51 protein-coding genes and 10 pseudogenes (1 of these 61 running past the window's edge) are annotated in these 57,671 nt (G+C 44.2%); 28 read left to right on the forward strand and 33 right to left on the reverse strand.

The features are described 5' to 3' along the window. Window positions 1-101: 101 nt before the first annotated feature. The gene (locus UH38_RS26425; protein ID WP_144405732.1) at window positions 102-362 is read right to left on the reverse strand and encodes a hypothetical protein; all 261 of its coding nucleotides are present in this window, start codon (window positions 360-362) and stop codon (window positions 102-104) included. A 156-nt stretch (window positions 363-518) separates the two neighbouring features. Between UH38_RS26425 and UH38_RS20935 the strand changes: the two genes are divergently transcribed. The 6 genes and pseudogenes from UH38_RS20935 to UH38_RS20960 all read left to right on the forward strand — a co-directional run bounded on the left by UH38_RS20935 (window position 519) and on the right by UH38_RS20960 (window position 6,640). After that, window positions 519-800: a helix-turn-helix domain-containing protein gene (locus tag UH38_RS20935; RefSeq protein WP_045056643.1), complete on the forward strand. Its 282-nt coding sequence runs from the start codon at window positions 519-521 to the stop codon at window positions 798-800. Window positions 801-1,032: 232 nt separating this feature from the next. After that, complete coding sequence (locus UH38_RS27450; protein WP_082065466.1) at window positions 1,033-3,480, forward strand: GAF domain-containing protein; 2,448 nt, start codon at window positions 1,033-1,035, stop codon at window positions 3,478-3,480. Between the two features lie 15 nt (window positions 3,481-3,495). Further along, a pseudogene (locus UH38_RS20945) lies at window positions 3,496-5,316 on the forward strand (hybrid sensor histidine kinase/response regulator); the annotation flags it as partial. 99 nt (window positions 5,317-5,415) lie between these two features. Continuing rightward, on the forward strand, window positions 5,416-5,835 hold the full coding sequence (locus tag UH38_RS20950) for a response regulator (protein ID WP_045056644.1): 420 nt from the start codon (window positions 5,416-5,418) through the stop codon (window positions 5,833-5,835). A 26-nt stretch (window positions 5,836-5,861) separates the two neighbouring features. Beyond that, window positions 5,862-6,053, forward strand: coding sequence for a hypothetical protein (locus tag UH38_RS20955; protein ID WP_045056645.1), 192 nt, complete (start codon window positions 5,862-5,864; stop codon window positions 6,051-6,053). Window positions 6,054-6,292: 239 nt separating this feature from the next. Further along, complete coding sequence (locus UH38_RS20960) at window positions 6,293-6,640, forward strand: hypothetical protein (protein WP_045056646.1); 348 nt, start codon at window positions 6,293-6,295, stop codon at window positions 6,638-6,640. Window positions 6,641-6,861: 221 nt separating this feature from the next. On the opposite strand, the gene UH38_RS20965 is transcribed toward UH38_RS20960, so the two are convergent. Next, window positions 6,862-7,377: a GNAT family N-acetyltransferase gene (locus UH38_RS20965; RefSeq protein WP_045056647.1), complete on the reverse strand. Its 516-nt coding sequence runs from the start codon at window positions 7,375-7,377 to the stop codon at window positions 6,862-6,864. A 148-nt stretch (window positions 7,378-7,525) separates the two neighbouring features. After that, a complete protein-coding gene (locus tag UH38_RS20970; protein ID WP_045056648.1) occupies window positions 7,526-7,999 on the reverse strand; it encodes a GNAT family N-acetyltransferase in 474 nt (157 codons plus the stop codon). Window positions 8,000-8,095: 96 nt separating this feature from the next. On the opposite strand from UH38_RS20970, the gene UH38_RS20975 reads away from it, so the two are divergent. The 5 genes and pseudogenes from UH38_RS20975 (at window position 8,096) to UH38_RS20995 (ending at window position 13,066) form a co-directional block, all read left to right on the forward strand. Further along, the gene (locus UH38_RS20975; RefSeq protein ID WP_052672501.1) at window positions 8,096-8,527 is read left to right on the forward strand and encodes a restriction endonuclease; all 432 of its coding nucleotides are present in this window, start codon (window positions 8,096-8,098) and stop codon (window positions 8,525-8,527) included. Between the two features lie 191 nt (window positions 8,528-8,718). Then, on the forward strand, window positions 8,719-10,101 hold the full coding sequence (locus tag UH38_RS20980) for a tetratricopeptide repeat protein (RefSeq protein WP_052672502.1): 1,383 nt from the start codon (window positions 8,719-8,721) through the stop codon (window positions 10,099-10,101). Window positions 10,102-10,138: 37 nt separating this feature from the next. Further along, window positions 10,139-11,032 carry a hypothetical protein gene (locus UH38_RS25035; RefSeq protein WP_052672503.1) on the forward strand — a complete coding sequence of 298 codons (894 nt, stop codon included), beginning with the start codon at window positions 10,139-10,141 and terminating at the stop codon, window positions 11,030-11,032. A 121-nt stretch (window positions 11,033-11,153) separates the two neighbouring features. Further along, window positions 11,154-11,859, forward strand: a pseudogene (locus UH38_RS20990) (IS6 family transposase). 142 nt (window positions 11,860-12,001) lie between these two features. After that, entirely contained in the window at window positions 12,002-13,066 is a 1,065-nt protein-coding gene (locus UH38_RS20995) for a PstS family phosphate ABC transporter substrate-binding protein (protein WP_045056649.1), read from the forward strand. Between the two features lie 131 nt (window positions 13,067-13,197). On the opposite strand, the pseudogene UH38_RS27765 reads toward UH38_RS20995, so the two are convergent. The 9 genes and pseudogenes from UH38_RS27765 to UH38_RS21030 form a co-directional block, all read right to left on the reverse strand. Next, window positions 13,198-13,320, reverse strand: a pseudogene (locus UH38_RS27765) (IS1 family transposase); the annotation flags it as partial. Between the two features lie 54 nt (window positions 13,321-13,374). Then, window positions 13,375-13,497 (reverse strand): annotated as a pseudogene (locus UH38_RS27960) (zinc-finger-containing protein); the annotation flags it as partial. Window positions 13,498-13,602: 105 nt separating this feature from the next. Then, window positions 13,603-13,782 carry a hypothetical protein gene (locus UH38_RS21000; RefSeq protein ID WP_045056650.1) on the reverse strand — a complete coding sequence of 60 codons (180 nt, stop codon included), beginning with the start codon at window positions 13,780-13,782 and terminating at the stop codon, window positions 13,603-13,605. A gap of 212 nt (window positions 13,783-13,994) precedes the next feature. Then, window positions 13,995-14,427 (reverse strand): annotated as a pseudogene (locus UH38_RS28330) (type II toxin-antitoxin system VapC family toxin). Then, the gene (locus UH38_RS21010) at window positions 14,427-14,717 is read right to left on the reverse strand and encodes a hypothetical protein (protein ID WP_045056651.1); all 291 of its coding nucleotides are present in this window, start codon (window positions 14,715-14,717) and stop codon (window positions 14,427-14,429) included. Before UH38_RS21010 ends, UH38_RS28330 begins: the two are co-directional and overlap by 1 nt. A 280-nt stretch (window positions 14,718-14,997) precedes the next feature. Continuing rightward, window positions 14,998-15,282 (reverse strand): calcium-binding protein, encoded by a 285-nt coding sequence (locus UH38_RS21015; protein WP_200892552.1) that lies wholly within the window; start codon window positions 15,280-15,282, stop codon window positions 14,998-15,000. A gap of 167 nt (window positions 15,283-15,449) precedes the next feature. Further along, window positions 15,450-16,004 (reverse strand): 3'-5' exonuclease family protein, encoded by a 555-nt coding sequence (locus UH38_RS21020; protein WP_045056652.1) that lies wholly within the window; start codon window positions 16,002-16,004, stop codon window positions 15,450-15,452. 552 nt (window positions 16,005-16,556) lie between these two features. Further along, window positions 16,557-17,805 (reverse strand): annotated as a pseudogene (locus tag UH38_RS28335) (IS701 family transposase). A 177-nt stretch (window positions 17,806-17,982) separates the two neighbouring features. After that, window positions 17,983-18,909 (reverse strand): AraC family transcriptional regulator, encoded by a 927-nt coding sequence (locus tag UH38_RS21030; RefSeq protein WP_045056653.1) that lies wholly within the window; start codon window positions 18,907-18,909, stop codon window positions 17,983-17,985. 340 nt (window positions 18,910-19,249) lie between these two features. Between UH38_RS21030 and UH38_RS21035 the strand changes: the two genes are divergently transcribed. From UH38_RS21035 to UH38_RS21050, 4 genes are read left to right on the forward strand one after another with little or no spacing between them, the layout of a single operon-like run. After that, a complete protein-coding gene (locus UH38_RS21035) occupies window positions 19,250-20,227 on the forward strand; it encodes an alpha/beta hydrolase (protein ID WP_045056686.1) in 978 nt (325 codons plus the stop codon). 46 nt (window positions 20,228-20,273) lie between these two features. Further along, a complete protein-coding gene (locus tag UH38_RS21040; protein ID WP_045056654.1) occupies window positions 20,274-20,771 on the forward strand; it encodes a cyclophilin-like fold protein in 498 nt (165 codons plus the stop codon). Between the two features lie 19 nt (window positions 20,772-20,790). Then, window positions 20,791-21,306, forward strand: a complete 516-nt coding sequence (locus UH38_RS21045; protein WP_082065469.1) for a (R)-mandelonitrile lyase — start codon at window positions 20,791-20,793, stop codon at window positions 21,304-21,306. A gap of 45 nt (window positions 21,307-21,351) precedes the next feature. After that, a complete protein-coding gene (locus UH38_RS21050) occupies window positions 21,352-22,119 on the forward strand; it encodes an SDR family oxidoreductase (protein WP_045056655.1) in 768 nt (255 codons plus the stop codon). A 77-nt stretch (window positions 22,120-22,196) separates the two neighbouring features. Here UH38_RS21050 and UH38_RS26445 read toward each other — a convergent pair. Continuing rightward, window positions 22,197-22,310 (reverse strand): annotated as a pseudogene (locus UH38_RS26445) (IS5/IS1182 family transposase); the annotation flags it as partial. Window positions 22,311-22,315: 5 nt separating this feature from the next. On the opposite strand from UH38_RS26445, the pseudogene UH38_RS28340 reads away from it, so the two are divergent. After that, window positions 22,316-22,490: pseudogene (locus UH38_RS28340) on the forward strand (transposase); the annotation flags it as partial. Between the two features lie 339 nt (window positions 22,491-22,829). Then, window positions 22,830-23,066 (forward strand): annotated as a pseudogene (locus tag UH38_RS28345) (type II toxin-antitoxin system RelE/ParE family toxin). A 110-nt stretch (window positions 23,067-23,176) separates the two neighbouring features. On the opposite strand, the gene UH38_RS26920 reads toward UH38_RS28345, so the two are convergent. From UH38_RS26920 to UH38_RS21090, 9 genes and pseudogenes are all read right to left on the reverse strand, one after another. Next, window positions 23,177-23,341, reverse strand: coding sequence for a hypothetical protein (locus UH38_RS26920; protein ID WP_160296007.1), 165 nt, complete (start codon window positions 23,339-23,341; stop codon window positions 23,177-23,179). 19 nt (window positions 23,342-23,360) lie between these two features. Next, window positions 23,361-24,182, reverse strand: a complete 822-nt coding sequence (locus tag UH38_RS21055) for a DUF2182 domain-containing protein (protein WP_082065467.1) — start codon at window positions 24,180-24,182, stop codon at window positions 23,361-23,363. Between the two features lie 2 nt (window positions 24,183-24,184). After that, window positions 24,185-24,802 carry a DUF1326 domain-containing protein gene (locus UH38_RS21060; protein WP_045056656.1) on the reverse strand — a complete coding sequence of 206 codons (618 nt, stop codon included), beginning with the start codon at window positions 24,800-24,802 and terminating at the stop codon, window positions 24,185-24,187. Between the two features lie 54 nt (window positions 24,803-24,856). Further along, window positions 24,857-25,945 (reverse strand): annotated as a pseudogene (gene sfnG / locus UH38_RS27775) (dimethylsulfone monooxygenase SfnG). Between the two features lie 396 nt (window positions 25,946-26,341). Further along, window positions 26,342-26,905 carry an NADPH-dependent FMN reductase gene (ssuE, locus tag UH38_RS21070; RefSeq protein ID WP_045056657.1) on the reverse strand — a complete coding sequence of 188 codons (564 nt, stop codon included), beginning with the start codon at window positions 26,903-26,905 and terminating at the stop codon, window positions 26,342-26,344. Between the two features lies 1 nt (window position 26,906). Beyond that, on the reverse strand, window positions 26,907-27,671 hold the full coding sequence (locus UH38_RS21075; RefSeq protein WP_045056658.1) for an ATP-binding cassette domain-containing protein: 765 nt from the start codon (window positions 27,669-27,671) through the stop codon (window positions 26,907-26,909). Between the two features lie 10 nt (window positions 27,672-27,681). Next, window positions 27,682-28,464 (reverse strand): aliphatic sulfonate ABC transporter permease SsuC, encoded by a 783-nt coding sequence (gene ssuC / locus UH38_RS21080; protein WP_045056659.1) that lies wholly within the window; start codon window positions 28,462-28,464, stop codon window positions 27,682-27,684. Window positions 28,465-28,469: 5 nt separating this feature from the next. Next, the gene (gene ssuD, locus UH38_RS21085; RefSeq protein WP_045056660.1) at window positions 28,470-29,624 is read right to left on the reverse strand and encodes an FMNH2-dependent alkanesulfonate monooxygenase; all 1,155 of its coding nucleotides are present in this window, start codon (window positions 29,622-29,624) and stop codon (window positions 28,470-28,472) included. Window positions 29,625-29,690: 66 nt separating this feature from the next. After that, window positions 29,691-30,713, reverse strand: a complete 1,023-nt coding sequence (locus tag UH38_RS21090) for a sulfonate ABC transporter substrate-binding protein (protein ID WP_045056689.1) — start codon at window positions 30,711-30,713, stop codon at window positions 29,691-29,693. 542 nt (window positions 30,714-31,255) lie between these two features. On the opposite strand from UH38_RS21090, the gene UH38_RS21095 reads away from it, so the two are divergent. Next, on the forward strand, window positions 31,256-32,203 hold the full coding sequence (locus UH38_RS21095; RefSeq protein WP_045056661.1) for an SGNH/GDSL hydrolase family protein: 948 nt from the start codon (window positions 31,256-31,258) through the stop codon (window positions 32,201-32,203). Further along, window positions 32,200-33,246: a M42 family metallopeptidase gene (locus tag UH38_RS21100; protein ID WP_045056662.1), complete on the forward strand. Its 1,047-nt coding sequence runs from the start codon at window positions 32,200-32,202 to the stop codon at window positions 33,244-33,246. The genes UH38_RS21095 and UH38_RS21100 overlap by 4 nt, the downstream gene beginning before the upstream one ends. An 18-nt stretch (window positions 33,247-33,264) precedes the next feature. Here the strand turns inward: UH38_RS21100 and UH38_RS21105 are convergent, their stop codons facing one another. From UH38_RS21105 to UH38_RS21120, 4 genes are all read right to left on the reverse strand, one after another. Then, entirely contained in the window at window positions 33,265-33,444 is a 180-nt protein-coding gene (locus UH38_RS21105; protein ID WP_045056663.1) for a hypothetical protein, read from the reverse strand. Then, window positions 33,441-33,788, reverse strand: a complete 348-nt coding sequence (locus UH38_RS21110) for a hypothetical protein (RefSeq protein ID WP_045056664.1) — start codon at window positions 33,786-33,788, stop codon at window positions 33,441-33,443. The genes UH38_RS21105 and UH38_RS21110 overlap by 4 nt, the downstream gene beginning before the upstream one ends. 399 nt (window positions 33,789-34,187) lie before the next feature. Continuing rightward, a complete protein-coding gene (locus tag UH38_RS21115; protein ID WP_045056665.1) occupies window positions 34,188-35,324 on the reverse strand; it encodes a WD40 repeat domain-containing protein in 1,137 nt (378 codons plus the stop codon). Between the two features lie 34 nt (window positions 35,325-35,358). After that, window positions 35,359-36,372, reverse strand: coding sequence for a metal ABC transporter solute-binding protein, Zn/Mn family (locus tag UH38_RS21120; RefSeq protein WP_045056666.1), 1,014 nt, complete (start codon window positions 36,370-36,372; stop codon window positions 35,359-35,361). 66 nt (window positions 36,373-36,438) lie between these two features. On the opposite strand from UH38_RS21120, the gene UH38_RS21125 reads away from it, so the two are divergent. Both UH38_RS21125 and UH38_RS21130 read left to right on the forward strand, forming a co-directional pair. Next, window positions 36,439-37,182 carry a metal ABC transporter ATP-binding protein gene (locus UH38_RS21125; RefSeq protein ID WP_045056667.1) on the forward strand — a complete coding sequence of 248 codons (744 nt, stop codon included), beginning with the start codon at window positions 36,439-36,441 and terminating at the stop codon, window positions 37,180-37,182. 69 nt (window positions 37,183-37,251) lie between these two features. Then, on the forward strand, window positions 37,252-38,097 hold the full coding sequence (locus UH38_RS21130) for a metal ABC transporter permease (protein ID WP_235355365.1): 846 nt from the start codon (window positions 37,252-37,254) through the stop codon (window positions 38,095-38,097). A gap of 39 nt (window positions 38,098-38,136) precedes the next feature. Here UH38_RS21130 and UH38_RS21135 read toward each other — a convergent pair whose 3' ends face one another. Continuing rightward, entirely contained in the window at window positions 38,137-39,108 is a 972-nt protein-coding gene (locus UH38_RS21135) for a CobW family GTP-binding protein (protein WP_045056669.1), read from the reverse strand. 248 nt (window positions 39,109-39,356) lie between these two features. Here UH38_RS21135 and UH38_RS21140 point away from each other — a divergent pair, with 248 nt between their 5' ends. Beyond that, window positions 39,357-44,723, forward strand: coding sequence for a PAS domain S-box protein (locus tag UH38_RS21140; RefSeq protein WP_045056670.1), 5,367 nt, complete (start codon window positions 39,357-39,359; stop codon window positions 44,721-44,723). Window positions 44,724-44,730: 7 nt separating this feature from the next. On the opposite strand, the gene UH38_RS21145 is transcribed toward UH38_RS21140, so the two are convergent. Next, window positions 44,731-45,162, reverse strand: a complete 432-nt coding sequence (locus tag UH38_RS21145; RefSeq protein WP_045056671.1) for an ATP-binding protein — start codon at window positions 45,160-45,162, stop codon at window positions 44,731-44,733. Between the two features lie 105 nt (window positions 45,163-45,267). Here UH38_RS21145 and UH38_RS21150 point away from each other — a divergent pair, with 105 nt between their 5' ends. Beyond that, window positions 45,268-46,413, forward strand: a complete 1,146-nt coding sequence (locus UH38_RS21150; RefSeq protein WP_045056672.1) for a SpoIIE family protein phosphatase — start codon at window positions 45,268-45,270, stop codon at window positions 46,411-46,413. A gap of 101 nt (window positions 46,414-46,514) precedes the next feature. On the opposite strand, the gene UH38_RS21155 is transcribed toward UH38_RS21150, so the two are convergent. The 5 genes from UH38_RS21155 to UH38_RS21175 form a co-directional block, all read right to left on the reverse strand. After that, window positions 46,515-46,841, reverse strand: coding sequence for an STAS domain-containing protein (locus UH38_RS21155; RefSeq protein ID WP_045056673.1), 327 nt, complete (start codon window positions 46,839-46,841; stop codon window positions 46,515-46,517). Window positions 46,842-46,963: 122 nt separating this feature from the next. Continuing rightward, window positions 46,964-47,683, reverse strand: a complete 720-nt coding sequence (locus UH38_RS21160; protein ID WP_045056674.1) for a PIG-L deacetylase family protein — start codon at window positions 47,681-47,683, stop codon at window positions 46,964-46,966. Between the two features lie 201 nt (window positions 47,684-47,884). Beyond that, a complete protein-coding gene (locus UH38_RS21165) occupies window positions 47,885-49,876 on the reverse strand; it encodes a glycosyltransferase family 2 protein (RefSeq protein WP_045056675.1) in 1,992 nt (663 codons plus the stop codon). A gap of 58 nt (window positions 49,877-49,934) precedes the next feature. Continuing rightward, a complete protein-coding gene (locus UH38_RS21170; protein WP_045056676.1) occupies window positions 49,935-51,404 on the reverse strand; it encodes a DUF3131 domain-containing protein in 1,470 nt (489 codons plus the stop codon). A 5-nt stretch (window positions 51,405-51,409) separates the two neighbouring features. After that, window positions 51,410-52,555, reverse strand: a complete 1,146-nt coding sequence (locus UH38_RS21175; protein WP_200892557.1) for a glycoside hydrolase family 26 protein — start codon at window positions 52,553-52,555, stop codon at window positions 51,410-51,412. Between the two features lie 796 nt (window positions 52,556-53,351). Here UH38_RS21175 and UH38_RS21180 point away from each other — a divergent pair. From UH38_RS21180 to UH38_RS21200, 5 genes are all read left to right on the forward strand, one after another. Continuing rightward, window positions 53,352-54,377 carry a DUF3466 family protein gene (locus UH38_RS21180; RefSeq protein ID WP_052672504.1) on the forward strand — a complete coding sequence of 342 codons (1,026 nt, stop codon included), beginning with the start codon at window positions 53,352-53,354 and terminating at the stop codon, window positions 54,375-54,377. An 18-nt stretch (window positions 54,378-54,395) separates the two neighbouring features. Further along, window positions 54,396-55,490 carry a glycoside hydrolase family 26 protein gene (locus UH38_RS21185; protein WP_052672505.1) on the forward strand — a complete coding sequence of 365 codons (1,095 nt, stop codon included), beginning with the start codon at window positions 54,396-54,398 and terminating at the stop codon, window positions 55,488-55,490. A gap of 145 nt (window positions 55,491-55,635) precedes the next feature. Next, window positions 55,636-56,571, forward strand: coding sequence for an aldo/keto reductase (locus tag UH38_RS21190; RefSeq protein WP_045056677.1), 936 nt, complete (start codon window positions 55,636-55,638; stop codon window positions 56,569-56,571). 20 nt (window positions 56,572-56,591) lie between these two features. Continuing rightward, window positions 56,592-57,461, forward strand: a complete 870-nt coding sequence (locus UH38_RS21195; RefSeq protein WP_045056678.1) for an NmrA/HSCARG family protein — start codon at window positions 56,592-56,594, stop codon at window positions 57,459-57,461. 60 nt (window positions 57,462-57,521) lie between these two features. Next, window positions 57,522-57,671: the beginning of an SDR family oxidoreductase gene (locus tag UH38_RS21200; protein ID WP_045056679.1), read on the forward strand. 585 nt of this gene lie beyond the right edge of the window; only the first 150 of its 735 coding nucleotides appear in the window; the start codon lies at window positions 57,522-57,524; the stop codon falls past the right edge of the window.

A 57,671-nucleotide genomic window follows, 5' to 3' on the forward strand; every position in this document is an offset into this window, starting at 1 on the left:
CGCAAAGCTTTCGCGGTTTGTCCTGAACAATTGGATGCGGCAGCGATGGGATGAATTTGATAACTTTCGTGATTGTGTTGATGCCGCCTTCAAAGACTGTCCTAATGTTCTTGCGTAGAGCTATAAAAATTGACGCTGACATAAATGCGATCGCATTTATGGTGATACCGACTGCGGTTGTCTGTCCAAAGCCAAATGGTGTCTGTCATCATCTGCGGGTAATGGCGTTGGAGACGAGAAAGACTGTGCTGTTGCCGCAGATTTTGTGGGAGAAGTGAACGTGGAGGCAGTGATGGGGATTTTTGGTTTCCTGTTTGGACTTGGTTGCCTAGTTCGAGACTCCCCGCTCTGATAACAATCAAGGAAATCTGTACCCGTCGCTCTGTATTTGTCGTAGAGAGCGTAACTTTGAAACTGTTAACCCTATATCTTAAGATAGGTATTAGTTGTTATGTTCTATCATCTGCTCGATAATAAATCATCCGCTCGGTTGACACTGGAAATCTATCAGTAAATATATGACAACGTCATTGCACACCTTAACTGCACCTCGTACCGACACTGGTCTGTTTGTGCGCCAGTTACGTCAGCTTGTCGATCTGACGCAGGCACAGTTCGCTGAGAAGTTAGGCGTGTCTATTCCCACAGTTGCAAGATGGGAGAACAACCGCTCGCAGCCTTCGCCATTAGCGCTGATGCAGCTAAAAGCTATGCTGTGTAAACTCAAAGATTCGCCCCATAAGCTGCAGAAAAACTGCGCTCAAGCCCTGCTCGCTGGATATTTTGACGAAGATGTTTAGCAACTGCTGCACGAATGTGTAGGAGAAAGGAAAGAGAAGAACTATGATTTGTGAGCGTTCAAGAGGTGGAACAGATTTTTGCAGGCAATAGCGAAATGGCGATGCTGATGCGCTCGCTCGACTGGTGGCAAACCCCCCTTTGCGAGCCACCAACCTGATTAAACGCACTGATTAGAACCCTATTGGTTTCTCATTCCCACCCCAATCAAGATTTACTGCCTGATTAATTTCTATGACTGACCAACTGCCGCAAAAGTCTGTGACCATACCTATCCCGAAGAATGAAACCCAGCGGTTGGCAGCGCTGCATCGTTATCAGAAAAAGTCTGTGACCATACCTATCCCGAAGAATGAAACCCAGCGGTTGGCAGCGCTGCATCGTTATCAGATTCTCGACACTCCCCCAGAATCCGCGTTCGATCGCATTACTACCCTAGCAGCGCGGCTGTTTAATGCACCCACCGCGCTCATTTCGCTAGTCGATGAATCGAGAGCCTGGTTTAAGTCTTGCATTGGCTTTGATGCCCACGAAGTGCCGCGTGATGCGACGCTTTGCAGCTTTGCCGTGTTAACCGATAAGCCACTGATTATTCCTGATGCCCAACTCGACGAGCGCTTTGCGTGCAATCCGTTTGTGCAAAGCGAACTAGGAGTGCGGTTCTATGCAGGTGCGCCCCTGCTCAGTCGTGATGGATTTAACCTGGGAACGCTCTGTCTGCTTGATGGTCAACCTCGCTCTGCACTGAGCGCAGAACAGCAAGCCACCCTAGTTGACCTCGCCGCAATGGTGGTCGATGAACTGGAACTGCGGTTGGCAGCATATAAGATCGCCCAGGTCGATGCGGCTTTGCTGGAAGTGACTCAAGGTGTAGCAACGGTCACAGGCGAAGCTTATTTCGATGCCCTGGTACAGCATTTTGCCAAAGTTTTAGACGCAGATTATGTCTACATTGGGCTGGTAGAGGGCGATGATTCCACCAAAATGCTGAGGACGATCGCCACCTGCGCTCATGGTCAAATCGTGGAAAACCTGGAATATCCTCTGCAAGAGACTCCCTGCTGGGAAGTGATTGAACAACGAAAAATTTGCTGCTACCCGCGCCATGTCCAAGCGCAATTTCCCAACGCACCTCTGCTCAAGCCACTGTCCGTTGAAAGCTACATGGCGATTCCCTTCTTTGGCTCTAGCGGCACGACCTTGGGGTTGTTAGGGGTGATGGATGGTAAACCGCTAGAGAATATACAGCTTGCAGAATCCTTGCTGACGATTTTTGCGCTCCGAATTGCCACTGAGTTAGAGCGTCAACAATCAGAAGCCGCACTGTGTGAGTCGGAAGCAAAATATCGCACCTTGTTTGAGTCGATTGACGAAGGCTTTTGCGTGGTGGAAGTTCTGCTCGATGCCCAGGATACGCCGCTCGACTACCGCGTCTTAGAAGTCAACCCAATCTTTGAGCAACAAACCGGACTGCAAAACGCCGTGGGTAAAACAGCGCGTCAGCTTAATTTGGAAGAGCGCTGGATTGAAATTTATGGTCGAGTCGCGCTGAGCGGTGAATCAATTCGGTTTGAGAATGGCTCCGAAACCCTCAATCGCTGGTTTGATGTGTACGCCTGCCGCACGGGTGAGCCACAGGAGCGAAAAGTGGCGATCGTCTTCAAAGATATTAGCGAGCGCAAACGCCGCGAAGCAAATCTTGCTTTCTTAGCCGACATTGCCGAAGATTTATCGAGTCTGACAACTGCTGATGAGATCGTGCAAACCATCGGCGCAAAAATCGGGTCATACTTGAGTCTTTCCGTTTGCGCCTTTATCGATATCGACGAAGCCCAAGATCGAGCGAGCGTGACCCACAGTTGGCATCGAGCAGACGTGTCTAACCTAGTTGGCACTTACCGCATTTCTGAATTTGTCAACGAAGAATTCTATATCGCGTCACGGGCTGGAGAGATTGTTGTTGTCAGCGATACGAACACAGATGCGCGTACCGATGCCGAAAACTTTGCTGCACTCAATATTCAAGCATTCCTCCATGTACCGTTGCTGCACGATGGGCAATGGAAGTTCCTGTTCGACGTTTACGATTCAGAGGCGCGAGATTGGCGCACTGACGAAATTGAATTGGTGCGCGAACTGGCAAATCGCATCTTCCCACGCCTGGAACGCGCCCGTGCGGAAGCCTTACTCCAAGCCTCTCACGACACCTTCCGCCATTTGGTGAACTATTCACCCTTTGGCATTTATACGGTTGATGCTGATTTTCGCATTGCTCAGATCGGTGTTGGGGCACAGAAGGTATTTGCAAACGTCGAGCCGCTGATTGGACGAGACTTGGGCGAAACGTTACGAATTCTCTGGACTGAACCCTTTGCCAGTGAAGCGATCTCCCACTTCCGGCATACGCTGGAGACAGGTGAACCGTATCATGCACCCAGCACGGTCGAACGTCGGCTGGATTTGGATGAAGTCGAGTCCTATGACTGGAAACTAGAGCGAATTGTGCTTCCAGACGGGCGCTTTGGGGTAGTGTGCCACTTCTACGATCTTTCAGAGCGGCAGCAATTTGAGGCAGCGTTGCGAGAGAGCGAAGAACGGTTCCGCAACATGGCAGATAATGCCCCAGTGATGATCTGGGTGACGGATGCGACTGGGTATTGCACTTATCTCAGTCAGTCCTAGTACGACTTCACCGGACAAACTGAGGAAACTGGGTTAGGATTTGGCTGGTTAAGTCGAACCCATCCCGACAATCGCGAGGAAACTGAACGAATCTTTGTTGCGGCAACCGAGCGTCAAGAAGCCTTCCGATTGGAGTACCGCTTGCAACGTCGAGATGGAGAATACATTTGGGCGATCGATGCTGCGAGTCCCTGGTTTGGTGTGGATGGTCAATTTAAGGGATACATTGGCTCAGTTCTGGATATCAGCGATCGCAAACAGGCAGAAGCCGCCTTGCGGCAATCAGAAGAACGGTATCGCACGTTATTTGAGTCGATCGACGAAGGCTTTTGTGTGATTGAAATGCTGTTTGACGAGAATGAGGTGGAGATCGATTACCGCTTTGTTGAAGTCAATCCTGCTTTTGAGAAACAATCTGGATTGGTTGAAATAGTGGGGAAAACCATTTTAGAAGTTGCGCCAACGCACGAATCTTTCTGGTTTAAAATTTACGGCAAGGTTGTGAAAACAGGTCAAGCAATTCGATTTGAAGATTATGCCAGTGCGCTACAGCGTTGGTTTGATGTTTACGCCTTTCGGATTGGACAACCAGAAGACCGCAGAGTGGCAGTTTTGTTTCAAGATATCAGCGAGCGCAAGCAGATTGAACAAGAGCGGGAAAACCTATTAGCACGAGAGCAAGCGGCGCGGGAAGAAGCGCAAACCGCCAACCGAATCAAAGATGAGTTTTTAGCCGTGCTATCGCATGAACTGAGATCGCCCCTCAATCCCATTCAGGGCTGGGCGCGGTTGCTGCAAACTGGTAAACTCAGCGCCGAGCGCCAAACTGAAGCCTTAGCAACCATTGAACGCAATGCCAGATTGCAGACGCAACTAATCGAGGACTTGCTCGATATCTCTCGCATCATGCAAGGTAAGCTGTCTTTAACAGTGGCTTCCGTTAGTTTGCCGTTTGTCATTTCAGCGGCGCTCGAAACAGTACGGTTATCAGCAGAAGCCAAGTCGATAAAGATTCAGCCTATCTTTTCGCTCTGTAACGCAATCGTTCAGGGTGATGCGGGACGATTACAGCAGGTGGTCTGGAACCTCCTATCTAATGGAGTCAAGTTCACGTCAGCAGGCGGACAGGTTGAAATTGAGCTATCCCAGGTCGGAGCGAATGCCCAGATCCAGGTGAAAGACAGCGGCAAAGGCATCAATCCTGACTTCCTACCTTATGTGTTTGAGCATTTCCGGCAGGAGGATGGCGCAACCACACGCAAATTTGGCGGGCTAGGGCTGGGGCTAGCGATCGTCCGACAGATCGTAGAAATGCACGGCGGTACGGTTAAAGCAGAGAGCCAGGGTGAGAATCAAGGCGCAACCTTCATCGTGCAATTGCCACTCATGCAGCAGGCAGCGCCGCTCGTGCCTGAGCCAACCATAGCCCCAGCAGAGAGCGCAGCGCCTTTAGACAACAGGCAAATTTTGCTCGTAGATGACGAACCCGATACCCGCGAATTTCAGGCATTTCTGCTAGAACAGAGCGGCGCAAAGGTAACAGCCGTTGCTTCTGGCTTAGAAGCGTTGCAAGCAATGGATAAGCTTATGCCAGATGTAATTGTCAGCGACATCGGTATGGCACAGATGGATGGTTATATGTTGATACAGCTTCTTCGCGCTCGCCCACCCAATCGGGGAGGAGCGATTCCGGCGATCGCGCTGACCGCCTATGCCGCAGAAGTTGACCAGCAAAGAGCAATTGGGGCAGGATTTGGGACTTTCATTACCAAACCTGTGGAGGCAGAGACTCTGGTGAAGGCAATTGTAAGTTTGCTCGATGACAACCAACAATAGTTAGAAAAATCTCTCTATCGTTAGAGTGAGAAAGTTAACCAAACCAGGACAATTGAGTAAGTTTGTCAAAAAAACTTAACTGTCCTCTGTGCTTGCTTAATGATTGGTTCGCCATCTGTAATTATTACTGGTATAGAGCGCATCTTGGTCGTTGACGATCTTCCTGATAACTACTTTCTACTGCAAACAGTCCTAGAGATTGAGGGATATGTTGTTGAAGTTGCCGATAGCGGTCTCTCTGCACTAGAAAGCATTGCATCTAATCCACCAGACTTAATATTACTCGATATTATGATGCCAGGGATGAACGGGTTTGAAGTCACTCGTCACCTGCGGCAGAATCCTTCACTGCCTTATATCCCCATCCTCTTAGTTACGGGCTACAGCGAACCTGTGCCTGCTGATGGATTTGATGTGGGAGCCGATGGATTTATTTGTAAACCGATTGATTTTGATTATCTGCTGCACCAAATTCGGATAATTCTACAGCCTAGAAATTTGATTGAGCCGCAAAAATAGAATAGCGTGTTTCAATTCGCGATCGCATGAGCCAAACCAAAGTCCATCACGTTGTCGGCATCAACGGAACTACCCTAACAATCTTCATTGCCCAAGCCCACTGCTGGCAGTTGGGGTTGATTAGCCCTGGTGGAGCCGCAAGAGGAGAACGCAAGATATACTACACGGCTGAAGCTGCTCTGAAGGCGGGTCTAGAGTGGGTTAAGCAGGGAAGTTAGTAGTATATGGTCAATTCTCAATGCCTTTACTTATGGCATTATTTAGCTTGAGCTAAAACTTGTATTCAAATGAACAGTTACTATTAATAAAAACTCCTTCATTTAGCAGAAGGTAGCATCAAGGCTTGTCGTTAGTTTAAGAGGGCAATAACATAGCAATTTGGCTCAGGTTAGATAACTTTAAACGCTAACTTCTTTTAATTGCTAGATTGCTTATTCAAGTTCTAAATCAAATAACTATGTACAGAGAATCAGAACTCAGGACGCGCAGAGCCAAATATCGTGCGACTATAGCTAATGAACGCGGTCAGGCAGTAGAAGCATTAGCCAAAAATCTCCAAAGGCGCACTTCAATCGTGGCGGATTATGGCTATGAAATTGAAGAATACGGGCTGCTGATTCAGTACCATGCACAGCGATCGCTAATGTACGTGTCATTACTTAAGCAAGGTTTGTATTCTACAGACCTACTCATCGAAGCTTCAAGAGCGCGCCTACAATCCGTAAAAGCGCGAGTACAAGCAGTCAAACTCTATTGCCAAGCGAACAAAGCCTATATCAGATTTCACAAATACGGTGAATGCTGATAAGAGAACGGTCAAGCATTTAGTAAGACATTGGTACTACGGTCTTGGCTAAAGCATTAGCGATCGCCTAAATACTAGATAAGCTAATTGAGATTAATTTGATAGTCATCAGTTGTTGGCATTAGTAACAATTAGTTTGACAAGCTCGAAAACTGCAACCGACCCAGAAATCTCATTTTAACCAGAGCCTAGTTAATTGCTTTGTATAGTAAATGTTGCTCTCAATTGCTTAGAGAGTGCGCTGGTTCAGTTACCTGAGTTAATTTCTTTTCCCAGAATAATGCCTTGCCCATCTGTGGATTTAGCTCATAGCCACTAAATCCGAACGCCCTGTATGCTGCCTGAGCAACATAATTCCCTTCTAGTACCTCTAGCGTGAGTTTGCAGCAGCCCAAATCAAAAGCAATTTCTTCAGCTTTGTGGAGCAGCAGTTTAGACAAGCCTCTGCCACGATAGGGCGAAGCAACAATGACATCATGGATATTCAATAATGGTTTGCAGGCAAATGTAGAAAATCCTTCTAAGCAGACAACAAGCCCTGCGGGTTCGGCATCGACGAATGCGAGAATGACATGAGCCGATTTTCTCTTGGCAAGCTCTGATGGCAGATTTGCCAAAACGTAGTCGGGCAAACCTTGACCGCTACCCATCGGGTCGAGTGCATAGGCATCCATTAATTGAACTAAAGCTTTTGCATGAGCAGGTAAACTCAGATCCGCTTGCACAACTTGAATCATATATTGTTTTTTTTGCTCTTCAACTATCAGCATAACGCTGTCTGTCACTAGCCGCAGACAGCCTCAAACATTAGACAAATAACCTCTCGTCGGTCAGCGTACATTAAGTTTTTACGCTTACCCGTTGACCGTTACTACAGACTATGAGCTAGTTTGCGTTCAAAACCTTGCGGAACACAACCTTATCATCGCCTGTGGCGTAGAAGTCGCGAATACGTGCCTCCTCTTCATAGCCGCACTTGAGATAGAATCCCCGTGTACGCTCTAATTCTGGTAGCCCTGACGTTTCCACTAGCAGCATACGTCCACCGCGCACCATCAACGCTTGCTCGACGTAGTGTAGCAGTTTCCTACCACGTCCTTGCCCTTGACGATTGGGGTGGATGGCGATCAACTGTAAATTCCAAGTGCTATCCGTCATTCGCTCCGGTTCGCAATAAGCAACTCCTACTGGTTCACGATCGTCATCGGTAATCCAGAAGGGGGCTGTGTCGCTATCCTTTGCCAGAGAATTGGTCAACATCTGGCGTAGTAACTCTAATCCACTTGGCGGGAAAAGACCAGTCGCATCTGCTAAGGCAATTAGAGCAGTTGTGTCTTCAGGGATGGTCGGTCGGATCATGGGCGACAACCATAAGGTTGGTCAATCACGCTAATCATATTACAAAACACTACAAAACATAGATTCCTTAGCTCTGAATGCTTACAGATAGCTTCCATGCTGCTACTTCCACCAAGCAGCAATCCATTGCTGAAGTTGTGGCAACTACCAGAGGCGATCGCTATTCTTCGCAAGATGAACCCCTATGCGTTTGAGGAGTTGCTGCTTACCTGCTGCCACGAGCGTGGCTGGGAGATAGAGCGCAACTTTAGTTACAGCAATGATGGCGAGTTAGATGGGCGGGTGCTAATTGCTGGGAAACTCTATCTCATCCAAGCAAAGCGCTATCGGGGCTATATCAACCCCAAGCATATTCGTGACTTCTACAAGGTTATCCGGGGGGAGGAAGCGCATGGAGGCTTCTTTATCCATAGCGGCAGGACTGGAGAATTGTCTAAGGAATTGTTGCGGGAGTATCAGATAAGTTTGCTCAGTGGTCAGCGATTGATTAATTTTGTGTTGGGGCAGAAGTCGAAGTTTGTAGGGTGATAACACCTATCCCCCAAAGAGGCAGGCGAACATTTTCTACCTTAGATGTGAGCCTTAATCAAACCTAAGTAAATTAATTATTTCAGCATTTTTATGCCGTTACCTTGATGACAGCAACGAACCAACGTCTACAATATTTTTGTGTTCATTTATACTGATAACTAATGTGGTGCTTGGAGAAAAAGATAAATATGTTACTCGAAACTCCAAAAACATTTAGCTTGTTAAGTATTGGTCAGAGGGGGGTAGGGAAGACAGTTTTCTTAGCTGGCAGCTATGCTGAATTATCTGCTGATAGTCAGTCAGGCAATCCTCGCCAATTGTGGTTCGACTGCCAGAGTAGCGAGGTGCGGACAAGTATTGAGAATATCCTGAAATACATTGCTCAAACTAATTTATATCCACCTCCTACAATAAAAGTCACGAACTTTAACTTCAGCCTGAAACGTCGCAATCTATGGGGTAGCAGAACATTATGCCATTTTCGCTGGTGGGATATTCCTGGGGAATCCTGCGACGTTCGCAATCCTGACTTTCAGAAAATAGTGTCTGTTTCGCATGGCTGCTGTGTATTTATTGACGCTTATGCGCTTGTGCATAACAGTGCCTATTTACAGACGCTTGAGAATATTATTGAACAAGTGATGGCAATTGCTAACCTTGTTTATCTAAACAAGTTAAAGTATGCCTTCGCGCTCGTCCTTACTAAATGCGACCTGCTCCAACCTAACCTACTTGACCGAAAACAGCTTGAGAAAGACCTACAACCACTGATTGTCGGTCTAGATAAGGTTAAAGCTAATTATCAAATATTTTACTCATTCATACCTATTATCAATGCAGAAGGCACTACAAATCTAAAGGCTACAGGTGCGGCTGCGCCACTCATTTGGCTGGTCTGGAACGTCAGTAAGGCTTACAATTTCAGCTTAACGAAAAACCTACGCCAGTTGCTCGCTCGCCGACAGTTAATTGGTTCCCAGCCGCAATCAGAAGAAGTCAATGGCTCATTGCAGAGCCTGTTTAGGTCGGCTGACAAAGCAGTAGCTTTAAAAAAAAGACTCGCCCCATCCTTACTTCCAGCCGCCTCTAGAAAACCTCAACTGCTGGCTCTAATAATTGTGGCTTCTGTAGGGATGATTAGCCTCCCCTTCGTAGACTACAAGCGGTTCCTGCAAGGTGAGTCTAACAACTTTATTTCTCTGGAAGATGCAGCTATCCTAAACTATAAAAGTGGGCGTTTTTACCAGGCTCTTCCCTTGTTCGAGAAACTTGTCCAGCAGAAGCCTCAGCGCCTTGAGTTGCGCTTGCAGCTTGCTCAAGTCTATGAGCGTACGGACCAATTTGAAAAGGCGGAAGCAGCTTATGACCAGGTATTAGCAAAGGAAAGAGACAATATCAAGGCTTTAGTTGGTAAAGCAGTAATACGTAAGGCACAGGGTGACATCAAAACTGCGGAGCTGCTCTTTGCACAGGCAGAAAAAGCTGCTCCCACTGACCTCAAGCCGCAGGTCCGTGCTGTGGCTCAAAAGACTCTTGCCTCACCCGTTAAACTCATACCCGAAACCAAATGACTAGGCTAGCCCTTACTCTTCGTCGTAGCTGTTAACTATGTCTTTACTTTTAGAGCAACTTGTTTATACTAGCTTTCCTGGAGTGGGGTTCATGACCCTTGGTAGTGCTCACGTTCCCCCAGAAATTCGGGAAGCCTTTATCCAACAGATAGTTTACCGACATTGGGATACCTATAATCCCCCAAGGTCTGGATACCGAGCTATTTATTTGTATCAGGTAGCCCCAGAGCATAGTCTGTTTGGTTGGTTGGACAACGATGGGCAAGACGACTTCGGTCGTAGTCAAATACCGTACTTCCATTGTTACTACTATTTTGGACGACTGCATACTGACCTACTCGAAGATATTTTTACTTGTCTATACAGGGGACCAATAGCACTGATAGATCGGCAACTCCCATCTGTATTGAAAACCATAGTCGTTTCAGACGTAAGAAGTTACCAGACTGTCGATACAGGGGTAGCAATTTCCCTAAGTATCCGCGCTCGCAGCCACATTGCACTTGAGCAAAACAGGTTGCTAGATTTATTCGTTGCAGTTGATGGGGAGATAGTAGTTAAGCTGGAGCAGCACCAACAGCAGGAAGATTCGCAACCATTAACAACTTCTACATCAATTCCTGATTCTACACTTTTTAAGCAAGAAGCCACCTCTGTTCAGCAATTAGAAACTGCTACACGAAAGCGACCAATTTCTCTATCTGAGCAAGACACGATATTAGGCTCAGAAGCGCTATTAGATATGAGCGCAAGTGATACAGTTCATCTTACCTCAACGAAGAAATCCATTTTCCTGATGGGCATGGCAATAGGCATTACCACTGTTCTAGCTGCAACAGTTGGTATCTACTATTTTCTGCAACCACCACCTCCCGCTGCTCCAGTCCAACAGAACTCATTATCTAGACAGGTTAAGGTTATGACACGCTAATTAATATTCTTAATATTCATGCTCATCTATCGTAGCCAGCAAAACTGGTTGTGTCGCAAAAATAATAGGCTGTGGAATCTCAATTTCTTCTAGCCTTGCTCTAAATGATGACTTGCTCTAAATGACGACTAACTCCCTATTCAAATGGCGGCACTTTTTGCCTGAGAGCATCTTGCTGAACGTGTGCTGGTATTGTCGCTATTTCTTAAGTTACCAGGACTTAGAAGCAATGATGGCAGAGCGCGGATTCGCCGTCGCTCATTTAACCATCAATCGGTGGGTGCTGAAATTCGCGCCAGAAATAGATAAGCGGATTCATCCGTTCTTGAATCCCACAAATGACTCGTGGCGAGTGGACGAAACTTACATCGAAATCCGAGGGCAGTGGAAATATCTTTACCGAGGATTCGCAGGGCAACACGCTTGATTTTATGCTAAGGGCAAAGCGGGACGGGAAGGCTGCTACCCGCTTTTTCCATAAAGTGTTGGGAGCGAAACACACTCAAACTCCACGGGTCATCACTATGGATAAAAATGCGGCTTATCCCGTTGCCACGGAAGAGTTGAAGCAAGATAAAACGTTCAAAGCCGAGACCGAATTGAGACAGAGCAAATATCTGAACAACATTATTGAGCAAGACCACCGGAACGTAAAAAGGATTGTGAAACCGATGAGGGGATTGCAATCGTTTAACACAGCAAGGAGAACGTTGCAAGGGATTGAAGCCATGAATATGATTCGCAAAGGGCAGGTGAAAGGAATTAGTCGCAGGGACAATGTATCTCAAGCAGAATTCATCAATGAAATCTTCGGAGTGATTGCTTAAAGTAACATGAATGAGGCCAGTTCATTTGTCACTTTAAAATTTTTGCGACATAACCGAATTTTTAGGTAATAATGCGTAGGCAAATGTATAATTATTCTTGTATTTAGTATACTTTCTTAAGAATTTCATATTTATCTGTAAAATGGCAATCTCTAGCAACGAACGAGTCCCACTTAACAAAGATGTCGTACTGCTGATTAAGGGCCTAGTGGTTGGGAAAATACTAACACTCTTGGTGATTGGCGGTGTCTTATGGTGGTTGAGACCGCACTTGTGGAGGTGGAGCTATAACGCTACCCCCTCTAATCAAACTTTAACGACCGCTGTTGAGTCAAGCTTTCAGACAGTTACTGATGTACCAATTGGTACATTTAACTACGGTGGTAGCACAGCTTGGGTTCCGATTCGAGTGGTGGTAGATAGCCAGATTCAAAGTACTCGTCCAGAGCTAAAGCTGCGTTATTTAAATGCTGACAACAGCGCTCCTAGTTCTAGTTCAGGTATTCAGATGTTATTGGACGGGAAGCTGGACTTTGCCCAATCTTCCCGCCCTCTGACACAAGCAGAAGAAGCGACAGCCCAGCAACGGGGTTTGTCACTCAAGCAAATACCAGTTGCGGTTGATGGCATTGCGGTTGTCGTTCATCCATCACTGAACATATCGGGCTTAACTGTAAACCAGTTGCAGCAGATCTATGAAAGTAAAATTACGAATTGGCGCCAAGTAGGTGGTCCGAATTTACTGATTACACCTTTTTCCGAACCTCAACAGGACAGTTATGCAGTCCTATTCGCAGCTCGCAAGGACAGACAACCGTCTTTTGGCTCTAATGTGAAGTTTATCTCCTCACCGACTGAAGCTCTGCGTCAAGTTAACCGAACTCTTGGTGGCATATATTATGCTTCTGCTCGGGCAGTCGTAAATCAATGTAGCGTTAAACCTATACCTATAGGCCACACGAGCGATCGCCTGATTCCTCCTTACAGCGAACCTTTTGTCCCATTTCAGCAGTGCCCGAGTCAGCGCAATCAAATAAATACCGCAGCATTTGAGAACGGCACTTACCCCTTGACTCGTAATTTATTTGTGATTATTAAGCCGAACCAGGGTAGAGAGCAGCAGATAGGAGAAGCTTATGCCAACCTATTGCAGACAGTACAGGGGCAACAGGCAATTACTCAGGCTGGGTTTGCATGGCTGCGCTAAAGCAGTTCTTCCCTAGCGTCAAATACTACCGACAACCAACTTTAGGGCAGCTTAGATTAAGTAGTATGTTAAGTGCGAGGAGCGCTCGTCTCTGTTTGGCTTGCTTATAAATAAACTAGAATCTAGTAGTGCTAAATAAGTAATGATAAATTGTAATAGTGGACAAAATACCAAATTGCACCAATGTGATTCTCTAACAATTTGGAAAAAGATAAGGTTTTTCGTACCAAGCGAAACACCCGTTGTCTATGGGTCAATTCTTGCGGCAACCCCATTGCTCTTGCCAGCCATTTGTAAGCAGCGTTACGGCTTTTAAAGATCCTTGACTTCCAAAGTGGGTCAAAATGACGGTGGGCTAAACTACGCCACTGCCGCACCTCTCGGTCAGCTAGCGTTACCAGTGCTTTATGCTGACGCTGACTGGATGACACCTAACTTTGGCATCACAACAGAAAAGCCCTAGTTCTTGCACTAGAGCTTTTCTGTTGTATTTACTGTAATATTTACTAGCAATCAGGGGCAGTATTAATGAGGAGTTAAGCTGTCTCCTCTTGACTTAATTGCTGTTCCACCTTATCCACAGCAGCATTAATACCTGCTAACCTAGTCTCCAAGTCGTCCCGCATCCACTTGAGGAATTTTAATCTTCTTTCTAAAAAGCTTTTGCGAGACACTGGTTCGTTACCGTAACAGTTACTTGCCCAAAACGGAAACATAATTCGCCTTTTTCTGCATTTGACTATATTTCTTATTGTGACTAAATCTTCGGCTTGTTAGAGGTGAAACATTAGAGAGAAAACCGATCTCTTTACACTGCTGCAATGGACAAAATCATTTCTCGCTAGGCTTGATGCCAAATTTGCCCAAATCGCTCAAGTCCCCAATCTTGGACGATAGCGCAACGAAATCTTCCTGATAGAATTTACCCTTAAGAGGACTTCTCCTCATCAACAACAACTAAATCTACTCCACACCGACTAGCCGCTTCTGCTAGTCGAGTATCAATCGTTGCCAAGGGCAAGCCTAAGCGCAATGCCAATTCTAAGTAAGCGGCATCATAAGCTGCTAAACCTTCCTGCCGTCCTAGCATCAGCGTTGTACCCAATGCGTTTGCATCAGTAGCCAGATCGACTTGGATTAATAGTGACTGCAACAAAACGATAGCCTCCTGGGATTGTTCTTGAGTTATGCGGTTACGCCGTTCGGCTACCAGTAAGACATTGGCAATCTTCTAATGACCAAATGCCTGGTACAAATGCTTCAGCATCCGGCATTATTGTCAGTACGTCATTAGCATAATCATTGTCTTCATCTACCAAGCACCAGCTAATTGCTACAGAACAATCCAAAACAAACTGCATTAAAACCTTCGTCCCTCCTCAATCATTGAGCGAACCGACGTTTGATCTAATGCCACTTCTCGCCGTAATTCTTGCATTCTGACAACTGCACTACCAATCGATTTTTTAGTTACCTTTTTTCCCCAAGCGTTGTAACGTGGTTGTACTTCCTCAGCCCGTGCAACTTCATTGTCGGGCAACGGCTGGACAATCACTACTACCTCGACCAAAGTATCTTTTAGCTCGGTAGATGTTTGGATTTGCAAGACCCCATCTGCCCCAATATGCGATCGCAACTTGATCGTTTCCATATTTACATCCACTAACTACTTTCAGCAATACCTTTATGCGGTCATGCTATCACCCTTTCGTGTTCTGCTACCTTCTCTGGCAGAAATGTCGTATCAATAACCGTCTACTGAAAGCTTCCTCCGATGCGGTTTAGGCAATTAGCTCAAATCCTACTGTTGGCGTTTTTCCTAGAGATTGTAGACTGGTACGTAGATATTCTTTGAGTTGTCAGTAGCTACCATTGATTTGTCCGCCTTATTTACTGACTCACAAGAGTAAGTCAAATAGATTACCCTAGCCCTATCCAAACTCATAGCCCTGATTGACCCAGCAATGCCAGTCAGCGATCGCCTGCTGTGTTTCTGCATCTGCTTCTTTTGCCTCTAGTTGAATCAATGGTAATGCTAGGGTATCTCCGTCATAGTCAATTTCTACAAACATTTCCCGTTCGCACTCATCCTCTTGTGCCATCCCTACTACTTTTACTGTTGTGCTTTCTTTTACTAAAGAACCACGACGCTTACTGATGCAGACTGCTGTAAATGGAAACTGCATCGTATCCTGCAAGTAGTAGTACCAACCCATTGCCTACTCTTCGGGTTCGTAAGCATCTACAACAATTTCCATCGTGATACGTTCTTCGCGCTCTGCATCCTGTTCTACTTGCGCCATGATATAACGTTCCATTTGTAGTTATGTGCAGGATTTTACCTTTCAATTATGCGTTTATTCCTGATTTAAATAGTTTGCTATTACGGTCGATGCAACTCCTGCAACATATTACAAAACAAAGCTCCCTGTTCAATCGCATCATCCAACGATATATGCGTATGCGGCAAATTGTCAAACCAGTGGCGCGGCATTCGTCGCTTGGTTGCATCTCGATACCCAGTTTTTAATAATGCCATCGCTAAGGTTTTGATGTCTAAAGCGGAATGCGAAAAAGGACTTTTGCCCGCGAACCGAATTAAGTACCAGTAGACGAACATGAAGTCAAACGCTGCTGGGTAAGCAACGAAGACAGGTTTACCAGGGAGTGATTCAAGCCATTGTACGTATTTTGGCATAGCGAGGTCTGGAGCTTGCAGATTTTGCCGACACGCGCTCCAGGCTTCGGGTTGCGTTTTCCACCACTCCATTGTTTGGGGGTCGCTCTTAGCCTCTGGCAATGTTTCTAGATTTGCAGAAAACGTGCTGACTAGAGTTTTATCAGGCAGATAAGCAGCAGAAGCAAAACTGAGCATAGAATTAATACCAGGGATTGGTCCATCTGTTTCCACATCGGTACTAACGTAGATTTCTTGCATATTAAAAATCTTCAATAGTTTAAGAGTAGGTTAGTTTTTGACTGAAGCTGATTATGTTATTTTAGATGTCAATTGCTAAGAGCCATTAATGCTTACTCAATGACTTTGCTTTTGCCTTTATTTGCTCGTTCGACTTTCTGAGGTAATGATGCAAAACAAGCTTTCCTTTCTGTTTAGCATGAGGATAAACTTCTTAATAGTGCTGTTTGTAGCGTTGTAATTGTTTTTGGTTTTTTTCCTTGGTTGCAAGCTTTGTTTCTAGCAATGCTAATTCTTACATTGTTGATACAAAACAGGGAAACTAGAAGCCCAACTTCCCTGTTTGTTCTGCTTGTGATAAACAATTGCTGCTAGGAAAAACAGAAATTGGTGGGTTTAACTGTATCAACGATGTCTGTAGGTGTAATGACTATACCGTTAGCGATCGTTCCTAAATTTAAGTCGATAGTCAGAGCAGACATATCTGCGGGATCTACAAGGATGCTAGTAGGTGCATTACCTTCATTATCCCTCTTTTGTTACTTTGGTGAGAGAGAAATTGCTCAAGCAACCTTAGACTGCTTTCTGGTCTGGAATTGGCAAGATATCAAAGGTATTCATCCAGTTCATCAACTGATGTAATCCTCGCTTGAGTCTGGGAACAGGGAAGATATGTAACCAAACATTTAACCATCCCCAGCACCAATAAGGTTGGAGCAGTAATCGCAGATTGTTTAAAGCGCTCTTCCAGGTGGTTCCAGGCTCCCAATGCGGGTGTTGACCAAAAGGAAAAGCGTTTGAGATTACCTCTGTTGTTGTGGAAGTATTTTTTTGGCGATGTTTAAACTGTGCTGCGTGTAAGCTGACCAGCAAGTATGCACACAGTACAATCTCCCACCAGCGTTCAATGCTGTTGTACTCAGTTAATCGATAATCATGCCAGCCCAACTCATGTTTTACCTGTTTGAACCCGTATTCAATCCACATCCTCAAACTGTATTGATTGGCAACACTCAACAGAATGTCTCCACTCAAATTAGTCATGACGAACCAACTATCTGCTTTGTCCGGCTCGTGAGTGCTGCCTTTGGTGATTTGGTAGTAGCGCACCTTACGGCGGTGTCCAAAGATAATCTCGCGAATGTAACGACGTTCTGAGGGATGTTCAGATAACAGTTGGTCATAAGCGTGCCAACGGTTGTAGCGCACCCGTTGCCCCTTCGCCATCAGCACGCCATGATTCGAGCGAATCGCTACAATGTACGGCAATTGCAATTTCTCTAACGTGCAAATCACCGCACCACTCTCGCCATATAAGCTATCCGCTAACACACGCTTAATCACAAATCCCAAGGCTTGAATCTCTTGAATCAGTTGCACCGCTAGCTGTGGTTTGCTTTGGTACTCGTCGTTCGCTTTGAGCCGAGATTTTGGTTTGTAGATTTTGAACAACAACGGGTAGGTGATGTTCAAGGGCCACGGCATAGGCATTCACACTAACTATACCGTTTTCAGTTTTGCCCAGATTGCCGATGTATTGTTTGGCAACATAATCGGTCGTTTCTCCTTTTTTGACATCTCCGGTTTCGTCAATGCATAAACTCATCGGTCGTTTGCCAATCTGTTGTTGAATCAAGTGCAATCGAATCGCTCGGACTTGCTCAACCTCCCAGGTGCTATTACGCAAAAAGTGATGCAAGCCTTGTCCGTCTTTAAGTCCATTGAGTTTGGCAATCTCTGGCAACGTTTTGCGCGGCAGTGAACTGACGATGCCTACGTGTAGCCATTTGAAGCACTCATACGCTCTCACGTCTTCAAACACTGAGCGATACAGCAAGCAGTAGTCATCAATAAAACCAACCGTAGCAGTGGGTGGTCGAAGCATCAGAATCTCACCTGAATCACAGCTTCTTTCAGCTTAATTTACTCTCACCAAAGTAACAAAAGAGGGATAAGCAATTTTGTTTCAGTCCTTCGCACCAATAAACCTGTCCAATTCTTATTGCCCTAAATTGCTGCGCAGCCCAGCGATGTCACGGTGCGGGGGAATACCGAATAATTTTTTGTATTCTCGGCTGAAATATGACGGGTCTTCATAACCGACGCGAAAGCTGGCGCTCGCCACGTCCATGTTTTCGCCGAGCATCAGACGGCGTGCTTCCTGAAGCCGTATTTGTTTCTGGAACTGCAAAGGACTCATCGCCGTGACTGACTTAAAATGTTGGTGAAAGCCTGACACGCTCATGCCGAGTTCGCGGGCTGTATCTTCGATTTTCAGCGGCAGATCGATGTTCTCGCGGATTTGCTTGACCACCCTGGAGATGCGCTGCGCGTCGCCTTCCCTAATAATAAGCTGGTTGAGCCGTGCGCTCTGTTTTCCCTTCAAAAGCCGATAGACGATCTCGCGAATAATGAGCGGCGCGAGAAACTTCATTTCGTCCGGCGTGTCAAATAGTTTCACCAATTTGACGACCGCTTCCAGCAAATCGGCATCAACCGGGCTGACATCCATCGCCTTGACTCCAGTGCCGCTTTTTTTAGTTTCGATGCCAGATTCAATCATCACCGCAGCCACAAGTGCCGGATCGAGGTCTATGCGAAGATTCAAATAAGGTTTTTCCTTGGACGCTTCAACGACATTGCTCATAATCGGCAGATCGAGCGTCGAGATTAAGTAATGACCGGAGTCGTAGTGAAATAATTCATCGTTCAAAAGCACATCCTTGCTGCCCTGGGCGATGACGCAGAAGGCGGGCTTTAGTACAGATATCTCACTCTCGGTCGGTTTCGACGATTGATATATGAAAATGCCCGGAAACACTTCCAAAAGGCTATTTTCGGGAGCGATACGAATCATTCTTTCGATCAGCTCTTCCCGATTGATCTGCATCTTTCGCTTTTCAAATTCTGCTTCTTTTTGGTTCATAAATTTATATTAAAAATTTTGTTTTTGTTCAGCACGTTGCACGGCGAATTTTTGGATAATTGTCCGGTTTTTTGCGATGAACGTCCTCACGCTATCCATTTTCACACCCGCATAATTGAACTTATACAGCAAACGTTAGCAACACTGCTGAGAAAAACCAGATTGATAATTGGAGAAATTTAAGACTAATAAAGTCAACAATTTTCAATCTGTAAATCTGGCAGTAAAAAGCGGATGAATTATGAAAAATATATTAATTTTAGCGATGATGACTTTTATGATAAGCGGGCAAGCTTACACGCAAACAGAACAAAAAGGACAATCAGAAGAAACAGCAGAAATGGAACAGATAACACCAACGGGATATACAACTTTTAAGGTAAGTGACGACGTTACGATGTATAAGGTTACTTTTAAAAACCAATACAAAATGAATGTTGCGGGACATCTATTTATTCCTAAGAATTTAGATCGAAGTAAACAACATTCGGCGCTCGTTGTCGGGCATCCTATGGGGGCTGTAAAAGAACAAAGTGCCAACGTGTATGCTGCGAATATGGCTGAACGAGGGTTTGTAGCTCTATCGCTTGACTTGTCTTTCTGGGGTGAGAGTGAGGGCGAACCACGCAACGCGGTTGCACTTGATATTTATGCTGAAGATTTCAGTGCGGCAGTTGACTTTCTTGGCACTCGTCCCTTTGTGGACAGAAATCGAATTGGCATCATTGGAGTTTGTGGTAGTGGAAGCTTTGTTATCAGTGCCGCTAAGATTGACCCGCGAATGAAAGCGATCGCAACTGTCAGTATGTATGATATGGGAGCAGCCAGCCGAAATGCACTTAACCATTCACTGACCCTTGAGCAGAGAAAGAAAATCCAGGAGGAGGCTGCCGAGCAACGTTATGTAGAGTTTACTGGTGGTGAAACCAAATACACAAGCGGAACTGTGCATAAGTTGGATGAAAACACAGACCCCATCCAGCGTGAGTTTTATGAATTCTACCGCACTGCGCGAGGTGAATACACGCCGAAAGGAGGGTCGCCGGAACTGACGACGCATCCGACATTAAGCAGTAACACTAAGTTTATGAACTTTTATCCGTTCAATGACATTGAAACGATTTCCCCTCGTCCGATGCTGTTCATTACGGGTGATAAGGCTCACTCAAAAGAGTTTAGCGAGGATGCTTACAAACGCGCAGCCGAACCGAAAGAACTGGTTATTGTTCCGAATGCCGGACACGTTGATTTATACGACAAAACCGATCTGATTCCTTTTGACAAGCTGGAAGGCTTTTTCAAAACAAATCTAAAGTAATTGGGAAGCAGAAACCAAGAAGTCGTTTCACTTTGAAAAGAGACGAATGAGCAACATTAAATTCTTAATCGTAATGATGTTTTCAGCAATATTTCTTTTCGGCAGCTCCGTCAGTTGCAGTCAAGACCAATCGACATTTGCTGATAATACGAACATTAATAAACAAAGCAGTAATACTGCCAACGAGACGAAAGGCAATAAGATGAAGATTAAAATCGGGTCAAAGACTTTCAATGCCACACTCTTTGACAATGCGACGGCAAACGCTTTCAAAGCGATGCTGCCGTTGACGCTGAAGATGGATGAACTGAACGGCAACGAGAAAAAATATGAGTTCTCGAACAATTTGCCGATTGACTCTTCCAATCCCAAAACAATCAACAACGGCGATCTGATGGTTTGGGGAAGCAATACCTTAGTGCTTTTCTATAAAACATTTCCGACGCAATACAGTTATACAAAACTCGGACAGATAGACGCTCCTTCAGGGTTTGAAGCCGCAGTAGGAGCAGGAAACGTAACGGTGATGTTTGAATTGGAGTAATCACCGGAAGAATAAAATTATGAAAAATACAACAATCGGATTGATATTATGCGCGGCACTTTTTTTAGCTGTTGGATACAGCAATCAGCAATCGGCTAATACGGAGCAAACAAAAATGGAAAAGGCGGAAAATAAAACTGAAAACACGATTTTTCCGAAGGGCGAAAAAGCCCCAGCGGAAACTTTTACGGGAATGGTTTATGTACAGCCACTCGCTCCAAAAAACGACAACAATAATTTTTCAATCGCCAGCGTGACCTTCGAGCCAGGCGCACGGGCAAACTGGCACAACCATCCAGCAGGACAAACTATACTCGTGACGATGGGCAAAGGGCTTTATCAAGAAAAAGGCAAACCCATCAAAACGATTAACAAAGGCGATGTAATTCTTTGCAATCCCGACATTGAACACTGGCACGGTGCATCACCTGAAAGCAGGATGACGCACGTTGTAATTACCAACTACGAAGGCGACACTCAAGTGAATTGGCTCAAGCCTGTGACGGACGAGGAATATAAAGCTGACGCGAAATGAGAGCTTTGAGAAATCTTGACGGGAATAAAAGTTAGGAGTTAAAAAATGACAACGAATCAGAATGAATTTTATAAAGGGAAAGTCGCATTTGTTACCGGAGCAGGAAGCGGCATTGGACGCGCTACCGCACTGACGTTTGCCAACGCAGGTGCGAGCGTAGCGGTCGCAGACATTTCAGAAGAGAGTAACCGCGAAACGGCGCAGCTTATTGAGGAACAAGGCGGGCGAGTGGTAGCCGTCAAGTGTGATGTAACTAAAGCTGAAGAGGTGAAAATGGCTTTAGATCGGACTATTAAAGAATTTGGTCGGCTGGATTTCGCTTTCAATAATGCCGGAATAGAACAGCGCAATGCAGCAGTAGCGGATTTTGAAGAGGAAGAGTGGGAGCGGATCGTAGACATTAACCTACGCGGCATTTTTCTATGCATGAAGTATGAAATCCCGCTGCTGCTCAAGCAGGGCGGCGGTGCAATCGCGAACACATCATCGGGTGCTGGTGTCATCGGCATCAAGGGCGGAGCCGCATACACCGCTGCAAAACACGGCGTAATCGGACTTACCAAGTCGGCGGCTCTCGACTACGCTGCGCAGAACATCCGCGTCAACGCCGTTGCCCCTGGTTACATTGACACATCGATGATGGAGCGCTTCACTGGCGGCACTGCCCAAGGACGCGAACAGGTAATCGCCCAGGAGCCGATCGGACGGATGGGGCAGCCTGAAGAGATTGCCGATGCCGTCGTCTGGCTGTGTTCGGACGCGGCTGCTTTCGTTGTTGGACACGCCTTCATCGATGGCGGTCAAACCGTGTAGTGGATGTTCGTCACCTCTATTGAGTACATACAACTCTGTCAACGATACAGAGTTTTTAAATAGACCTCTTGCGTGAATCAAAAACAAAGAGCGATTTCAGAATTGATAATTGCAGCAATCAAGTTAAACCGTAGTCCAAAACGCCGCCTTCGGTTACGGTAGCGCTCTGCCAAAATGCGAAAGATTTTTAATCCAAGGAAAGTCTGGATTCGTCCCAGCAGTCGCTCGGTGGGTAATTGAGCGTTCTAATGCTTGGATGGAGCGCTGTAAAATTTTGGTCAAGAACCATGAGAGAACCAAGCGCAAATGCGACCACGAAACTCAATCTTTGCTTTGTTAGGCTCATGGTCAAGAGACTTTCAGCTTCGTAGAGATGTCAAATGGGTTCTATAATGAGTTGGCTTTTCGCCAATTCAAAATTTTGGAAATTCAGCAGATTGAAAATATTATATAGAAGCAAGAAGTGAACCGTTGGGTGTTCAGCAGCTAAGGAAGAATCAGGCTGGTAACTTGTGCTAGTACCAGAGGAGAGTGCCTGGAGGGATTTTCAAAAGTTGAGTAAGGAGTTGATGGAGCGAACAAAGACAATTCGTTTCGCAAGCCGATCGCTAGTATAACAACTTTAACTCGGCGCAAATCGAGCAGCAAAAAGGCGAACTAAAGTTTTCTTCTGATGTAGAGGAACTGAGACAAATAATAGGATAGCGCTCGTGGGGGTTAGTTTCAGTTCTCTGTTCAAGCGTGCTTTCAAAAAGCGTATCAAAGCTAATGCAGATTTAGAGGCAAGGTTTTAGTAAAAATTAGAACAGTTCATTGTAGAGCCATTTGCTCAAGTTTAAAGAACTTTGGAGTTTTAGTATAGATTACGATGAGCGGGTACTATTTTATTTTACGAAGACCCGAAGGCTGTGTCTGTAGATATCGGCAGCCATGATGAGGTGTATTAAGCAGTAGTTACGGCAGCATACACAATGCTGTTACAGGTGGCGATTCAAGCTGCTAATATGCACCAAAGGCTTTAATAGGCGAAATTGCTGCTTTCGATTAGCGATCGCATTTAAATCTTGTTTGGCTGAGTTTCTGCACTGCCAACTTTTGCTACTTCTGCGTAAAGCTTGTTGTTTGTCGATTTTGGTGGATTTGGGTGTTGAAATTGCTTGTTTTGACCGAAAAACAATGGTTCGCCGTCTACTAACTCTCTTTCCAGGTTCCAATACAACATACTGTTAGCCTCCAGTTATTTAAGCTTTCAAGCGGACGCGACTGAGTGTATCAATATGGAGTAAAACCAAACTGTTCCTAGAGAGCAGAACAATACCAAGGACAAGCATAATTGACCAGAGGTTTTGTTTCGTCCGCTCCATAGTCATTACAGCAGTCAGGGCAAGCATCCAGGTAAGATGACCGACTCCCATAACAAACATTACCATCATTAACGCCCAGCAACAGCCTAAACAATACAAACCGTGATAAAGTCCTAAGTTCCAAGCGCCGATCGCTCCCCTTTGGTAGTGATGAACAAGAAAACTGAAGGGATGACGACATACTTGCAAGCACTGCTGTTTGAGAGAACTAAACTGAAACGCGCTAGCAATAGCTAGGGTAAATCCAGAGTAAAGCCAAGGTGTTTGGCGCAACCAATGCCATTTATGCAAGCCAATATCCAAGCCAAAAAGGGCGATCGCAAATCCAGTCCAAACTGTTGCATACGCACAGATAAAAATAACAAGTGCTTGCTGCGATCGCGTTTGCGTGCTACTAGCTCTAGCAAACAGCTTGAGCATGGGTATAGAACTCGGCAGCATCATAGCAACAATCATTACCTGCCACATACCTATAAAAACTAGCAGTTTCAAGATTAAAGGGATAGAGTCATCAACTAAAGAATTGTGATGTAGCAAATGTCCGTAGCCTGCAATCTCAGCTAGTAAGATTAATGCCCAAGCAAGGAAGATTATTCCCCACACCCATCTCAACTCATCTGCTATGAGGAAATGCAATAGCTTTACAGCCCAATTAGAGTTAGTTTTTAGCGTTTTAGGCTGCAAATAATTAACGGTCATTCTTATGCCTCAAACCGAAATTCACCTTGAATTGCATTGCGTCCGTTGTACTCCCAAGTTAGGTTAAACTCTGGCAAGTTGACTTTGTGATGAGAAGCTTTGCCAACATAGGCGGGAGAACCTGGAATTGTGCTGAAAATGCTATCAACTAACTTAGTTGGCTTGCCGTCTGCACTGCGATAGGGAGCCATTTCTGCACTGAGAACATTGCCAATCGCGATCGTGCCTTGAGCTTCTTTAATGTGGTATTCTATCGGCGCAACTCTCACTTCTAAATTTTCGCTTACCAGTTTTGCTAAGTCGGCAATTGCGCCGCCAAGTTCCCCTGTAAATACTTTGACTAAGGCTTGCTGCTGCTCTGTTGTACCTTTGCCATCTACATACGTTACCGCCCGCCAGTTTCCCGCTAAAACATTGCCTGGAATATAAACAATCTTGACTAGCGTTAGTCCAGAAACATCAACGCCTTGGATTTGACCTTTTTCTACGTGATAGGAAACAAAACTATCGCACGCCCCGTTATCGGGATCTTCTCCAATCCAGCAAGGGCAAGGAGTTTTACAAGAACAAGCTTCGAGAATTTGCCCTTCTAGTTCGTAGGTTTTAGTAGCAGTAGTCATATATGCTGATTTTTTGTTGTTTATTACTAAGAACTCGTAAATGCGATCGCCTTCTTATGCGCTGACTAACTCTGGAGTTATACGGCGGGCTTTAATTGCTCGTACTTGGGGAATCACTGTCCGCCCAAAAGCTGGTAAGTCATCTGTGTAATGCAAAAATCCGCACAAAATTAAATCTACTCCTACCTCGTAGTACGCGCGGATTTTCTCGGCTACTTGTTCGGGCGTACCAATTAGCCCTGTTTTGAAGCCATCGTTGTACTGCACCAAATCGGTAAAATTGGAAGAAGCCCACATTCCTTGGCGATCGCGTGTAGAACTTCCTGCGTGCTTGACTGCTTCTCCAAACCCTTTAACTGCCTCTACATCTGCTTGAGCAATAATATCTTCTAACACTCCATGAGCTTCAGCTTCAGTATCTCGCACTAAAGCAAAGGCATTGAGGGCAAACTTTACCTTCCGTCCTTCTTGACGCGCTAAGGCAGAAACTTCTGCAATTTGCTCTTTTACTCCTGCTACACTATTACCATTCATGAAATACCAGTCAGATACGCGCGATGCCATGCGCCGCGCTGCTTTGGAGTTACCGCCTTGAAATAGTTCTGGGTGGGGAAGAAACTCTGGTTTCGGCTTCACCCAACCGCCATTAATCCGATAGAAGTCTCCTCAAAAGTGAAATTCCTCTTCTGTCCACATCCCTTTGAGGACGCGGATAAATTCTTCCGAGCGCCGATAACGCTCGTCATGGTCTAACCAAGGTTCGCCGTAGATAGTAAATTCGTCTTTAAACCAACCACTAACTACATTTAGGCAAAAGCGACCTTTAGAAATAAAGTCTATAGTTGCGCCCATCTTCGCTACTACGCCAGGATGCCATAGCCCAGGATGCACTGCTGCAATCAGTTTTAGCTTGTTAGTCACGGGTGCTAAAGCTGCAACTGTAGTTAGCGCCTCTAACTGATACTCGGCTCCGTAACTGGCAATAAATCTAGCTTGAGCTAAGGCATAGTCAAATCCTACTTCTTCCGCAGTCTGCGCCAGCTTGGCGTTGTAGTCAAAAGTCCAGTCTGTGCGTTGGGGAATTTTGCTAACAACTAACCCTCCACTAACATTAGGAACCCAATAAGCAAATTTGATATCCATTTTGTACCTCTGTTGCTTCAAGTCTAAAATTGATGGTTTGATTTTGTTCCTTTGTCTAAAAGCAGTCTGATGTACCAGTTCTCAAGACAAATACAAAAGAATTGTTTATTTAAGTAGAAATACTTGTTGGAAATGAAAAAGTCTTACTTGTTTTTGGAGCTAAACTACACTAAATCGACCAAGATAACGTAGTTTATATGCTGACGAATACCCTATCACGCTAATCTTGAGAAAGTAAGTCATTTCAATTACATTTTTCTAAAAAATTTAGCTGTTAAAAAATAGGTTAGATTGCAAAGCACGTAGGGAAGAAGAAATGTAGCAGACAGCTAGGAGTTACTATCTGCTACTGGCAAGTGGAAAACTTTATTGCTAAAGTTTGATAGCTATCAAACTTTAGCTAGTATGAGCTAGTTGTTTAACACCCGAATGAGCTTGCACCGCTTCAACTAGGTCATGTAGAGAGTGTTTTAGCCTTTGGTCAATTTCTTCATCAAGTTGAATACTGCCATCTTCTAGACGCTGAATTTGCTTGTCTACAGCATATACACCACCTAATAGATGTCTAGCCCCTAATTCAGATAGCACTGGTTTGAGAGCGTAGTCTATAGCTAGTAAATGAGCCAGCGTTCCACCTGTAGCGATAGGTAAAATGACTTTGCCGAGTAGAGCTTTTTGGGGCAGCAAATCTAGAAACGCTTTGAGCAGTCCAGTATAGGCAGCTTTGTAGATGGGAGTGGCAATAATGACGGCATCAGCCTTGGTAAGTAAAGCCTTTGGTTGTTCTAAGTTAGGACTATCGTAGCGCCCAAATACTAAGTCTTCCGCCGGAAAATCGCGGACTGAGAGAATGTCTGTGTGGAAGCCTTCTTTTGCTAGTAGTGTAGTCGCATACTCAACAATCCCGTAGGTTCTAGAAGGGTGTGAAGGACTGCCAGCGATCGCTAAAACATTAGTCATCTCAAAAACTCCTTGAAAGTAAAGTTGTCTTGCTAGTAGCACTCGGATTTAAAACCCGTTCTAAAATGTGTTCGACAATTGCCGCACAAGCAGCATCGCCGCGATGACGAGGACGAGCAAGAGGAATTTCCAGATCCATTGCTACTTTGCCAGATTCGATTAGCACTACTCGATCTGCTAAAGATACAGCTTCCTCGACATCGTGAGTAATTAGTAATGCTGTAAATTTTTGCTCTTGCCAAAGACTGGCAATGAGCCGTTGCATTTCAATCCGCGTTAGAGCATCAAGCGCCCCCAATGGCTCATCAAGTAAGAGTAAACGCGGCTGGCTGACCAAAGCTCTTGCTAATGCTACTCTTTGCCTTTGTCCGCCCGATAGAACTGCGGGATATTCTCTGGAGCGATCGCCTAGCCCTACTTGCTCTAGCGCCCATTGTGCTTGTGCTTGCCAATCGTGACGCAAACCCAGCCCAACATTTTCCAATACCCGTCGCCATAGTAGCAACCGCGCATCTTGAAACATCACTCGCGCTGAGTGGTTAATCTGACGCAAAGGTTCGCCATCAATTAATATGCCTCCTGTAGTAGGACGATCTAATCCTGCTAGCAAGCGGAGTAAAGTGCTTTTGCCGCAACCGCTACGACCAACAACCGCTACAAATTCTCCTGGAGCAATCTCTAAATCCAAATTCTGTAAGACTTGCTGCTTGCCGAAGGTTTTACTCAAACCCAGCACCTTCAAGTCTGCGCCTCTAATCTCTGTCATTGCTTTTTACCTAAGCTACTTGATAACTGGGATGCCATTGGAGTAACTTTTCCTCCAGCACTTTTGCACTGATATCTGCAAGTTTGCCTAGCAAGGCATAAACTAAAATGCTGAAAACTATGACATCTGTCTGCATAAACTCGCGAGCATTCATTGCCATATAGCCGATGCCAGAATCAGAGGCGATCGTTTCGGCAACAATTAAAGTCAGCCACATAATGCCCAAGGCGTAGCGCAACCCGATAAGAATTGAAGGTAAAGCCCCAGGTAAGATAATTTGCCAGAACTGTTCCCAAGGCTTTAGTCCGTAGACTTTGCCCATTTCCAGCAATCCTTTATCAACTGTATGAATGCCGTGATAGGTATTTAGATAAATCGGAAACATTACCCCGATCGCAACTAAAAATATTTTGGCTTCTTCCCCAATCCCAAACCAGACAATTATCAAAGGAATCATCGCTAAATGAGGGATATTCCGCAGCATTTGCACCGAACTATCTAACAGCTTCTCTGCTATGGGGAACACACCATTGAGTAATCCCAAAATAAAGCCAATTCCACCGCCAATTAACAACCCGACAAGAGCGCGATACGAACTAACAATAATATGACGCAGCAGTTCGCCAGAACTTGCTAGGGTAATTGCAGCTTGAATTACTGCTGTTGGCGCTGGCAAAACCCGCGCTTGCAGCCAACCAAACTGAGATAGTAACTGCCAAAAAACAATTAGTAGTATTGGTACTATCCAAGGTGTGAGTTGCTTGAGCCATAATTTGGGCAACTTTTTGTTCATAGCACTTAATCCACTGTTAATTGAGCCGATTTTGATTTGGGAAAACTTTGATTGGCAACAATCTCCCCAAAAGGACTGAGCATTACTTGTTGGTTAGCTACAGGCAAGTTATCTAAGGGCAAACGGGGAAATAAGAGTTCGGCGACGCGATAAGCTTCTTCCAAGTGGGGATAGCCAGAAAGAATAAAAGTATCAATCCCTAAGTCTGCGTACTCCAACATCCGCGCAGCAACAGTTTCGGGATCTCCAACTATTGCAGTTCCAGCACCACCACGCACTAAACCAACTCCCGCCCAAAGATTGGGACTAATTTCTAGCGCTTCTCGGCTGCCATTGTGCAACTGCGTCATACGCCGTTGTCCTTCAGAATCCAAGCGGGCGTAAACCTTTTGGGCAGCAGAAATTGCTTCATCATCTACATAGCTAATCAACTTGTCGGCAGCTTCCCAAGCTTCGCTTTGCGTCTCTCTCACAATTACGTGCAAGCGAATGCCAAACTTTAAAGTTCGTCCTTCATCGGCTGCTAATTTGCGGACAGTATCGATCTTCTCTGCTACTTGCTGCGGCGGTTCGCCCCAAGTTAGGTAGGTATCAACGTGCTTTGCTGCAATTTTTTGGGCGATCGCCGATGAACCCCCAAACCATAATGGCGGGTAAGGTGTTTGTACTGGCGGAAACATTAGCTTACCGCCTTGAATATCAAAATATTTGCCGTTAAAGTTAGTCTCTTCACCAGCAGAAATTTGCCGCCATACCGTCAAAAATTCGTCAGTTAGTTCGTAGCGACTTCCATGACTTAGATGTACTCCATCTCCTGCCAACTCTACCGGATCGCCACCTGTGACTACATTTATCAGCAAGCGTCCGTTAGATAAGCGATCGAAGGTTGCAGCCATTCTCGCTGCTACTCCTGGCGACATCAACCCAGGGCGAATTGCCACCAAAAAGCGCATCTTTTGCGTTACAGAGGCAAGAGTTGAAGCTACAACCCAAGCATCTTCGCAAGAACGTCCTGTAGGCAGCAAAGCTCCTGTAAAACCAAGGTCATCTACAGCTTGAGCAATCTGTCTCAGATAAGGAAAATTCGTTGCCCTTCCCCCATTAGCCGTACCAAGATAACGTCCATCACCATGAGTTGGAATAAACCAAAGTAGTTGCATTTAAGATCCCCCTTGTCTCCCTTGTCTTCCTTGTCTCCCTTGTCTCCTTGTCTCCCCAACTCCCCTCTACTTCTTCTCCACCTGCGCCACCTGTTTGACATCTAACGGCTTAGGTAGCAATCCTAATTTGAAAAACGTATCAGCTACTTGCTGTTGATAAGCAACAACATCACTCTGCATAGGTTGAACGCCATAGGGACGACGCTGCGATACTTCTACTAAAGTCGGTACGTCAATTCCTAGCTGCGGCGATAGCAATTTTGCGACTTCTGTTGGATTAGCTTTTGCCCAGTCATCTACTTTCTGGGTTTCCTCCAAAATTGCTTTGATGCGATCGCTATATTTATCCGCAAATGGTTTAGCTGCTAAATAAAACTCCCGATTCGCTGCTAAATTCTCTGCATTTTCCAATACTCGCGCCCCTGTTGCCCTCCGCGCGGCTGTAAAAAATGGGTCCCAAATAGCCCAAGCTTCTACACTTCCTTGTTCAAAAGCCGCTCTTGCCTCTGCTGGTGGGAGAAAAACTGGTTTAATATCCTTGTACTGCAAACCTGCTGCTGCTAGTGCCTGAACTAAAAAGAAATGCACGTTTGAAGCTTTGTTGAGAGCGACTTTTTTGCCTTTTAGATCGGCTACTTTTTGAATAGATGAATCTTTAGCAACTAAGATTCCTTCACCTTTAGGGTTGGGTGGTTCGTGCGCGATATATACCAAAGGTGCGCCCGCCGCTTGAGCAAAAATTGGTGGCGCTTCGCCTGTGTGTCCGTAGTCAATACTACCTGCATTCAACGCTTCTAGTAATTGAGGACCTGCGGGAAATTGAATCCATTGTACGGTTATCCCTTGCGGTTTCAAGCGTTGCTCTAAACTTCCTTGGGCTTTGAGGATGTTGAGCGTGCCGTACTTTTGATAACCAATCCGTATGGTGTTGTTTTCAACGCTTTGAGACGTAGAACTGGTATTTGTAATTGCGCGATCGCTCTGCAAGTTTGGCGAATTTGTAGGCGTGCAAGCAGATACTACTAGGCTCAAACATAAACCTACAGCAAATATTAAAGCGAATGTATGACGCGATTTCTTTAAGGAAATACTCAAGTACCGCGCCGCTTGCGTGTGTCTGCGGTTAACTATTTTAGAGTATCGTTGCTGCAGCCGATGCCAACGATAACTCAAGCTGTTTACGAACCAGTGGTATCTACTTAACAAAGTATGCTTCCTCAAAATTTAGTAAGCATCGGGTACTACACTTATTTAATCTACGGTAAGTCGCTCGATTTACCGTAGTTAATAGCTTAAGTTAGGAGTATGGCACAAGTTGAATAGCTAAAGCAAGGCATTTGAGAAAAAATACAGTATTCCTAGCGAGTTACTGTAGTTTGCATTCGCAATTGTGGAGTGCCAAGGGTTATGCAAAAGCAGGGTTAAGCTAAAATTTCGATAAATATCGCAACATTTTGTTAAAAAATATTGTAAGAAGTTATCCGGCTTAGTAACTTTTAAGCATTGAACCGCAGCCAAAGTGGGGAAAGTTTCGGCTCTCAATCATTAATTTTGTCCGTAATTACGAATTACGAATTACGAATTATTCCAGTCACTTTGTACTTGGTAGCAAATTCCGTAACCACCTAACTATGCACAAACAACTTTTACTAGCAGGCTGTTTTTTCTCATCTATCCTGTTCCCATTGCAAGCTAATGCACAGGATTTTGACCAATTATATGTTTTTGGCGATAGTCTCTCCGATACTGGCAATTTTTACAATGCCAGTGGCGGTACTTTTCCCCCTAGTCCACCTTACAGTCAAGGACGTTTCTCTAACGATCGCATTTGGACAGAATATCTCGCCGCAGATTTAGGCGCAACTCCTACTAATTTCGCTTTTGGGGGTGCTACTACTGGTAGCAACAACACTATCCCCATTCCAGGCTCAGTAGCAACTTTACCAGGACTGCAACAGGAAATTGCTCGCTTTCAAGCTACTAACCCAACTTCTAACCCAGATGCGCTATATGTAATTTGGGCAGGAGCAAATGATTATTTAGGTGGTGGTATAACTGACCCTAGCGTACCAGTCAATAATTTATCAGGGGCGATAACTACTCTTGCTGAATCTGGTGCAGAAAATTTCCTAGTCGTTAATTTGCCAGATTTAGGCAAAATTCCTGGAACCAACGATAGTCCTCAAGCTAGTAGTCTCAGCACTTTAACAAACTTACATAACTTAGGGTTAGACACTAGCCTCAACGCTTTGAGTAGCAACTACGATATCAATATCTACGATCTTGATGTTAGTTCGCTATTTGCCGATGCGATCGCCCAACCTGCAAAATATGGCTTTACGAATGTAACTGATGCCTGCTTAAGCGATACTGGAATATGTTCTAACCCCGATGAATACTTATTCTGGGACGAACTACATCCAACTAATGCTGGACATAAAATAATTGGCGAAGTAGCAGTTTCCAGATTGCAAGCTGAACCCGTCCCCGAACCTGGTGCGGGATTGGGTATATTAGCTTTTGGGGGTGTGGGTGCAATGGCGCTACTCAAGCGCAGATACCAAAAAACAGTTAAATGAACTTAGATTGCGATCGCTTATTTGCCACAATTGAAGAATTAGTCTTGCACCACTCGCCTAGCGGCAACGAAACAGAAATTAATCAATTATTACTAGCTCGATTTGCTCAAATTGGGGTAGAAGCTTGGCAAGATAGTGCCGATAATATTATTGCCAAAATTCCAGGGCGAGAAACAGGAGCGATCGCAATTACCGCCCACAAAGATGAAATCGGTGCAATTGTTAAAGATGTAGACGCTGATGGTAAAGTATCAGCGCGTAAGTTGGGCGGCTCGTTTCCTTGGGTTTACGGCGAAGGAGTTGTTGATTTATTGGGAGATAATGCAACTATTAGCGGTATTCTCAGCTTTGGTTCGCGCCATATTTCCCACGAATCGCCGCAAAAAGCCCAGCAAGAAGATACTCCCGTACGCTGGGAAGATGCTTGGATTGAAACTAAATGTACTCCTGAAGAATTGGAAATAGCTGGAATTCGCCCTGGAACGCGCGTAGTAATCGGCAAACACCGCAAGCGCCCAATTAGGTTAAAAGATTATATTGCTAGTTATACGCTAGATAATAAAGCCTCAGTAGCGATTTTGCTTGCCTTGGCAGAACATCTCAAGCAACCAGTATTTGATACTTATTTAGTTGCTTCTGCCAAAGAAGAAGTTGGCGCAGTTGGAGCGATGTATTTTAGTGGTAAGCATAAGTTAGATGCTTTAATTGCCTTAGAAATTTGCCCCTTAGCACCCGAATACCCAATAGATGCTGGAGATGCGCCAGTAATTTTGTCTCAAGATGGTTATGGCATCTACGACGAAGGCTTGAATGCAAAGTTGCGTCAAGCCGCCAAACAGCTAAATATGCCTGTACAACTAGCAACATTGAGCGGATTTGGTAGCGATGCCTCAATTGCCATGAAATTCGGTCATGTCGCCCGCGCTGCGTGTGTTGCCTTTCCTACTCAAAATACTCACGGCTATGAAATTGCTCACTTAGGAGCGATCGCCAATTGCACTAAGTTACTTCATACCTTTTGTTTGCGATCGGTCGGGGATTGAGTACAGTAAATAACTTATCTAATCTTTTACTTCAGATTTGGCAGCAACTTCAGCATCTTGCAGGCGTTTTTCCCACTTAGCGGCAAAAGCCTCTCCCCATTCCCACAATTCTCTTGCTTTCTGCTCTGCTAATTGGGAGTATTTAAAGGCTTCATCTAAAAGGGCTTCTTGCTCTGGGGTCATTTGTGGCTCGTTCATTGCAAATCCTTCAAGACAACAACAGACCTATCAACTATTATCTTACATTCTAGAACTCTTCCCCAAATCTCTGACAACTCCTCGCCCGCTTCCCTAATAGCATTGTTACTTGCAGTAATACCAGATATTCTCTCAGTTATGCCTTCAATCCGATTTCTAAAGCTATAAACGAAAAATAGTATGTTGCCAAGGTTAGCAGATAAGCCAATTAGTCTGGCATTGTTGGGAAAACGCTCTAAAAGTTGGATTGCTATAGCAAGTCCTTCATTTGCTTGCTCGTCAATACTATCGAGTTGTTGGTTTAACTGTTCGACAAGACTAAGAATTTCAGGGGGGATTGTCATTTTTGTAATCAATAGTCATGAGTGCTTACCTGATGGTTAGTCTTCATGCAGAAGTTTTGAATAACAATTCAGAGCAAGGTGTAACTAAACTGACAAACCCAGTTATAGCAAGATTCCTAGAGCATGATTGGTGGAACAAGCGTTGAAGATGGAAGAATTTTCGTCTAGTTATTCAACCTTTCATTTTTTTTAATCTACTTAAACCTTGGCTTAGAGTCTTTCCATTTTCACATTTATCGAGCGGGTTTTTCACACTAATGGCGTTGATGAATCGAATGCAAGGTGCTATTTTTAACATCAATGAATTGGAGCATTTCTTATTTTCTTCGGCTTAGAGTGATGGAACGATATTAGCTGCTCCTAGATATGCAACCTGCTATTAAAATGGCAAGAGTAGTTCTAATGCCTACTAAATCCTTGACCGCGCATACCTTGCGCCCAAATCAGCACTTCACCGCTTTGACCTCCAGCCGCCAGTTGTCGCCCTTGGGGATGCCAAGCTAGACAAGAAAATCCATTAGGTGCGCCAGGAAGAATTTGGGCTAATTTCTTCGCTTTTTGCCACAAACAAACCCAACCATCCTCCGATGCTGAAGCGAGTAACAAGCTATGGGGCTGAAAGGCAAGCGCTTGTATAACTCCACTGTGCTGTTGTAATAATCTACTTTCCCAGCCTATAGACTCATCAGCCCTTTCCCATACCACAATACCTTCAACACTAGAAGCAGCTAATAGAGAAGTACCTAGCTTTTGAGGTTGCGACCAGGCAAGCTGGCGAATTTTCCCAGGAAAACCGCGCATTACCCAAGGAAAAAAATTTTGATTTGGACGATCGCTTTTTGAGGCGATTGAGTTGTGCCACTCGATAACGGCGATCGTGCGGTCCATATTTCCACAAGCAAGATACTTGCCATCCGGCGACCAAGAAACCGCCAAACTTGCCGAAGGCACTACCACCACATGAGGATCGTCATCCCAATCTTGGGAGTTCCAGATTTTGGCTCCCTGATAACCTGCGATCGCTAGGTACTGCCCATCAGGACTCCAATGCAAATCTAGCACAGAAGAATTATCAAAATTCAGCGTAGCAACTACCTCACCCATATCTGCATCCCACACTTGGACATAGCGCCCTAAGCTGAAAGCTAGCTGATTGCTAACAGGATTCCAAGCCAACTTGTCTACCCAAGCAGGTGCATTTTCGATCGTGTGGAAGGGTTTACAGCGGTAAGTTCTGGTTTCCTCACGCAAACGCCAAATTTTTACCTGCCCAGCTTGACCGCCAGCAGCAAGGTACTGCCCATCTTGCGAAAAAGCTAGGCAGTCTAGCGATTGATTCTCAGCCATTTGTAAAGGCAGCAAAGACCAGTTGCTTTCTGCTGGAGCGAGATCCCGCCACAGCATTACTTCTCCGGCGGCGGAACTTATGGCTAAAACCTTACCTTGAGGCGACCAGGCGATCGCTGTTACGTAGTCTGCTAGTGTCCCCCGCCAATGCAAGTCAAATTGAGGGGAATTTGTAGTTGAGGATTTCATTGCTGCTCGCTTGTTAACGACTATAAAAGTAGAACTACTTGGGCGCAAACGCGGTATATCGCCCTCCCAAGCCCAAGGCGATCGCTTTTGTATTGGCAATTAGCATTTTGGGGTAAGTATCGCCCTCGCTGCCTGCTACTCCCAGCCCATCAACAAATAGTTCTCGCTCGGACAGTTGCACATTCGCTTCTTTTGCTACTGTTTCAATTAGTTGGGAATTGCTGGCAACTTCCGCAAAAATGGTCGGTACTCGCTCGGCTTTAATCTCTTGAGTCAGTTGTCTTACTCTTGCAGCAGTAGGCTTTTCTTCTGTACTGAAACCTTGTAATGCCCCTGCAACTGGAATGTTGTAAGCTGCAGAGTAATATGCTAGTGCATCGTGAGTTGTTACCAGTTTGCGCGAGTTTGATGGAATGGTGGCAATTTGAGACTTAATCCAGCTATCAATCTGGGTTAGTTCTGCGGACAGCGCTTGAGCATTTTGGGTATAGAGATTGGTATTTTCTGGTGCAGCTTGCGTCAGGTTGGCTTGCATTACTCTCACCATTTGCACCCCATTTTTGGCATCGTGCCAGATATGCGGGTCGGGTTCTTCTGCTTGGGCTTGCTTTTCATCGCCTTCGTGGGCGTGTTCGCCCATCAGTGGTTGGGGAACAGCTACTTCACCAACTGCAACTTTGGTGGCGGGATGAGAAGAGGCTTTAATTAGTTTGATTAAACTAGGTTCAAAGTCGTAGCCAGAGTAGAAAATAAGCTGGGCATCTTCGATCGCCTTGCGGTCTTCTGGTGTTGGCTCATAAACGTGGGGATCGATTCCCGCTTTTACTAAGCAAGTTAGATCGATTGTGGTAGCAGCAATGGTTTTGGTCATATCGCATAGCACGCTGCTGGTTGCTACTACTTTTAGATTTGTGCTGGTAGCAGCAGTATTAGTCACATTAGTTGGGCTATTTTGATTGGTCGATGTAGATTCGCTGCAAGCGCTGAGTATACTAGCAGCGATCGCTAACAGCGTGCTACCCCAGGTTTGATGGCGCTGAATCGGCATAATGCATTGTCACTTCTGAATCGTCTTCTCAGTATATAATGATAATCATTCTTATTTTAGGTATTCATGTTAGAGGTTCGGCAGCTTGCTGTCAATTATCGGGGCGTACGTGGACTTAATCCGGTAAGTTTTGCAGTAGAGCCAGGTCAACTGGTGGGCATCATTGGACCGAATGGAGCAGGCAAAAGTACGCTATTAAAAGCATTATTAGGCTTAGTTCCTGCGGGTGGTGTTGTTAACTATTGCACCTGTCCGCTACACCAACAGTTAGCAAAAGTGGCATATATTCCGCAGCGATCGCAAATTGATTGGGATTACCCCATCACCGTTTGGAACGTTGTGATGATGGCGCAAATTCGTCAGCTAGGATGGTTCCGCAGACCCAATAGAGCGACCAAAGAAACTGTGGAAACGGCATTGAAACGAGTAAAAATGCTAAATCTTCACCATCGCCGCATTGGCGAACTTTCTGGCGGACAGCAGCAGCGGGTGTTTTTAGCGCGGGCTTTGGCTCAACAGGCGGATCTGTTTTTGTTTGACGAACCATTTACAGGTGTGGATAAGAAAACCGAAGCCGTGATGCTAGAAGTTTTTGCCCAATTGCGATCGCTTGGTAAAATTTTGATTCTTAGTACCCATGAATGGGGACAGTCGCTCAGCCAACTCGATCGATTGCTGTTGCTCAATCAATCTTTGATTGCCGAAGGTTCGCCACAACAAGTAATGACTCCTGAAAATCTGCATCAAGCTTATGGCAGCTACTTGGGAAATTCTTGGCATCAAAAGATAGAAACGTCTTTTTTCTGCTAAACCATCTACTTATTTATTCCCTTACTGCTCGTGTTTAACCTGCTAATAGAACCTCTTAATTACGAATTCATGCGTAACGCGATCGCTATTGGCGCGATCGTCGGCATTCTCTGTCCAGTAGTCGGCAGTTATCTGATTGTGCAGCGGATGGCAATGCTCGGCGATGTCATCGCCCACTGCGTTCTCCCAGGGTTATCAATTTCATTCTTTTTGGGTATTGATATTCTTGTAGGTGCGTTTGGGTCTGGCATTTTAGGAGCGTTTCTGATTGCTTGGATTCGTTCCCAAACACGGGTCAAAGTTGATGCAGCGATGGCACTGACATTTTCTACTTTTTTTGCGTTGGGAGTCACGCTAATTACTGTACTGAAAAATAAACTCGATCTCGATAGCTTCTTGTTTGGCGATATTTTAGGAGTAGCACCCCATGATATTTACAGAGCGTTGGCGATCGCCGTTTTGATTTTGCTTGCGATCCAACTGTTCTACAAAGAATTATTGTTTTACACCTTTGATAAAACTGGCGCTCAGGCGGTTGGCTTACCTACTAACACAATTTACTTTGGTTTCATGGCAGCTATTACTCTTACAATTATCGCTAGTATGCAAGCAGTGGGAGTAATTCTGGTAATTTCTTTACTGGTTGGTCCTGCTTTGACTGCCTATTTGTTAGTCAAAGAACTGCATCAGATGATGATTGTAGGAGCGATTTTAGGCGCAATCTCTAGTATTTGTGGTGTCTACCTGAGTTATTACTGGAACTTGCCTTCGGGTCCGGCGATCGTCTTGCTGTCATCTAGTTTATTTTTACTAGCACTACTATTTAGCCCATCTCAAGGAATTTTAACTCGACCGAACCCAAGGGGAAGTACCGCAACTATGCGCCGTCTAGGTCTACTCAAACGCCGCGAATAGCTCTACACGCAGGAAGCACCGCCAATTCAAAGCCTTGTTTTACACTAGACACGCTTGAAAGTCCTCTTTTAGTTGCGCCTCGTTCAAGTTACGCCCGATGAATACCAATTCATTTTTGCGGACTTCATTAGGCTTCCAGGCGCGATCGCGTTTGCCGTCAAACAGCATATGTACTCCTTGAAATACAAAGCGATGGTCTTCGCCTGCAATATTGACAATGCCTTTCATGCGAAAGATATCTGTTCCTTGAGTTTGTAACAAATAGCTAATCCAATCGTTTAACTTTTGCATATCTAATCTGCCTGATGCTACCAAAGCCACAGAAGCAACGCTTTCATCATGCTCGTGTGCCGTTTCATGCAAAAATTGCGGATCGATTTCTAAAGCGCGGTTGAGATCGAACGCTCCTACCCCTAAGAGGGCATCCATTTCTAGCTCGGCGTTGCGGGTACGGTAGATTTTGGCTAGAGCATTCATGCCTTTAATCCTTTGTTCTAGTTCTTCTAGCACGTCATTTGTTACTAAGTCTGTTTTATTGAGCAAAATTACATCCGCAAACGCAATTTGCTCCTGCGCTTCGCTACTTTCCCAATGCGACCAAATGTGTTTGGCATCAACTACCGTCACTACTGCATCTAGAGCTAATTGACCCTGCATATCTTCATCCACAAAGAAAGTTTGAATTACTGGTGCGGGGTCAGCAAGTCCTGTTGTTTCAATTACTAAATGGTCAAATTTATCCCGCCGCCGCATCAAATTGCCAATAATCCGAATCAGATCGCCTCTGACTGTGCAGCAAATACAGCCATTGTTCATCTCAAATATTTCTTCGTCTGCATCGATAACTAATTGGTTATCGATTCCCACTTCTCCAAACTCATTGACAATCACAGCTACCTTTAAGCCATGTTCGTGAGTCAAGATGCGATTGAGTAAGGTTGTTTTCCCTGCTCCCAAATAGCCAGTAAGCACTGTTACAGGCACTATATCGATTGTCTCGTTAGCGACCATACTACGAATACCTCTTTTTAGAGAATGATAATCACTCTCAAAATATCATAGAGAATTTTAGTCACACATAGACTAAAAACACAGCAACAGTATTATTAATGCAAAAAGCCAAATATTGATTGCGCCTATTTTGCTGGAAAAAGGCTAATAGAGGCAAATTAATAGTGAGATCGTTTACTAATTTGGGCAACCTAGCAAATAAAGATTTTATTTGCTCCCACTGGTAAAAGCGGTGGATAAGGCTGAAGATGACACTATTACCAGACAACGAAGCGCAAAGAATAGAGGCACTCTTGCAGTATAAAATCCTGGATACTCCAGCAGAGGCAGCCTTTGACGACCTTACCCAATTAGCTTCTTATATTTGCGGCACTCCTGTTGCTTTAATTAATTTAGTCGATCGCGATCGCTTGTGGATTAAATCCAATACTGGTTTGGGATCGCTCAACGAAGTACCCCGCGATATTGCTTTTTGCGCTCATACAATTTTGCAACCCGACGTTTTGATGGTTCCCAATACTGCCACTGACGATCGCTTTGCAACTAATCCTTTAGTAACTTCCGACCCAAAATTTCGATTTTATACAGGTGTGCCGCTGCACAACCCTGAAGGACACGCATTAGGAACGCTTTGTACTCTTGATTACATACCGCGAGAACTTACTCCCGAACAATTAGAAGCATTGCGATTAATTGGTCGTCAAGTCGTCAAGCAACTAGAAATGCGGCGCAATTTAGCTAATCTGACCCTTGTTACTGCAAGCGAACGTAAGACAGAGAAGACGCGCCAGCAGTTTTTCAAAAAGATTGCTGGCGGCTTTTGTATCACATCGTTGATATTACTAGCTGTGAGCTTAGTTTCATATCGCAGCATAACGAAATTAATTGACATCAACCAGCAAGTCCAAACCAGCGAAGAGAAAATCAACGCCTTAGAAGAAGTCCTTTCCCAGCTAAAAGATGCTGAAACAGGGCAGCGCGGCTACTTAATTACCGCAGATGGTAATTATTTAGCACCTTACTCCTCAGCAAGTCTTGAGGTTAATCAAGAACTTCAAATTATCAGAAATTTAACTGCAAATAACCCCAAACAGCAGCAACAGTTAAACCTACTCGAACCTTTAGTCGCGCAAAAATTAGCCGAACTGAAAACAACAATCGATTTGCGACGGGAACAAGGACTTGAAGCTGCATTGCAAGTTGTGAAGACAAACCAAGGCAAGCAACTGATGGATGATATCCGTCAAATTATTGCCCAGATGAAACAACAGGAGAAAGCTTTGCTCGCGCAGCATTCAGCAGCAGCAAGGGCAAGTGCGAGAAATACAATTTTGGTGCTGGCGATCGCTCTGCTATTAGTTCTGACGCTGCTAGCAGCATTATATTACCTGATATATAGCGAATTTACCGAGCGCAAACAGATAGAAATAGCGCTAAAAAAAGAACGCAACTTTATTTCCGCCATTATCGATACGGCAAGTGCTTTAGTTGTGGTGCTAGATGCTCAAGGCAAAATTGTTCGCTTCAACTCATCTTGCGAACAAACAACAGGATACTCTTTCGATGAAGTTAGAGATAGGTATTTTTGGGATCTCTTTTTGATTGGCGAAGAACTAGAAGCGGTTAAAAATCTCTTTACCCAACTTTCCCAAACAAAGTTTCCTAACGAACACGAAAACTACTGGCGCACAAAAGATGGCAATCGTCGGCGCATTGCTTGGTCTAACAGCGCTTTATTTAACAACCAAGGTGAAGTTGAATATATTATTAGCACTGGCATTGACATCAGCGAACGCAAACGCGCCGAACAACGTTTATTGGTACAACACGCTGTCACGCGCATCCTAGCTGAATCAGATACTTTAGGCATTGTCACCCCAAAAATTTTGCAAGCAATTTGCCAAAATCTAGAGTGGGAATTAGGCGAATTGTGGAGTGTGGAAGCGCAAGCAAATGTACTGCAATGCCTAAAAACTTGGCACTTACCATCTATAGACATAACAAACTTTGGGCAAGTTACACAAGCGATCGCTTTTGCGCCTGGTGTGGGACTTCCTGGAAGAGTTTGGGCTAGTATTCAACCTGTATGGATTAGCGATTTAAGCTGCGATGCCAACTTCCACAGAACTAAAGTTGCCCTAGAATCTGGATTGCACTCGGCTTTTGGGTTTCCCATCCATAGCGGTAGCGACTTTTTGGGAGCGATGGTATTCTTTAGCCGTAAAAGCCAGCAACCAGATCCCGAATTGCTGGAAATGATGGCAGCAATTGGCAGCCAAATCGGTCAGTTTATGAAGCGCAAGCAAGCAGAAGTTGCCTTGCAACATACAACGACTCTGCAACGGGCAATTTTAGATAGTGCCAATTATGCGATCGTATCTACTGAATTAGATGGCACGATTACCACCTTCAACGCCGCCGCACAAAAGGCATTAGGCTATAGTTCTCAAAAAGTAATCGGCAAGACAACTCCAGCTATTTTCCACGATTGGAGTGAAGTAGAGCAACGAGCAGAAGAATTGTCACAAGAGCTAGGGATTACTATTGAGCCTGGATTTGAGGTGTTGGTTGCTAAAGCACGTCATGGAGAGATAGAGGAAAGAGAATGGTCTTTTATCCGCCAAGATGGTAGTAAGTTTCCGGTAATGCTGTCGGTAACGGCTTTGCGCGATAGTAACGATAATATTACTGGCTTTATTGCCATTGCCAGCGACATTACCCAGCGCAAACAAGCGCTCCTTGCCCTGCAAAGCAGCGAAGAACGTTTCCAAACGTTTATGAATAATAGTCCTGTCATTGCCTTTATTAAGGACGAAGAGGGACGCTATGTTTACGTCAACGAGCCTTTAGAATCTGCGTTTAATATTAGTTCGGCAGATTTGTTAGGTAAGACTGATTTCGATTGGTTGCCACTAAAGGTTGCAAACCAAGTGCGGCATAACGATCTTACTGTCTTCTCTACAGAGAAAACTTGCCAAGCAATTGAAAGCGTAACTCTAGCTGATGGCTGTCTGCACCATTGGTTAGTTCTGAAGTTTCTCATTAAAGATAGTAGCGATCGCCCTATGCTCGGAGGTGTGGGCATTGATATCACCGAACGCAAGCAAGCAGAAGAAGCGCTCAACTTGCAAAATTTGCGCTCGCAACTATTTACCGAAATTACGCTCAAATTGCGTCAATCGTTGCAAGTAGCTGACATTCTCCAAACTACTGTTGCAGAGGTACAAAAAATTCTTTCCTGCGATCGAGTATTAGTTTATCAGCTAGGCTCTAGTAACGCTGGAACTATTGTCACCGAAGCAGTTGCACCTGGTTGCAACGCTATGCAAGGGCAAAGTATTAATCACGGTAATTTTGGCGAAGTCTACAACATCTACCGTCAAGGCAAAGGACTTGCGATCGCTGACTTAGATGCCAGCAATCTTCAACATAGCTACAAGCAAATGCTGCAACGCAACGGTGTGAAAGCTAATTTAGTCATGCCAATTTTGCTCAAAGGCGAACTTTGGGGGCTGCTAATTGCTCATCAATGCGATCGCCCGCGCCAATGGACGGATTTTGAGTTCGATCTGTTGCAACAATTAGCCGATCAAGTAGCGATCGCTTTAACTCAAGCTCAACTATTGCAAGCGGAAACTCAGCAACGCCAAGAGCTAGAAATTGCCCGCCGCCAAGCTGAACTTGCATCGCAAACCAAGAGTAATTTTTTGGCGAATATGAGCCATGAAATTCGCACGCCCATGAATGCAATTTTAGGCATGACAGGGCTAATTTTAGAAACTTCTCTAACTCCAGAACAACGAGATTTTATGGAGACGGTGCGGATTAGTGGTGACGCGCTTTTAAGCTTGATTAATGAGATTTTGGATCTTTCCAAGTTAGAAGCTGGCGAGATGGTGCTAGACAAGTATAATTTCGATTTATCTACCTGTGTTGAGGAGGTATTAGAACTACTTGCGCCCCAAGCTCACAATAAAGGCTTAGAAATTGCGGCGCTGATTTATCGCAATGTTCCTACGCATTTACAAGGAGATGCAGGGCGCTTGCGGCAAATTTTCATGAACTTAATTGGCAACGCAATCAAGTTTACTAGCCAAGGAGAAGTAGTAGTCAGGGCAGAATTGCGATCGGAAACTGCAACTACAGCAAAGATCCGCTTTGCAATTAGCGATACAGGCTTAGGAATTGCACCGGAAGATCGCGATAAGCTATTTTCTCCTTTTATCCAAGTAGATGCTTCGACTACGCGCAAGTTTGGCGGTACGGGTTTGGGTTTGGCAATTTGCAAGCAACTCGTCACCTTAATGCAAGGGGAAATTGGACTAGAAAGCGAACTAGGTATAGGTTCTAAGTTTTGGTTTGAGGTGACTTTCTCTAAGCAACTCCAACCAGTTGTAAATGTAAACGACTGTAGCTTGCTAGCTAATAAACGGTTATTAGTAGTAGATGACAACGTTACCAATCGGACGATTGTCAATTACCAAGCGACTCGTTGGGGAATGCAAGTAGGTGAGGCTGACAGCGCCTCTGCGGCGATGGTGGCTTTGCAACAAGCAAAGGGGCAAAATCTACCTTACGATCTAGTAGCGATTGATATGCAAATGCCTGAAGTTGATGGCATAACTTTAGGAGCGCAAATTAGAGCTTCTGGTTTTGCCGATTTACCTTTAATTATGCTGACTTCTACCAATCAACGCGATGAAGTCAAGAATGCGCTTGATGTCGGTTTTGCTGCTTATCTTGTCAAGCCTGTCAAACCATCTCGACTCTTTGATACGATTGTCAATATATTAGGTTCGCCCGAAATAGAACCGCAGATCCAGCAGATAGAAGCAGTACCATCTCAGTCTCAATCTAGTCTGCGAATTTTACTTGCTGAAGATAATCTAGTTAATCAAAAAGTTGCAATCAAGCAGTTAAAAAGTATTGGCTACGAACCCGCAGATATCGCGGCTAACGGACAAGAAGTTTTGCAGCTACTTAAGGAAGTTGCTTATGACTTGATTTTGATGGATTGTCAAATGCCAGTTTTAGATGGTTTGGAAGCTACGCGCGAAATTCGCCAGTGGGATGAAAGTTGTTTTGTCAATGGTACTCGCCCAGTAATCATCGCCGTTACAGCTAATGCGATGACAGAAGACAAGCAAAGATGTTTAGATGCAGGTATGGATGATTACCTCAGTAAGCCTGTAATTAAAGCAGAATTAGCCGCAATTATCGAGCGTTGGGCTAATACCATCTTTGCTAAGAAGTCGCCAGTAGCACAAGTTGATGCTGTAGATACTGCGCTCCCGATTGATTGGGAAACTTTGCACCAGCTATCAGATGGCGATCGCGATTTTGAAATCGAACTGTTGCAAATGCTAGTTGAGGATATGCAAGTTCATGTGGCTGCTACAAAAGATGCGATCGCTTCTTCAGACTTTACCCAAGTTGGGCGAGAAGCTCATCACCTTAAAGGTGTAACTGGTAACATCGGCGCTAAAACTATGTATCAAGCAGCAATCAAGTTGGAAGAAATAGCTCTCAATCAAGAACGTAGAGGTACGGGCGATTTACTAGCTAAATTTGAGAATTTTATCAATAGCGTGCAAAATTATCTTCAGGAGCAATAATTAACTACTAAACCTTAACTGGCTGGTACGACTTGCTCAGAAATAGACAATATCTACGATCTGGCATTTGTTCGTAGCTCATGCGATCGGCGATCGCTGACATAATTTTTAACCCCCGTCCGCGATCGCCATCGTTAGCTTCAAATTCGTCTATTTCTTGTAATTTTTCCTCCATATTGAAGCTTTCGCCATATCCCCAAATTCTAATCTCTATACTGGTATTCAATCGCACAGCTTCGATATCGATTGGCGTACAATTTGGTAAATTTTTATGAGCGTGTTCGACAATATTTATAAATCCTTCTTGCAGTAAAGTTTGACACTGCCACCAAATTTCTGCACTAATACTATGCGATTGGTTTAATTGCTCAAACCATGATAAAACTTGCTCTGATGCAGTAATATCTGTATTTGTTTGTAGATGAATTTTGTTTATCACTTTTGGTAACGATATTAATTTGATATAATGATAATTTAGTTCATTCTAAACTAATTTCGATCTAGATTTAACAAATAATTTAAATTAGCAAAATAAAACTTTATTATGTTTAAAATCCTGATTATTGATGACGATCCAATTATTAGAGCAGCGCTGAAAAAAACACTACAAAATCAAGGTTACGATACTACCATAGCTAGTAATGGCGAAGAGGGAATTAAACAGGCGGTACTAATTCGCCCAGCTTTAATTATTTGCGATTGGATGATGGCTAATCTTGATGGCTTAGAAGTATGTCGCCGCATCAAATCACAACCAGAATTGGCAACTACTTTTTTTATTCTTTTAACTGCTAAAGGAGAAGTAGAGGATCGAGTCGAGGGATTAGATGCAGGAGCAGATGAATTCTTGTCTAAACCTTTAGAAATGAACGAATTAAAAGCTAGGGTAAGAGCAGGGTTACGCATTCATCAATTGAATCAGGATTTGCAAGTACAAAAACAAGCATTAGAAGCGCTAAATCAAAATTTGCGTTCCGAACTAGCTGAAGCTGCTGATTACGTGCGGAGTCTTTTACCCACGCCGTTGGTTGGTAATATTAATACTGAAGCTTTGTTTGTTCCTTCTGCTCAATTGGGGGGCGATTGTTTTGATTATTATTGGCTTGACGACGACCATTTAGCAATCTATTTATTGGATGTATCGGGACATGGGGTAGGTTCGGCGTTACTATCTGTATCGGTACTCAACGTAATGCGATCGCAATCTTTGCCTAAAACTAATTTTTATCAGCCAAGCGAAGTTTTAAAAGCGCTAAATTCTGCTTTTCAAATGGTTAGTCATGGCGAAAAATATTTTACTATTTGGTATGGAGTTTATAATCGTAAGCAGCGTCAACTTATTTATGCCAATGCAGGACATCCACCAGCTATATTAATAGAGAAAAATTCTAGTAAAGTTGAACAACTAGACTCGACGGGATTGCCAATTGGATTTTTGCCTGACGTTGATTTTGATTGCAATTCTTGCGCGATCGCCCAAGATAGTACCTTATACATTTTTAGCGATGGTGCTTATGAAATTCAGCAGTTGGATGACACAATTTGGGGAGTTAGTGCTTTAACTCATTTGCTGCAAGATTTTACTGTTTCTAACTCTAGCTTAGAAAAGTTATTACAGCAGATTGTAGGTATAAGTAATAAAGATACTTTAGATGACGATTTATCGCTTTTAAAAGTAGAATTCGATTAGTAACTGCTATTTTCGCAAACATTAAACTAATAGTAATTGGAGTAAAATCTAGTTTACGGCTTTACTCCAATATTATAGCTTTGTTAGCAAAAACAAATCATCTACTTACTAGCTAATACCTTTTGGTCAAATTCTGCGCGATCGGCAAAACTTTCAAAAACGCGATCCATTTTAGTTAGTTCAAAAATCATTCTTACTTGGTCTTTAACAGAGCAAAGACAAAGCTTACCACCTGATGTTTTTACAGTTTTCATCGCTGAAACTAAAGCACCTAAACCCGAACTATCCATAAATTTAACGTCTTGAAAATCAATCAGTACAATATCGGCTCCATTAGCTACAACATCATTGATATTGCGGCGTAGTTCGTGACCTTTGATTCCATCTAAAATTCCAGCAGGTTGAACAACTTTAACAGAAGGACTCATAATTCTATTTTCCTGTAAAACTAATTTTAATGTTTGCTATATTTTGGCATCTACTTATTAGAAATGGCAAGACTAAATAGGAGATATTTACCCATTTAGTCTAATTTTTACTAAATAAGCAATCAATTTAAAACTTTATTCCTACTGCTAGCAAGTGCGACAAAGAAATTAGCATTGACGCATTGACGAGAAATTTCAAATGCTTCAAAGTAGCCATCTTTTTGTCCTAACTCCCGCGCCCAAAATCGAGATAAAACGAGAATTGCATCTAGTTGCATAAATGTTTTCGATTCTTCCGATTCATAGCAGCCAATAGCAGCAATTTTTTCCTCAATTACCGAGCTAATATCTACAAAGAAATTTGGTTCAAATCCCCGTAAGAAAACAGGCGGAGCAGAATACCATAGAGAGATATTTTTGCGAGTAGCAACATTAGAGACAGCGATCGCACATACTTCATGATCTCGATGTCCGTACTTTTCAGGCTGGGGAGCATGAGTAATAATCAAATCTGGCTGCCAAGTTTTAATTGCTTCTTCAGTAACTTTAATTACTGCTTGCGTGGAAAAATTCCCCTCTTCCAACGCATGAAACTCATAAGTAGCACCGATCAATTTACCCGCCGCCTCTGCTTCCAAATGGCGAATATTCTTAATTGACGATCGCGAAAGATTACCATCAGTCAAAATCAAACAATGAATCTTCCAACCTGCCTCAGACATCAAACGTAAAGTACCAGCAGCAGGTAAAACTTCGTCATCAGCATGAGCATAAATCGTCAGTACAGTTTGCTGCGACATATTAACAGAAAAATTGGGTTCGATCGTGGTGTTTGCATTCATAAATTCAATAAAGAGTTGACATAGAAAACATCAATCCAAACTGTAACTAGGTAAATGTGAATTATTTAACTGGTAACTGGTCAATCCGCAAAGCGGGAATTCGTGGCTGGGAACAATGAGCTATGCATTTTGTTTCTCCATTAATAAATTAAGGGGCTTGTAAGTTTCTTAAATTACGAATTACGAATTACGAATTACGAATTATTTGCTCACTGTCTGAGGTGGTTGCCAAATAGCAGCGTGAATAATTGCCCACAATAGAGACAAGTTGTAAATAGCCCAAGCACTGTTAAGCAAGTAAACCCAAGGATAATCTAGAGTTCCTGTGACATAACGATAAATGCTCCAAACAATGCCGAGAATTGTTAGCCCGAAGATAATTAACTGCGGCAAAACTAGCTGAAGATATACTCCCGATTGCCGCTGCTTGGGCGTAACTTGAAACTTGATCGGGCGATTGGTAAAGACACTCCATACAGCTTGAATGAGTAAGGGGAATAACGCGATCGCATATTGCTCCGAACGCCACACTTCTCTAGCAGGAATCCCCCAAGTAGCCGTCATGAATGTCAGGCGATTGATAATAAAAGCAGGGAAAAAGTGCAAGGCAAAATCAGCGCCGTAGGATTTGACAGGTACAATCCCCGTAAAAAAGTAAATAATTGGGCAAATGATGAATATGAAGGTAGCGAAGCCAGAAAAATAGCTATACATCGTTTTGAAATAATGCAAGCGCTGCCAAAAAGTTAGCCCCCTCTTAGTAAGGGGATTTTCGCGTACCAACACTTGAATTGTGCCTTGCGCCCACCGCAGGCGTTGTTTGAGGGTAGAACTAAGATCGTCAGGCGCTAAACCTTCTGCTAATAGTTCGTTGTGATAAATAGATTTCCAGCCAGCACCATGCAAGCGCATGGCTGTATTCATATCTTCGGTAATGCTATTGCTCGATACACCGCCAATTAATTCAAATTCATCTAGGCGTTTTTCATCTTTGGCGTACTCATCAGAAAAATGTTGCAATCCTACACTGACTAATGCTTCGCGTCTTAGTACCGCATTTGTACCAGTGTAGAAAGCCGCATTCATGCCATCTTTGCCTTGTTGCAAAGGTCCGTAAAATAGATTTGCTTGATGACCAAAAGGATCGCCTTGGGGGATATTGTAAAAGTCTTGACGAGTCTGCACAAAAGCGATTCGGTTGGGTTCGTATTTACCTGCAAGCAAGTTGTAGTTGTAGAAATAAGGTAAAACGCGCTTGAGGAATTGAGGCTTGGGAATGTGATCGGCATCAAGCGTTAAGATAAATTCGCCCGAAGTTTCGCCGGAAAAAATGGCATAGTTAAGATTGCCTGCTTTGGCGTGGTGAGGAACGCCTACAGGTTTGGGACGAGCAATATAGCGAAAGCGTGCAAGGTTGCTCAATTGGTGTTCGATCCGCTCGATATCTGCCTCTAAAAGTTGGCGTTCGGCTAATAAGCGATCGCTTATACTACGATCTTCAGGATGAAACCAACCGAGTAATTGCCGCAGGCGTTGTAAAAACCTGACTGCTTTTTGCTCTGTAGCGCCTGCAAATGCTGGATTTTGCAAAAATTGTTCGGCAGCTTCAACTTCTGGCGTGAGGCTTTCTAACTGCTCAATCCGCTCGATGATTGCGGCACGTTCTGCGTCAATCTTAGCGGCTTCTTGTTGCAACAAAGGCGATCGCAAATCTTCCAGACACAGTTTTTCTGTCATCGCTCTCATGTCAGCAGAGTTGCCATCATCTAGTACGTAAACGTGCAACTTTGTCGCGGGATAATCTATCGCTAAAGCTGCTCTAGCAGTCTCTTCAACAATTTCTGGCGGTTCGTTATAGCAAGTAACAAAGACATCAACCGTTGCCCACTCAGAACGCGGCATAGGTGGTGTAAGCTGGTCGAGAGACTTTATTTGCCGCTCCAAAGGTCGCCACAACCCAATTACAAACATCACACCGCCAAAATAGCTATATATTTCTGCAATTAGTAAAGGAATAGACAGCCACAGCGCATCAAAGTTAATCGAATGCCCAATTCGCCACAGCAAATACCAAGCACCAAAAATCAGATTGATTTCAGCTAAGTAGCGAAATAGCAACGTTCTTTTTTTCAGGTGGGAGCGGGTATTACCCGTAAAATTTGCCGGATTTTTAGCAAGAGAGATTGAGGTCATATTGATATCTTTATAAGGTAATTGATTTTCTGTTTCTAGCCTGGTAACTGGTCACTGGTCACTGGGTAAGTGGCTGTCTTCTAGCTTGATAAAGCAAACTTTCTAGCACAATGGCATTAGTATTAACGTCAACAGAGGCATTTACCCCCAGCTTGGAATTTTCATATTTCCCAGAAAAGTAACCGCGATTTTGCGCCGCTAAATTCTGGACAAAGTTACGTAATTTTTGAGCATAAGGATCGTTAGGTAGTAGTGCAGACCAAGCAAAAGCAGCTTTGGTACTGAGAAAACGTAAATGTGGATAAGCTTGTCCTTGAGTATTTACAACTTGCCAAGGCTGACCGTTGGCATAAACGCTGTAATAGAGAAAGTAAGGCGGACGATCTAAGGAATCTTCATTTACAGCAGTTAAAATCCCAGTACGCTTGTATCTTTGTGCTTGCAATTTGAGTAAATTTTCGACTTGCGGCTTAACTTTATCGCTCCAACCCATCTCTAAACCCCAAAGCAAATAAGGATCGTTGGTTAAATAGTTGGTAGCACCAGAATTGCTAAAGTTGCGCTCGTCAACTTGCAACGCTACGCCATCGACTTTAACTGACTTGACTGGCGGACCTTGCAAAGCCTTGTTGGCAGTAATATTCCATAGTTTTAAGCTATGGGCGGCATATTGTTCGTAGCCTAAACGTCCTTCTTGTACTAGCTGAAATCCCCCAGCTTGGGGAATAGCACCTTGCAGCCAACCATCTTTAACCAGTTTGGCTAAATCCCAACGCGCGACTATATTGTTAATGCGATCGCGATGTTCGGGATAATTCGCCCGAATTACGTGCAATCCTAACAACAATCTCGCCATATCCAACGCCGACCAACCGCTTTTACCCTGGGGGTCAGGAGTATTATTAAGTTGGCGCATTTGGGCTGTATCAGTGCTATAAGCTTTGTTGGGTAACTTGGTTGCAGGTAAGGGCAATTTTGCTAACGTCTGCAACATAGTATTCATCCTTTGGTTAAATCTATCAGCAGTTATTAAACCTAATTGCCTAGCAGCATGAATCCCCAGTAATGCACTACCTTGATCCCACATTGTCGTCCAAGGTAAGTTATCAACCGAATTTACTAAACCTGTTTGCTCGTTCCAATTGCGTTCAAAATACTTCCAAGCTTTTAAAGCAGCGATTTTATCTGCTTCTTTAGTTAAGCGTGGCGCAATTATCGGCGCAGGAGGAGCAGAAGGCACTACTGTAGGTATAGGCTGTTGCAGAGCGGGTTTTGGGGGTGCAATCGGCTTAGGTAGTTGCGGTGTAGGTTTGGGGGTTACAATTGGCTTAGGTAGTGGTATCCGCTCAATCTTAGGCTTTGGTGCTGGTGATGGATCGGGATTAAAGTTATTGGGAGCAGCAATTATCAAAGCGGGAACTTGATTCGAGTTAATAGCTGGAGGACATTGCTTGCTCAAACAAACTGGGGGTTGCTGACTTGTTGCATACAATGCCGAGTGTAGAACTGCTGTGGTTATTCCTATCATGAGCTTTATCTAGCAAGATTCATTCCAGCTAACTCAACAGGCGATACATATCTAAAAGCAGGATTTGCTACTGCTTGTTGATAGCCAGGAGACTTACTCGCGCTGCTATACAATGCCCAATCGCACTCTTTGTTAATGTTGAAGTACAAAATAGCTCTTACGCCTTTATTTGCTAAATATGTATAAGAGTCGCGCAACCATCGATCTTTGACGCTACTTTGTTGTCCGGTTTGGGTGTTGCTGGTAGTAGCTGTTTGAGCGATGAATATTGGCTTGTTAGGAGCAAGCGATCGCATTCTCGCAATATAAGGCTCGTACACTTCCTGGGGGCTACTCCAGTGTTTCCAGCTAGAGTTAGTACAATATCCCCAGTTGTACGCGCTAAAAGCTACTACATCGACTTGCGTGTTGCCAGGATAATAATTTTCAAAGCGATGCGTTTGGTCTTGACTCCAACCATTAGGTGCAAATACCCAACGTACTTTATGAGGAGCGACACCTGCTTGTTGAAATATTTGTTGAATGCGTTGATAAGCAAGTTTGAAATTCTGCGGATCTTGGCTGTAAGTTTCGCCAGGAATATTCATTTCTTGGAAAGGAGCGATAAAAGCGATGCGTCCTTTGCCTTGTTTTGACCATTGGGAGTACGCTTGAGCCAATTTGCGTAAAGAATTGTCTGTATCTCCTCTAGCAATTGCGCTTGCCGATCGCGTGGAATCGAGATTGATAAAAGCTGTATAACCGTTTTGGCGCAACCTTTCCAAGCGCTGACCGATATTGTAGGATGGGTTGGAGTCTTCAATATCCATAAAAAATCCGGCGATCGCATGGCGCTTTCCCGCCCAATTATCTACTTGGCGCAATTCGTTATCAATAACTCGTTGCTCTCCTAAATAGTTAGGAGCATATAAACCTAGTAGTACGGGAGGAGTTTCCAGGCGCTTGACTCCATCAGCTATTGCTTGCGTGTTTTTACTACCCAAGCAGCCTAGCAAAATTAGCATTACCAGCATTAACCACTGTTGCGGTTTAGCTTTGACGCGCGGATTCGGGAGGACACTTGTTTTGGTCGGGTTAAGAGCCCAAACAACGTGTCCGGTGAGGGAACCTCCCAAATTAGATAGCGCGTTGACCAGATAGTTGACAGACATTCTCATATTTCTTGCTGTTGGCATCAAAGTCTGATTGCTTGTTAAGCAGTATTCCCAATTTCCCCAGCTTGCTAACAAGTTTGACTAACTAATCTTGCGAAATATTGGTTCTTGTTACGCTAATATTGATGAGCTAAATAAGCTAAATTTTGGTGTTTTGAGCAATATTGGGGCGTAAATTACTAGATTGAATTTATAAATACTTCTCACGCCTACCTTCTGTTATTAACTTGTTGTTACTTATTGCTTTACATACTTACACGCGATATATTTGTTTATTTTATAGTTGTTATTGAGTTTAGGATTTAAATATTTTTTGTTTATCTCTATACCTAATTGGGTAGAAACACATTACTTAAAAACAATCTATTTAAACTTGCTTGTTGCAACTAAGTGTTTATTGAAAAATATTTAGGTACAAATATTTGCATTAATTTGTATAGCCTTCGCAAGCTTTGAAATTCGCCGATTTGCAAAAACAATGATTTTAAAGCGGCTCTGTGCAGAGCTTTAATGGTTTATTGTAAGTTTAAATATACGACCTTTAATAGCAAAATTGCTAACTGCACCAAACCTAAATAAAGAGCAATATCATCGAACTTTATATTTTATTCATTGATTTCATTAAGAACTTAACAATAACTTTACATAAATTAGTTGATTGTACTTAAATTGTTTTTCAGGAAAAAATATTCATATTTCCGCAAAATAACTGAACTTTTTCTCTATAAGCCCAGCTTATTATGAATGCAGATGAGTATTTCTTACTTATAAATCTTCAATTCATATAAATACTATGCATGGTTACATCAGCCGATTAGCAATAGCGATCGCGGCAATTAGTATTGCCATACCTCAAGCGACTAGCGCTATGCCCGTAAACTACTCAATTAGCGATATTAGCAGCTTGACACCAGGTGGATACGTGCGGGCTACTGGAATTAATAACTTAGGGCAAGTAGTCGGGACTTCCACCACTAACAAACGCTACTACAACAACCATGCCTTCACGTACGCGGCAGGTCAAATTAAAGATATCGATACTTTTACAGGCGGTAAGTACAGCTACGCCCAAGATATCAACGATTTAGGTCAAGCGATCGGTTATTGGACAAATCCTAGTGGTAACAATCGCGCTTTCCTTTACAGTGAAGGGAAAGTTACTAATATTGGCAATAGCAACAAAAATGTTTACGCCAGAGGCATTAATAATTCTGGGTTAGTAGTCGGCTACTTTGACAACGCCAGCGATGACTCCCATGCCTTTTTGTATAGCAACGGCAAGCTAAATGACCTCGGTACTCTTGGCGGTAAAGACAGTTATGCCAACCAAATCAACGATTCAGGTCAAGTAGTTGGTTACTCAAATACTACTAGCGGTCACTATCGCGCCTTCCTTTACAGCGGTGGGAAAATGACTGACTTAGGTACTTTAGCAGGAGGCGATCGCAGCGAAGCTTATAGCATCAATAAATCCGGTCAAGTAGTCGGGACTTCAACTACAGCAAATGGAGACTCCCACGCCTTTGTTTACAGCCAAGGCAAGATGATTGACCTCGGTACATTACCCAAGCAAGCAAATAGCATTGCTTACGGCATAAATGACTCTGGGCAAATAGTAGGTAGTTCTGGCAATAACAGAGGTACTAGCACCGCTTTTATATACAGCGAAGGCAAGATGATTGACCTCAATAGCTTACTTCCTGCTAATTCTGGTTGGTTTTTAGCCGAAGCCCATGACATCAATAATCGCGGTCAAATTACGGGTACTGGCGTATTTCATGGCAAAAATAGTGCTTTTATATTGTCCCCAGCTAATTAAATAACGATAAATAACATTATGAAATGCTTAAAAGCGATCGCTAAAACTGTACTCGCGTGCTTACTTCCCCTTGCTTCTTTGACTCAACCTGTATTAGCTAATGAGACGCTGCAAGGCGTTTACTACGGCAACCAAGGTTGGGAGATGAACAAAGTACAAGCACTAGAAAGCTGGCAAGGTAAAAAGACTGCTGTAGTTAACGCATTTACAAATTGGTGCGACCAACCTCAGGCTTTAGATAACTTATTTAACCACCAACTAAATTACATCTGGAACAATCAAAACGTACCGATGATTACTTGGGAACCAGTGCTATGTGCTTCTACGCCCAGTAATGTTGAGGTACTTGCAGCCAAAGGCAATTACGACACTTATATTCAAAATTGGTCTACTCGCTTAAAGAAATTCCTCAGCGGACCAGATGGGATTTACAATACTAGCGACGATCGCCGCGCTTATATCCGTTTAGGTCATGAAATGAACGGCAACTGGTATCCCTGGAGTGCTGCGGTAGGCGGTAATAATCCCAACGACTACATTAATATGTGGAAACATACCAAGGCTATTTTTGATAGCAAGGGACTAGATGCCAAACATTTGCAGTGGGTTTGGTGCGTAAATAATACAGATGTAGGCGGTTATAGCGCTGAATCTTATTATCCAGGTGATGCGTACGTAAATTGGATTGCGATCGATGGCTACAATTGGGGTACAAGTCAAAATTGGTCGAGTTGGCAAACTCCTAGTGAAGTTTTTAGTCCGATGGTTAGTCGCTTGCGGGCGATAACAAATAAACCCTTGACGATTACTGAAGTTGCTAGCACTACAGCAACAAACGCAGGGACAGATATAGCAGCTAAATCGCAGTGGTTAACAGATACATTTAATTATGCGATCGCCCAAAATATCAACATGATTATCTATTTCAACGAAGACAAAGAGACAGATTGGGCTGTTTTCGGTGGTAATAGAGGCGATAGCAGTTTTACTTACAACTCGCAGATGTATATAACCCATACAGGCTACAGTAATTCAGTGGGTGCGAGTAACTTTGTTGCACCTAATATTGCAGATCCGCGCCTAATTACAGATGCTCAATTTGCTGGGCAGTAAAGAAAAACTAAGGGCGTTCTCTTATCTTGAGCTAGAGTGTGCGATCGCGCTACACAGACATATCTACCTGATGAGAGACGCTAACAACAATTAACAACGAGATTCTTGAGGTTAAGGAGAAATATTAGGAAGTACGTCTTTATAAATGCTATATCGGGAATTAGGTAGTACAGGCGAGAGAGTTTCGGCAATTGGCTTAGGCGGTTGGCATATCGCCTTGAAGAACGTTGACGAGGAACTGGGTATCCGCATCGTGCGTACAGCGATCGATCGCGGCATCACTTTTATGGACAACAGTTGGGACTACAATGGTGGAGTCAGCGAGACTCGCATGGGCAAAGCACTGCAAGGTGGCTACCGCGACAAAGTATTTTTGATGACGAAAATTGACGGTCGTTCCAAGCAAGAAGCCACTAAACAAATAGACGAATCTCTAAAACGCCTGCAAGTTGATTGCATCGATCTCGTCCAGCATCACGAAATTCTCCGCTTTGAAGATCCGCATCGCGTATTTGACGAAGAAGGGTCAAATGCTGCCTTTATCGAGGCGCGTCAAGCTGGGAAATTGCGATACATCGGCTTTACTGGGCATAAAGACCCCCAGATTCACCTGCACATGCTCCAAGTTGCCGCCGAAAATGGGTTTAAGTTTGATACTGCTCAGATGCCGCTAAATGTAATGGATGCCCACTACCGCAGCTTTGCCAAGCTGGTTGTGCCAGAACTGGTTAAACAAAACATTGGTATTCTAGGCATGAAAACTATGGCAAACGGTATTTTGTTACGGTCGAATACCGTCACGCCAATTGAGTGCTTGCACTACGCCCTAAATTTGCCTACATCGGTTGTGATTGCGGGAATTGACAGCATGGAGATTCTCGACCAAGCGTTTGAGGCTGTGCAGACGTTCCAACCGATGGACGAGCAGCAGGAGCAACTTCTGCTAGCCAAAACGGCAGAGGCAGCATCGCGCGGTGAGTATGAGCCATTCAAAACTTCATCAATTTTCGATAGCACTGCCCAAAATCCTGATTGGTTAGGTAAGGAGCCAGAACGCATTCAGCAGTTGATGTCGGCGTAATCTAAGCAAGGAAGATAAAAATGGTAAATTCTTCAAATCAAACCATTCTCGTCACAGGAGCGACTGGCAACCAAGGCGGTGCGATCGCCCGCCATCTTCTGCAACATGGGTTTACGGTTCGCGCTTTAGTGCGCGACCCAAATAAGCCTGCGGCTCAAGCACTCAAACAAGCAGGCGCAGAACTTGTAGAAGGAGATTTCAAAAGTCGCCCTTCCCTCGACAATGCTCTGCAAGGCGCTTGGGGGGTGTTTTCGGTGCAAACCTTCCAAGATGGGTTAGATGCGGAAATTCGTGATGGCAAAGCGATCGCAGATGCCGCAAAAACAGCAGGTATCGATCATTTTGTCTATAGTTCGGTAGGCAGTGCAGAACGCAATACTAGAGTTCCCCATTTCGACAGCAAGTTTCAAATCGAAGAATACATCCGCGCGATCGGTCTACCTTACACAATTCTACGTCCGGTTTTCTTCTTTTACAACTACAAAGCAATGCGCCCGATGGTTGAGCAGGGAACGTTCCCCCAACCGCTCAGTCCTGAAACAAGATTGCAGCAACTTAGTGAAGAAGATTATGGAGAAATGGTTGCCGAAGTATTCTCGCGCAGCGCAGATTTCTTGAACCGCGAAATTGAAGTTGCCAGCGCAGAGATGACGATGACAGAAATTGCTGCTGCATTCAGCCACGTTTTGGGAAAAAATGTTGAATACCAACAAATCCCGTTTGAAGCATTTGAGCAGCAAGCTGGAGAAGAAATTACCATTATGTATCGCTGGTTTGAGAACGTCGGCTATGCAGCAGATTTGGCGCAGTTAAAACAAGATTTTCCCGTACTGACTGACCTTGAATCTTATTTACGCTCAATCGGCTGGGCAAATCCAAGCGAAAGTTAGAAAGAGAGCCAGCTTTAGATAGAGAGAACGTAGAACAGTTGCAATTAAGGAGTAATCGAGATGGAAAATAAGCAGGTTGCCATTGTCACCGGGGCATCGGGGGGCATTGGACGAGCCGTTGCTATTCGACTCGCCCAGGACGGGTTCGCGGTTGTGGTGCATTATTCCGGCAATGCCCAGAAAGCAGAAAAAACTGTAGCCGAAGTTGAG

The organism is Aliterella atlantica CENA595 (assembly GCF_000952155.1).
Lineage (GTDB): Bacteria > Cyanobacteriota > Cyanobacteriia > Cyanobacteriales > Chroococcidiopsidaceae > Aliterella > Aliterella atlantica.

Excerpts from the sequence above, each read along its gene's own strand:
- UH38_RS21030 (WP_045056653.1), bottom strand. The coding sequence starts at position 18,909 with ATGAACCAAAAAGAAGCAGAATTTGAAAAGCGAAAGATGCAGATCAAT.
- UH38_RS21035 (WP_045056686.1), top strand. The coding sequence starts at position 19,250 with ATGGAACAGATAACACCAACGGGATATACAACTTTTAAGGTAAGTGAC.
- UH38_RS21135 (WP_045056669.1), bottom strand. The coding sequence starts at position 39,108 with ATGGTCGCTAACGAGACAATCGATATAGTGCCTGTAACAGTGCTTACT.
- UH38_RS26920 (WP_160296007.1), bottom strand. The coding sequence starts at position 23,341 with ATGTTGTATTGGAACCTGGAAAGAGAGTTAGTAGACGGCGAACCATTG.
- UH38_RS20955 (WP_045056645.1), top strand. The coding sequence starts at position 5,862 with ATGAGCCAAACCAAAGTCCATCACGTTGTCGGCATCAACGGAACTACC.
- UH38_RS21120 (WP_045056666.1), bottom strand. The coding sequence starts at position 36,372 with ATGCCGATTCAGCGCCATCAAACCTGGGGTAGCACGCTGTTAGCGATC.
- UH38_RS21115 (WP_045056665.1), bottom strand. The coding sequence starts at position 35,324 with ATGAAATCCTCAACTACAAATTCCCCTCAATTTGACTTGCATTGGCGG.
- UH38_RS20970 (WP_045056648.1), bottom strand. The coding sequence starts at position 7,999 with ATGATCCGACCGACCATCCCTGAAGACACAACTGCTCTAATTGCCTTA.
- UH38_RS21000 (WP_045056650.1), bottom strand. The coding sequence starts at position 13,782 with ATGTTTCCGTTTTGGGCAAGTAACTGTTACGGTAACGAACCAGTGTCT.
- UH38_RS21110 (WP_045056664.1), bottom strand. The coding sequence starts at position 33,788 with ATGACAATCCCCCCTGAAATTCTTAGTCTTGTCGAACAGTTAAACCAA.
- UH38_RS21130 (WP_235355365.1), top strand. The coding sequence starts at position 37,252 with ATGCGTAACGCGATCGCTATTGGCGCGATCGTCGGCATTCTCTGTCCA.
- UH38_RS21100 (WP_045056662.1), top strand. The coding sequence starts at position 32,200 with ATGAACTTAGATTGCGATCGCTTATTTGCCACAATTGAAGAATTAGTC.
- UH38_RS25035 (WP_052672503.1), top strand. The coding sequence starts at position 10,139 with ATGTCTTTACTTTTAGAGCAACTTGTTTATACTAGCTTTCCTGGAGTG.
- UH38_RS20975 (WP_052672501.1), top strand. The coding sequence starts at position 8,096 with ATGCTGCTACTTCCACCAAGCAGCAATCCATTGCTGAAGTTGTGGCAA.
- UH38_RS21190 (WP_045056677.1), top strand. The coding sequence starts at position 55,636 with ATGCTATATCGGGAATTAGGTAGTACAGGCGAGAGAGTTTCGGCAATT.
- UH38_RS21015 (WP_200892552.1), bottom strand. The coding sequence starts at position 15,282 with ATGGGTTGGTACTACTACTTGCAGGATACGATGCAGTTTCCATTTACA.
- UH38_RS21175 (WP_200892557.1), bottom strand. The coding sequence starts at position 52,555 with ATGTCTGTCAACTATCTGGTCAACGCGCTATCTAATTTGGGAGGTTCC.
- UH38_RS21125 (WP_045056667.1), top strand. The coding sequence starts at position 36,439 with ATGTTAGAGGTTCGGCAGCTTGCTGTCAATTATCGGGGCGTACGTGGA.
- UH38_RS21165 (WP_045056675.1), bottom strand. The coding sequence starts at position 49,876 with ATGACCTCAATCTCTCTTGCTAAAAATCCGGCAAATTTTACGGGTAAT.
- UH38_RS20995 (WP_045056649.1), top strand. The coding sequence starts at position 12,002 with ATGGCAATCTCTAGCAACGAACGAGTCCCACTTAACAAAGATGTCGTA.
- UH38_RS21160 (WP_045056674.1), bottom strand. The coding sequence starts at position 47,683 with ATGAATGCAAACACCACGATCGAACCCAATTTTTCTGTTAATATGTCG.
- UH38_RS20980 (WP_052672502.1), top strand. The coding sequence starts at position 8,719 with ATGTTACTCGAAACTCCAAAAACATTTAGCTTGTTAAGTATTGGTCAG.
- UH38_RS21095 (WP_045056661.1), top strand. The coding sequence starts at position 31,256 with ATGCACAAACAACTTTTACTAGCAGGCTGTTTTTTCTCATCTATCCTG.
- UH38_RS20950 (WP_045056644.1), top strand. The coding sequence starts at position 5,416 with ATGATTGGTTCGCCATCTGTAATTATTACTGGTATAGAGCGCATCTTG.
- UH38_RS21050 (WP_045056655.1), top strand. The coding sequence starts at position 21,352 with ATGACAACGAATCAGAATGAATTTTATAAAGGGAAAGTCGCATTTGTT.
- UH38_RS21105 (WP_045056663.1), bottom strand. The coding sequence starts at position 33,444 with ATGAACGAGCCACAAATGACCCCAGAGCAAGAAGCCCTTTTAGATGAA.
- UH38_RS20935 (WP_045056643.1), top strand. The coding sequence starts at position 519 with ATGACAACGTCATTGCACACCTTAACTGCACCTCGTACCGACACTGGT.
- UH38_RS21170 (WP_045056676.1), bottom strand. The coding sequence starts at position 51,404 with ATGATAGGAATAACCACAGCAGTTCTACACTCGGCATTGTATGCAACA.
- UH38_RS21020 (WP_045056652.1), bottom strand. The coding sequence starts at position 16,004 with ATGCAAGAAATCTACGTTAGTACCGATGTGGAAACAGATGGACCAATC.
- ssuE (WP_045056657.1), bottom strand. The coding sequence starts at position 26,905 with ATGACTAATGTTTTAGCGATCGCTGGCAGTCCTTCACACCCTTCTAGA.
- UH38_RS21150 (WP_045056672.1), top strand. The coding sequence starts at position 45,268 with ATGTTTAAAATCCTGATTATTGATGACGATCCAATTATTAGAGCAGCG.
- UH38_RS21045 (WP_082065469.1), top strand. The coding sequence starts at position 20,791 with ATGAAAAATACAACAATCGGATTGATATTATGCGCGGCACTTTTTTTA.
- UH38_RS21195 (WP_045056678.1), top strand. The coding sequence starts at position 56,592 with ATGGTAAATTCTTCAAATCAAACCATTCTCGTCACAGGAGCGACTGGC.
- UH38_RS20965 (WP_045056647.1), bottom strand. The coding sequence starts at position 7,377 with ATGATTCAAGTTGTGCAAGCGGATCTGAGTTTACCTGCTCATGCAAAA.
- UH38_RS21155 (WP_045056673.1), bottom strand. The coding sequence starts at position 46,841 with ATGAGTCCTTCTGTTAAAGTTGTTCAACCTGCTGGAATTTTAGATGGA.
- UH38_RS20960 (WP_045056646.1), top strand. The coding sequence starts at position 6,293 with ATGTACAGAGAATCAGAACTCAGGACGCGCAGAGCCAAATATCGTGCG.
- UH38_RS21040 (WP_045056654.1), top strand. The coding sequence starts at position 20,274 with ATGAGCAACATTAAATTCTTAATCGTAATGATGTTTTCAGCAATATTT.
- ssuC (WP_045056659.1), bottom strand. The coding sequence starts at position 28,464 with ATGAACAAAAAGTTGCCCAAATTATGGCTCAAGCAACTCACACCTTGG.
- UH38_RS21180 (WP_052672504.1), top strand. The coding sequence starts at position 53,352 with ATGCATGGTTACATCAGCCGATTAGCAATAGCGATCGCGGCAATTAGT.
- UH38_RS21140 (WP_045056670.1), top strand. The coding sequence starts at position 39,357 with ATGACACTATTACCAGACAACGAAGCGCAAAGAATAGAGGCACTCTTG.
- UH38_RS21010 (WP_045056651.1), bottom strand. The coding sequence starts at position 14,717 with ATGGAAACGATCAAGTTGCGATCGCATATTGGGGCAGATGGGGTCTTG.
- UH38_RS21055 (WP_082065467.1), bottom strand. The coding sequence starts at position 24,182 with ATGACCGTTAATTATTTGCAGCCTAAAACGCTAAAAACTAACTCTAAT.
- UH38_RS21075 (WP_045056658.1), bottom strand. The coding sequence starts at position 27,671 with ATGACAGAGATTAGAGGCGCAGACTTGAAGGTGCTGGGTTTGAGTAAA.
- UH38_RS21060 (WP_045056656.1), bottom strand. The coding sequence starts at position 24,802 with ATGACTACTGCTACTAAAACCTACGAACTAGAAGGGCAAATTCTCGAA.
- UH38_RS27450 (WP_082065466.1), top strand. The coding sequence starts at position 1,033 with ATGACTGACCAACTGCCGCAAAAGTCTGTGACCATACCTATCCCGAAG.
- ssuD (WP_045056660.1), bottom strand. The coding sequence starts at position 29,624 with ATGCAACTACTTTGGTTTATTCCAACTCATGGTGATGGACGTTATCTT.
- UH38_RS21185 (WP_052672505.1), top strand. The coding sequence starts at position 54,396 with ATGAAATGCTTAAAAGCGATCGCTAAAACTGTACTCGCGTGCTTACTT.